This is a genomic window from uncultured Intestinibacter sp., assembly GCF_902468165.1.
GTDB lineage: Bacteria > Bacillota > Clostridia > Peptostreptococcales > Peptostreptococcaceae > Intestinibacter.
On record NZ_CABQXJ010000002.1, the window covers coordinates 1 to 57,671 of the forward strand.

General features: G+C 30.6%; 49 protein-coding genes and 1 other RNA gene (1 of these 50 running past the window's edge). 7 read left to right on the forward strand and 43 right to left on the reverse strand.

Going from position 1 to position 57,671, the window contains the following annotated elements; translation table 11 throughout:
• Nucleotides 1–118 precede the first annotated feature (118 nt).
• Both RDX53_RS00445 and ytvI read left to right on the forward strand, forming a co-directional pair.
• Complete coding sequence (locus tag RDX53_RS00445) at nucleotides 119–1,549, forward strand: alanine/glycine:cation symporter family protein (protein ID WP_307993458.1); 1,431 nt, start codon at nucleotides 119–121, stop codon at nucleotides 1,547–1,549.
• Between the two features lie 259 nt (nucleotides 1,550–1,808).
• Entirely contained in the window at nucleotides 1,809–2,900 is a 1,092-nt protein-coding gene (gene ytvI, locus RDX53_RS00450; protein ID WP_307993459.1) for a sporulation integral membrane protein YtvI, read from the forward strand.
• 192 nt (nucleotides 2,901–3,092) lie between these two features.
• Here the strand turns inward: ytvI and RDX53_RS00455 are convergent, their stop codons facing one another.
• The 5 genes from RDX53_RS00455 to RDX53_RS00475 form a co-directional block, all read right to left on the reverse strand.
• Nucleotides 3,093–4,289: an FprA family A-type flavoprotein gene (locus RDX53_RS00455; protein WP_195928938.1), complete on the reverse strand. Its 1,197-nt coding sequence runs from the start codon at nucleotides 4,287–4,289 to the stop codon at nucleotides 3,093–3,095.
• Nucleotides 4,290–4,539: 250 nt separating this feature from the next.
• On the reverse strand, nucleotides 4,540–4,713 hold the full coding sequence (locus tag RDX53_RS00460; RefSeq protein ID WP_195928936.1) for a (2Fe-2S)-binding protein: 174 nt from the start codon (nucleotides 4,711–4,713) through the stop codon (nucleotides 4,540–4,542).
• Between the two features lie 123 nt (nucleotides 4,714–4,836).
• A complete protein-coding gene (locus tag RDX53_RS00465; protein ID WP_307993460.1) occupies nucleotides 4,837–5,442 on the reverse strand; it encodes a PfkB family carbohydrate kinase in 606 nt (201 codons plus the stop codon).
• A 368-nt stretch (nucleotides 5,443–5,810) separates the two neighbouring features.
• Entirely contained in the window at nucleotides 5,811–6,410 is a 600-nt protein-coding gene (locus RDX53_RS00470) for an AAA family ATPase (protein WP_195928931.1), read from the reverse strand.
• Between the two features lie 153 nt (nucleotides 6,411–6,563).
• Complete coding sequence (locus RDX53_RS00475; RefSeq protein ID WP_007287469.1) at nucleotides 6,564–7,103, reverse strand: TerD family protein; 540 nt, start codon at nucleotides 7,101–7,103, stop codon at nucleotides 6,564–6,566.
• Between the two features lie 246 nt (nucleotides 7,104–7,349).
• Between RDX53_RS00475 and RDX53_RS00480 the strand changes: the two genes are divergently transcribed.
• Nucleotides 7,350–7,697: a helix-turn-helix domain-containing protein gene (locus RDX53_RS00480; protein WP_007287468.1), complete on the forward strand. Its 348-nt coding sequence runs from the start codon at nucleotides 7,350–7,352 to the stop codon at nucleotides 7,695–7,697.
• 76 nt (nucleotides 7,698–7,773) lie between these two features.
• Here the strand turns inward: RDX53_RS00480 and RDX53_RS00485 are convergent, their stop codons facing one another.
• Nucleotides 7,774–8,199, reverse strand: coding sequence for an N-acetyltransferase (locus RDX53_RS00485; RefSeq protein ID WP_195928926.1), 426 nt, complete (start codon nucleotides 8,197–8,199; stop codon nucleotides 7,774–7,776).
• A 217-nt stretch (nucleotides 8,200–8,416) separates the two neighbouring features.
• Between RDX53_RS00485 and RDX53_RS00490 the strand changes: the two genes are divergently transcribed.
• Entirely contained in the window at nucleotides 8,417–8,611 is a 195-nt protein-coding gene (locus tag RDX53_RS00490; RefSeq protein WP_195928924.1) for a hypothetical protein, read from the forward strand.
• Nucleotides 8,612–9,141: 530 nt separating this feature from the next.
• On the opposite strand, the gene nrdF is transcribed toward RDX53_RS00490, so the two are convergent.
• From nrdF to RDX53_RS00525, 7 genes are all read right to left on the reverse strand, one after another.
• Nucleotides 9,142–10,125, reverse strand: coding sequence for a class 1b ribonucleoside-diphosphate reductase subunit beta (nrdF, locus tag RDX53_RS00495; protein WP_195928923.1), 984 nt, complete (start codon nucleotides 10,123–10,125; stop codon nucleotides 9,142–9,144).
• A 24-nt stretch (nucleotides 10,126–10,149) separates the two neighbouring features.
• On the reverse strand, nucleotides 10,150–12,246 hold the full coding sequence (nrdE, locus tag RDX53_RS00500) for a class 1b ribonucleoside-diphosphate reductase subunit alpha (protein ID WP_195928921.1): 2,097 nt from the start codon (nucleotides 12,244–12,246) through the stop codon (nucleotides 10,150–10,152).
• A gap of 271 nt (nucleotides 12,247–12,517) precedes the next feature.
• Entirely contained in the window at nucleotides 12,518–14,062 is a 1,545-nt protein-coding gene (locus RDX53_RS00505) for an ABC-F family ATP-binding cassette domain-containing protein (RefSeq protein WP_295575639.1), read from the reverse strand.
• A gap of 303 nt (nucleotides 14,063–14,365) precedes the next feature.
• Nucleotides 14,366–14,635, reverse strand: coding sequence for a CD3324 family protein (locus tag RDX53_RS00510; protein ID WP_295575636.1), 270 nt, complete (start codon nucleotides 14,633–14,635; stop codon nucleotides 14,366–14,368).
• Between the two features lie 325 nt (nucleotides 14,636–14,960).
• A complete protein-coding gene (locus tag RDX53_RS00515) occupies nucleotides 14,961–16,415 on the reverse strand; it encodes an MATE family efflux transporter (RefSeq protein ID WP_331606430.1) in 1,455 nt (484 codons plus the stop codon).
• Nucleotides 16,416–16,472: 57 nt separating this feature from the next.
• Entirely contained in the window at nucleotides 16,473–17,111 is a 639-nt protein-coding gene (locus tag RDX53_RS00520; RefSeq protein WP_295575632.1) for an HAD family hydrolase, read from the reverse strand.
• A 48-nt stretch (nucleotides 17,112–17,159) separates the two neighbouring features.
• Nucleotides 17,160–17,627: a DUF1648 domain-containing protein gene (locus RDX53_RS00525; protein ID WP_195928912.1), complete on the reverse strand. Its 468-nt coding sequence runs from the start codon at nucleotides 17,625–17,627 to the stop codon at nucleotides 17,160–17,162.
• Nucleotides 17,628–17,829: 202 nt separating this feature from the next.
• Between RDX53_RS00525 and RDX53_RS00530 the strand changes: the two genes are divergently transcribed.
• Complete coding sequence (locus tag RDX53_RS00530; RefSeq protein WP_195928910.1) at nucleotides 17,830–18,633, forward strand: nitroreductase family protein; 804 nt, start codon at nucleotides 17,830–17,832, stop codon at nucleotides 18,631–18,633.
• A 113-nt stretch (nucleotides 18,634–18,746) separates the two neighbouring features.
• Here the strand turns inward: RDX53_RS00530 and RDX53_RS00535 are convergent, their stop codons facing one another.
• Nucleotides 18,747–19,688 (reverse strand): (4Fe-4S)-binding protein, encoded by a 942-nt coding sequence (locus RDX53_RS00535; protein WP_195928908.1) that lies wholly within the window; start codon nucleotides 19,686–19,688, stop codon nucleotides 18,747–18,749.
• A gap of 270 nt (nucleotides 19,689–19,958) precedes the next feature.
• Between RDX53_RS00535 and RDX53_RS00540 the strand changes: the two genes are divergently transcribed.
• Entirely contained in the window at nucleotides 19,959–21,188 is a 1,230-nt protein-coding gene (locus RDX53_RS00540) for a leucine-rich repeat domain-containing protein (protein WP_295575624.1), read from the forward strand.
• A 216-nt stretch (nucleotides 21,189–21,404) separates the two neighbouring features.
• Here the strand turns inward: RDX53_RS00540 and ptsP are convergent, their stop codons facing one another.
• From ptsP to RDX53_RS00630, 18 genes are all read right to left on the reverse strand, one after another.
• On the reverse strand, nucleotides 21,405–23,114 hold the full coding sequence (gene ptsP / locus RDX53_RS00545; protein ID WP_295733871.1) for a phosphoenolpyruvate--protein phosphotransferase: 1,710 nt from the start codon (nucleotides 23,112–23,114) through the stop codon (nucleotides 21,405–21,407).
• A 146-nt stretch (nucleotides 23,115–23,260) separates the two neighbouring features.
• Nucleotides 23,261–23,521 carry an HPr family phosphocarrier protein gene (locus RDX53_RS00550; RefSeq protein ID WP_007287452.1) on the reverse strand — a complete coding sequence of 87 codons (261 nt, stop codon included), beginning with the start codon at nucleotides 23,519–23,521 and terminating at the stop codon, nucleotides 23,261–23,263.
• Between the two features lie 31 nt (nucleotides 23,522–23,552).
• Nucleotides 23,553–24,785 carry a patatin-like phospholipase family protein gene (locus RDX53_RS00555; RefSeq protein WP_195928902.1) on the reverse strand — a complete coding sequence of 411 codons (1,233 nt, stop codon included), beginning with the start codon at nucleotides 24,783–24,785 and terminating at the stop codon, nucleotides 23,553–23,555.
• A gap of 23 nt (nucleotides 24,786–24,808) precedes the next feature.
• Complete coding sequence (locus tag RDX53_RS00560; RefSeq protein ID WP_307993464.1) at nucleotides 24,809–26,752, reverse strand: N-6 DNA methylase; 1,944 nt, start codon at nucleotides 26,750–26,752, stop codon at nucleotides 24,809–24,811.
• Nucleotides 26,753–26,939: 187 nt separating this feature from the next.
• The gene (locus RDX53_RS00565) at nucleotides 26,940–27,419 is read right to left on the reverse strand and encodes a hypothetical protein (RefSeq protein ID WP_243269516.1); all 480 of its coding nucleotides are present in this window, start codon (nucleotides 27,417–27,419) and stop codon (nucleotides 26,940–26,942) included.
• Nucleotides 27,406–28,329, reverse strand: coding sequence for an N-acetylmuramoyl-L-alanine amidase (locus RDX53_RS00570; RefSeq protein ID WP_307993465.1), 924 nt, complete (start codon nucleotides 28,327–28,329; stop codon nucleotides 27,406–27,408). The genes RDX53_RS00565 and RDX53_RS00570 overlap by 14 nt, the downstream gene beginning before the upstream one ends.
• A gap of 141 nt (nucleotides 28,330–28,470) precedes the next feature.
• On the reverse strand, nucleotides 28,471–28,986 hold the full coding sequence (locus RDX53_RS00575) for an amidase domain-containing protein (protein WP_195928896.1): 516 nt from the start codon (nucleotides 28,984–28,986) through the stop codon (nucleotides 28,471–28,473).
• 20 nt (nucleotides 28,987–29,006) lie between these two features.
• Entirely contained in the window at nucleotides 29,007–29,666 is a 660-nt protein-coding gene (locus RDX53_RS00580) for a DUF3298 domain-containing protein (protein ID WP_195928894.1), read from the reverse strand.
• Between the two features lie 166 nt (nucleotides 29,667–29,832).
• Nucleotides 29,833–31,188 carry an SH3 domain-containing protein gene (locus RDX53_RS00585; RefSeq protein ID WP_307993466.1) on the reverse strand — a complete coding sequence of 452 codons (1,356 nt, stop codon included), beginning with the start codon at nucleotides 31,186–31,188 and terminating at the stop codon, nucleotides 29,833–29,835.
• Between the two features lie 324 nt (nucleotides 31,189–31,512).
• The gene (gene murJ / locus RDX53_RS00590) at nucleotides 31,513–33,051 is read right to left on the reverse strand and encodes a murein biosynthesis integral membrane protein MurJ (protein ID WP_195928892.1); all 1,539 of its coding nucleotides are present in this window, start codon (nucleotides 33,049–33,051) and stop codon (nucleotides 31,513–31,515) included.
• Nucleotides 33,052–33,281: 230 nt separating this feature from the next.
• Entirely contained in the window at nucleotides 33,282–35,276 is a 1,995-nt protein-coding gene (locus RDX53_RS00595) for an LTA synthase family protein (RefSeq protein WP_295733851.1), read from the reverse strand.
• Nucleotides 35,277–35,552: 276 nt separating this feature from the next.
• Complete coding sequence (locus RDX53_RS00600; RefSeq protein WP_195928888.1) at nucleotides 35,553–36,908, reverse strand: N-acetylmuramoyl-L-alanine amidase family protein; 1,356 nt, start codon at nucleotides 36,906–36,908, stop codon at nucleotides 35,553–35,555.
• 98 nt (nucleotides 36,909–37,006) lie between these two features.
• On the reverse strand, nucleotides 37,007–37,444 hold the full coding sequence (locus RDX53_RS00605) for a small multi-drug export protein (protein WP_295677328.1): 438 nt from the start codon (nucleotides 37,442–37,444) through the stop codon (nucleotides 37,007–37,009).
• 317 nt (nucleotides 37,445–37,761) lie between these two features.
• A complete protein-coding gene (gene galE, locus RDX53_RS00610) occupies nucleotides 37,762–38,796 on the reverse strand; it encodes a UDP-glucose 4-epimerase GalE (RefSeq protein WP_307993467.1) in 1,035 nt (344 codons plus the stop codon).
• Between the two features lie 201 nt (nucleotides 38,797–38,997).
• Nucleotides 38,998–39,339: RNase P RNA component class A (rnpB, locus tag RDX53_RS00615), an RNA gene on the reverse strand.
• An 82-nt stretch (nucleotides 39,340–39,421) separates the two neighbouring features.
• On the reverse strand, nucleotides 39,422–40,471 hold the full coding sequence (locus RDX53_RS00620; RefSeq protein WP_195928884.1) for a CAP-associated domain-containing protein: 1,050 nt from the start codon (nucleotides 40,469–40,471) through the stop codon (nucleotides 39,422–39,424).
• 280 nt (nucleotides 40,472–40,751) lie between these two features.
• Nucleotides 40,752–41,807, reverse strand: coding sequence for an acyltransferase (locus tag RDX53_RS00625; protein WP_295676741.1), 1,056 nt, complete (start codon nucleotides 41,805–41,807; stop codon nucleotides 40,752–40,754).
• A 129-nt stretch (nucleotides 41,808–41,936) separates the two neighbouring features.
• Nucleotides 41,937–43,175: a nucleotidyltransferase family protein gene (locus RDX53_RS00630; protein WP_307993468.1), complete on the reverse strand. Its 1,239-nt coding sequence runs from the start codon at nucleotides 43,173–43,175 to the stop codon at nucleotides 41,937–41,939.
• A gap of 359 nt (nucleotides 43,176–43,534) precedes the next feature.
• Here RDX53_RS00630 and RDX53_RS00635 point away from each other — a divergent pair, with 359 nt between their 5' ends.
• Nucleotides 43,535–44,455, forward strand: coding sequence for an LCP family protein (locus tag RDX53_RS00635; protein WP_307993469.1), 921 nt, complete (start codon nucleotides 43,535–43,537; stop codon nucleotides 44,453–44,455).
• Between the two features lie 135 nt (nucleotides 44,456–44,590).
• Here the strand turns inward: RDX53_RS00635 and RDX53_RS00640 are convergent, their stop codons facing one another.
• From RDX53_RS00640 to RDX53_RS00690, 11 genes are all read right to left on the reverse strand, one after another.
• Complete coding sequence (locus RDX53_RS00640; RefSeq protein ID WP_307993470.1) at nucleotides 44,591–45,484, reverse strand: metallophosphoesterase; 894 nt, start codon at nucleotides 45,482–45,484, stop codon at nucleotides 44,591–44,593.
• Between the two features lie 97 nt (nucleotides 45,485–45,581).
• Nucleotides 45,582–47,342 carry an ABC transporter ATP-binding protein gene (locus RDX53_RS00645; protein ID WP_307993471.1) on the reverse strand — a complete coding sequence of 587 codons (1,761 nt, stop codon included), beginning with the start codon at nucleotides 47,340–47,342 and terminating at the stop codon, nucleotides 45,582–45,584.
• A 113-nt stretch (nucleotides 47,343–47,455) separates the two neighbouring features.
• Complete coding sequence (locus tag RDX53_RS00650; RefSeq protein WP_307993472.1) at nucleotides 47,456–48,331, reverse strand: Rpn family recombination-promoting nuclease/putative transposase; 876 nt, start codon at nucleotides 48,329–48,331, stop codon at nucleotides 47,456–47,458.
• 129 nt (nucleotides 48,332–48,460) lie between these two features.
• Nucleotides 48,461–48,721, reverse strand: a complete 261-nt coding sequence (locus tag RDX53_RS00655; protein WP_307993473.1) for a PqqD family protein — start codon at nucleotides 48,719–48,721, stop codon at nucleotides 48,461–48,463.
• A 79-nt stretch (nucleotides 48,722–48,800) separates the two neighbouring features.
• Nucleotides 48,801–49,760, reverse strand: coding sequence for a hypothetical protein (locus RDX53_RS00660; protein ID WP_307993474.1), 960 nt, complete (start codon nucleotides 49,758–49,760; stop codon nucleotides 48,801–48,803).
• 82 nt (nucleotides 49,761–49,842) lie between these two features.
• Entirely contained in the window at nucleotides 49,843–50,970 is a 1,128-nt protein-coding gene (locus tag RDX53_RS00665) for a radical SAM protein (RefSeq protein ID WP_307993475.1), read from the reverse strand.
• Between the two features lie 47 nt (nucleotides 50,971–51,017).
• On the reverse strand, nucleotides 51,018–51,899 hold the full coding sequence (locus RDX53_RS00670) for a hypothetical protein (protein ID WP_307993476.1): 882 nt from the start codon (nucleotides 51,897–51,899) through the stop codon (nucleotides 51,018–51,020).
• Nucleotides 51,900–51,971: 72 nt separating this feature from the next.
• Nucleotides 51,972–52,238, reverse strand: coding sequence for a hypothetical protein (locus RDX53_RS00675; RefSeq protein WP_307993477.1), 267 nt, complete (start codon nucleotides 52,236–52,238; stop codon nucleotides 51,972–51,974).
• Between the two features lie 17 nt (nucleotides 52,239–52,255).
• Nucleotides 52,256–55,216 (reverse strand): VWA domain-containing protein, encoded by a 2,961-nt coding sequence (locus RDX53_RS00680; RefSeq protein WP_307993478.1) that lies wholly within the window; start codon nucleotides 55,214–55,216, stop codon nucleotides 52,256–52,258.
• Nucleotides 55,217–56,623: 1,407 nt separating this feature from the next.
• Nucleotides 56,624–57,346, reverse strand: coding sequence for a HEPN domain-containing protein (locus tag RDX53_RS00685; protein ID WP_307993479.1), 723 nt, complete (start codon nucleotides 57,344–57,346; stop codon nucleotides 56,624–56,626).
• Nucleotides 57,343–57,671 carry the final stretch of an ATP-binding protein gene (locus RDX53_RS00690; RefSeq protein WP_307993480.1) on the reverse strand. Its footprint extends 847 nt past the window's final position, so the window shows 329 of its 1,176 coding nt (coding positions 848–1,176); its start codon lies off the right edge, out of view; it ends in the stop codon at nucleotides 57,343–57,345. Before RDX53_RS00690 ends, RDX53_RS00685 begins: the two co-directional genes overlap by 4 nt.

The window sequence follows — 57,671 nt, forward strand, 5'->3', positions numbered from 1 at the left end:
AATTAATAAAAAAATACAATCAATTTATTTTTAATTTTCGGAATATAATGTATATATTTTATTATTTTGGGTAAATTACAAATTTATAATTACTATATTTTATTTTGAGGAGGAATTTATGGAGACTTTAAGTAATATCATAAATGTAACAAATACATTTTTATGGACTTATATTCTTGTAGCTGCTCTAATAGTTCTAGGAATATACTTCACTATAAGAACTAAATTTGTTCAATTCAGGTATTTTAAAGAAATGTTCAGACTTTTAGGTGATGGTATGGACAAAGATGCTAAAAAAGAAGGAAAAATTTCTTCATTCCAGGCATTTTGTATAAGTACTGCATCTAGAGTTGGTACTGGTAATATAGCAGGTATCTCAATCGCAATAGTAGGTGGAGGTCCTGGAGCAATATTTTGGATGTGGGTTGTTGCACTTATAGGTGCTGCATCAAGTTTTATAGAAAGTACTTTAGCTCAAATATATAAAGTTAAAGATGGAGATGCTTTTAGAGGTGGTCCAGCTTATTATATAGAACAAGGCTTAAAAAATAAAAAGATGGCAATACTATTCTCAATATTAATAACTATAGCTTTCGCATTTGTATTTAATGCTGTTCAATCAAATACAATGACAGTTGCATTTAACGCAGCTTTCAGAACAAATAAATTACTTATGGGAATAATATTATGTGCATTAACTACTGCTGTTATATTCGGTGGTGTTCAAAGAATAGCAAAAATAACTGAAGTTATAGTTCCAGTATTCGCTGTTGCATATATATTAGTTGCATTATTTATAGTTTTCAAAAACATAAATTTAATGCCACAAATATTTGAAGCTATATTCTCAGAAGCACTTAATTTTAAAGATTTTACAGTTGGTACTTTTACAGGAACAATATTAGTTGGTATAAAAAGAGGTCTATTCTCTAATGAAGCTGGTATGGGTAGTGCACCTAATGCTGCTGCAACTGCTGATACTTCACACCCTGTAAAACAAGGTTTAATCCAAACACTTGGTGTATTCACAGATACAATAATAATCTGTACTTGTACTGCATTTATGGTACTTCTATACACTCAATTTAACGTAACTAGTGGTGCTACTAGTATAGAACTTGCACAAGAAGCTTTAAGTTATCATATAGGATCTTTCGGATATACATTTATAGCTATATGCATATTCTTATTTGCTTTCAGTTCAATAGTTGGAAACTACTATTATGGAGAATCTAATATAGAGTTTATATTCGGAGAAAATAAACCATTAATGACTGGGTTTAGAGTAATTGTTATCGCTATGGTTTTATTTGGTTCTCTTACAAAAGTCCAAATCGTTTGGGACTTAGCTGATGTAATGATGGCACTTATGGCAATAGTAAACTTAGTCGCAATAACTCTTCTTGGTAAATTTGCTTTCAGAGCTTTAGATGATTATACTATGCAAAGAAAAGCTGGAATCAAAAATCCAACATTTAATCCTGCCAATATAAAAGGTCTTGGAAAAGTTGAATGTTGGGGAGATGACGACGAAGAAGCAGTTATATAATTTTAACCTAAGATTAATAAATTATTATACTAATTTTTTATATGAGATGGAGTAAAACTTTGTTTTGCTTCATCTTTTTTAATTATAAATAAATTTTATGTTAAAAATATTTAATCTAATCTAGTATTCAAATCATATATAATTAATAATAATTCATATTAAAATATCATAAGTATTTAGATAGTCTAAATTTTAAAATACAAATATAAAAATATCTATGTCTGGATGCTATCTGCATTTATAGATTGGGGGTTATAAGATGGAAAGTAAACCAGATTTGAAGCTACAAAAACAAAAAGAATTTCTTATAAAATTCTATTACTTCGGCGTTATTATAGGCGGAATCATACTTATAATCAAGCTTTTAGGCCCTATACTTACGCCATTTTTAATTGCATTTATAATAGCTGCAATTTTAAATCCATTAATTAAATTCTGTTGCAAGACATTTCACCTTAATAGGGCACTTATATCTATATTATTTGTCCTTGCATTTTATGCAGTTGCATCTTTTATAATAATCTTAATAGGTACAAAAATTTTAATATTAATTCAAGGTCTATTTACAACAATGCCACAATTTTTCTCAACTTATTTTGAACCATATATAAAAGATACATTCCAACATTTCGAGAATTTGTTTCTTTCATTAGATCCAAATATAATTTCAGCATTAGAAGAAAGTTCTTCTAGTTTGATAAGTACTTTAGGTAATTTTGTAAGCAAGTTTTCTACTATGGTCGTAAGCTATGTATCAGGATTTGCAACAGCTATACCTAGCATCTTCCTAAAAACTATAATCACAATAATAGTTACATTCTTTATAACTATCGATTTTGAAAAGATAATAAACTTCATAAAAAGACAAATACCTGAAAATGCGTCTGAATCTATAAAAGAAAGTAAAAAATATATCACTACTACCCTATTTAAATGTTTTTTATCTTATTTGCTTATACTTACTATCACTTTTACAGAACTTGCAATTGGACTTACAATTTTAAGAATTCCAAACTCTATACTTATAGCACTTTGTATAGCTATATTTGATATTTTACCTGTATTGGGTACTGGTGGAATAATGATTCCCTGGGCGATAATTGCATTGCTATATGGAAATTTTACGGTAGGAATTGGTGTCGCTGTTATTTATATAATCGTGACAATAATAAGAAATATTATAGAGCCAAAGCTAGTGGGGCAACAAGTCGGACTACACCCAGTTGTCACACTTATAAGTATGTTTATTGGGCTTCATTTTCTAGGTTTTATAGGAATGTTGGGTCTTCCGATTACAATTTCACTTCTCAAATATCTAAATGATGAAGGTATAGTGAAAATTTTTAAATAATAAATTCACTACGTTCATATCGCCAACGAATCGTAGATTCCGTTGCTTTAATTAATAGGTTGGTAATTATACATTATCCACAAAACAAATAATATATAATTTCCTTAGAATTAAAAAAATAGCATGTATATATTACATGCTATTTTTTATATTGGTATTATTTATGTTAAATATTTTATTAATATTGGTGTCTTATTTTATTAATTTAGCATATTCTTTACCAGCTTCTACACAAGCTTCTAAAGTTGCTTCATCTGGGAAGAATTTTTTCTTAACTGTTTCAACTGGCATTTTGAAGTTCATTGATTTTAATGTATTTTCTGCCATTGTGATACCTTCACCACTCCATCCATAAGAACCAAATACACCTGCTAATGTTCCTCTGTTAGCCATTGGGTCTACATTAGAGAATAAGTCCCACATAGGTTTAACCATTGTTCTGTTTATTGTTGGTGAACCTAATACAACTACTTTTGATTCTAAGAATTTGTCGTGCATTTCTTCGTGAGTTAATTGTTCTAAATCGTAAAGACCTACTTCTACTCCTTCAGATTTAGCACCTTCCGCAATTTTTTCCGCCATTTTTTTAGTATTTCCATAAGCTGATAAGTAGAATATACTAACTTTGTCTTTATTAGTAGCGTCTACAGCTTCTTGTGACCACTGTACATATCTTTTTACTTGTTCCATAGGTTCTTTTGATAATATTGGACCATGTGAAGTTAAGATAGTGTCAAAATCAATACCTAAGCCTACAACTTTGTCTACACCGTCTAATACGTATTGTGCAAATGGTTTAACTATACAGTCATAGTAAACTTTTGATGCTTTTATATAGTCTTCGTTATTTGCAACACATTCTGCATCAAAATCACCATAGTGACATCCAAAAGCATCACAAGTGAATAATACTTTGTCTTCTTCTACATAAGTGAACATAGTATCTGCCCAGTGAAGCATTGGCGCAGTTATAAATCTTAAGTTTCTTTTACCTATATTTAAAACTTCTCCATCTTTTATTGTTTTAAATTTAAAGTCTCTGTTTAATTGGCTAGTTAAGTAGTTTTTAGCTGCTGTAGTACAATAAACTACTGCATCTGGATTTCTGTCTAATATATATGATAAACTACTCGCATGGTCAGGCTCAGTATGGTGAACTACTATGTAGTCTATATCTTCGATTGGTGTTACTTGTTCTATTTTTTCAAAGAATAGATCTTTAAAAGTTGATTTTACAGTATCTATTAAAACTGTTTTTTCATCTTTTATAAGATATGAATTGTAAGTTGTTCCAAACTCAGTCTCCATTATTATATCGAATACCTCTAGTTCTTTATCCAAAACTCCTGTATAATAGATATCCTTTTTTACTTCAAATACATTGCTCATTAATTTACCTCCTAGTTTTTCAATAATTTATGTCAATATATCTTCATCGCCGCTCTTATTATATTATTTATCGTAATATTGTGTTTCTTATTTATATACCCAGTTATTGTGTAGATAAACATTTTTTTAACATATCTATATTTTATCTCATATATTGATTATTTGCAAAATGTCTTTAAAATATGAGATTAAAATCAAATAAAGACTATAGATGATGAATAACTCATCTCCATAGTCTTTTTATAAAAAATTATTTTACTAATTCATCTATTATTTCTTGTATTTCATCTTCACACATACCACATATAGTACCTGCTTCAGTTTCATCTTTTATATCGTCTAAAGTTTTAGCACCATTTTCTATTGCTTCTTTTATTGTGTTATAAGTAACATCTAAACATGAACATACTACTCTATCTTCCATTTTATTTCTCCTGTAAATCAATTTTTAGAAAGCTTTCTATATCTATTTGTCGACATTTGTTATATACCCTTTTAAAAATTGATAAAACAGGATTTTATAATTTGGATTTATTTACCTTTTTATTTAGTTTTCAATATTTATTTTTGTTATTTCAATATCTTTGTAAATACTTTCTGCATCTTCTTGTTTAAAACTTCCTGTTGAATTAGTTAGTGCATTAGCTGCTGATATTGTATCTAAGATTACTTTTTTGTCTTTAGCTTTTGCCATATCTATCAAAACTTTATATATGTCTTTGTTTAATCCTTGTGGAGCACTTCCCGAAATAGTTACTACATTTGTATTATCTAAGATTTTATCAAATTCTTTTATAAATAATTCTTTTTCATATTTTGATATTGGTTGACCAGGCTCTAAAAATTCTGTAGATATATTGTCTTGATCTAAGATATTTATACAATTTCTAGTCTCTGATTTTGTATTTATAAATTTGCTTTTTATTTCGTCTTTTTGAAGAAGTTCTTTTACTAACTCGCCGTTATGCCCTCCAACAAATCCTGTCGCTTGTATTTCTTCACCACATATCTTTATAACTTTCGATACATTAAGATCTTTTCCACCTGCTGTCATATTACAAGTAGCAACTTTTATTACTTTGCCTGATTCTACAGTTTCATTTATATGGTATACCTTATCAACAGATACATTTAATATAATTGTTGTAATCATAATCTACCTCTCTGTTATTTTTATATAATTTATCTTTTTAAATAAGTACTACTATGGATTCATATATAGATTAAAATTAATCTATTACCTCACTATCTACTAATAATTTTCCCTTTACTGTCCCTGGAGTTTTATACATTTCAAATGCTGATGCTATATCTTTTAGTGGAACTTTTTTAAAATTAATATATAAAAGTTGTCACAACTACTTCTTGTGTCGCTTAAAATAATATATTAGAAATTATAAATTATTCAAAAACTAAAATAACCACATTTTAGAATTCAGTATACCAAAATCTAAAATGTAGTTGTTTTTATGAAAAATATTATTCCTATAGTTTAATTATAAATTTCTATAAATATTAATCCTATTTATCATAATGTTTTTTAACTGTCGCCAAAATTATTTCAACAGCTTCATCAATATCTATCTTGCTGGTATTTATGCAAAGATCAAAGTCCCTAGCATCTCCCCACTTCATGCTTGTATAGAAATTATAAAAAGAAGTTCTCTCTTTATCTATCTTTTTGACTGTTTTTGCACTTTTCTTTTCTTCAATACCATGTTCTTCAATTGCTCTTTCTCTTCTTGTTTCAAAATCAGCATGTATAAAAACATCTATTGAGTCGAATTTATCTCTTAATGCATAGTTTGCTGCTCTACCTACAAATATGCAAGACTCTTTTTCAGCTAAATCTTGGATTATGTTAAATTGTTTTAAGAATAGTTGATGACCTATTGGTAATGATGACATTGTTTGGTCGTATGAAAAATAACTCAATGTTTTGATAGGTTTTTCATCGTATTTTTCAAAAAATTCTTGGCAATAACCACTTTCCTTCGCTGCTATTGTAAGTAATTCTTTATCATAGCAAGGTATTCCTAATGCTTTAGATAACCTTCTACCGATTTCTCCTCCGCCGCTACCATATTCTCTACTTATTGTGATAATTAAATTTTTTTTCATAGCTATTACCCCTTTCTATAACTATTTATACTTTCATTATAGCAGAATTTCATTTCCAAAATAATGCAGATTTAAAAATTATTTATGTATACATTATAAAGAGTAATTTATTCTAAAAAACTTTCAATATATAAAAATCATCATAACAATATTTTATAAATATTTCTTTCTCAATTTATCAACAGAACCATTGCATCCATTTCCAACTGCAACAAACTTCCACTCTGAGCCGTTTTTGACTAAATCGGCAAAATGGAAAGCATCACATCCAGCCCCATTTTCAGCAAGTACATATTTGCATATCTCTTTTCCTGTATCTCTGTTTACAACTCTTATGTATGCATCTTTTACGTCTGAGAAAGTCTTTTTCCCAAGTCCAAAGAATTTAAATATATTTGCATATAGAGCGATTTTTTGCACCCTTGAATCTAACTTGTCCAAATCTATGTATATAACCTCGTTGTCCCCTGCTCCACCACCGACTAAATCATCTCCACTTAGTCTAACTGATTTATTTTTACTTTCTTTTATTCCAAAGTATACTGTTTCGATATGTTTGTCGTTTGAATCTAATAAATATGCAATTGTGTCTAAATCCATTCTAGTTATCCACCCTAAACCTACATCTAGATGTTTTAGTCCAACTTCTTTTTTTGTTAAATCAATAGTTTGTCCCTTGCTCAAATTAATCATAATACCCCTCCTAGCTTTTACTTGTAAATTAAATTTTTTTTACTTTTAAACTACCTTTTTCATATTAATATTCTTTTAAATTACTTATTAATTATATTGTGTCATAGTTTTTTGTTTTATGAAACAAAAATTTCCTAAAATAGAGTATTTTACCCTAATGCAACTGATAGTTGCGCAGTAGTTGGTAGAAGTAACTAGATATTTTTGATATATTTATATTAGAAAAAGGAAAGGAGATATTTACAAATGGCATTAGGAGTACAATTTATAATTAGTGTAGTATTATACATTATTATTTTGGCAATTTTTTTAGGATTACTTATACTTATTGTTCGCTGTCTTTTAAAATATCTAAAATCAACAGATGTTAGACACGAAAAAGCGATAATCAGAAAATCTTTGGGTGAGGTATTAAAAGAAAATAGAATAAGATGTAAAATGACACAAGAATTCGTATCAGAATCAATCGGTGTAAGCAGACAAGCTGTTTCGAAATGGGAAAATGGTGCCTCTGACCCAAGTACTTCAAATTTATTGGCATTGGCAAAATTGTATGGAATTTCTGCTGAAGATTTACTTAAAGAAGTTGAATAAAATATCTTTATATTAAAGATTAAAAGAGTATATCCCTAGCTACTTTGGCTGGATATATACTCTTTTTAAGATTTTGCTATTTATAAACCATAATATATTCTTCAAAACCTGAATCTTCGTTAATCTCTTCCGATAAAATTTCAAATCCCTTTTTAATATAAAAATCAACCGATTTTTGATTTTGTTTATATACAGCTAATTTTAAATTATCAAATTTAGCATTTGCATACTCTATTAACTTTGAGCCAATCCCCTTTCCTTGCTCATTCAGTGATACAAATAATGCCCCTATAAAGTCGTCGTTTAATATGCTTATAAAACCTTTAATTTCTTCCCCCTCTTCATAAACATAAGTTTTCGACTGTGGTATGTATATATCTTTTACTGCATTGTAATTGTCTTGCCAGTATTTTTCTGGCATGAAGTCGTGTGCTTTTATTGTGCTTTCAAGCCAGATTTCCATAACTTTATCTATATCTTTTTGTTTTAAATCTCTAATCATACTTGCTCCTTAATTGATATTTTTACTTATATTATATCATAACCTAAACCTCGTACTTTCCAATGGATTTTTTATATTTATAATTATAGAAAAATTTACTTATTTTGTTTAAAATACTAATTTTCAGTAAAGAATTAGATATACCTAAAGAGGTGATATCCAAATAGAAAAATATTAGTTATAATAAATTAAAAATGACAACACCATGATAATTCGTATGTTTGAGTATGGATTTAGAAAAGGAAAAGAAAATGCTGATTATGATGGGGATAATATCAAAAGATTGTATTTTCCAAAGCAGAAGGTGATTCTCTTTGAGGAAAATAAAAATATTGAAGATAGCTTAAAATTAATGATAGTTTTTGGAGATGAAAAAGAGTTTCTTTATGAAGTTGATGTTATGAAAAACTAGCTATTGAGTCAAAGGAGTTATTTGACCAAGATGAAATCCTCGGTGAAGATTTTCACAGTATGCTTTTAGCAATTCAAAATTTAATTGAATATCTAAATAGAAATTATATAGATGATGAAAACTTAGAAAAAGAGGTGAATATCATGACTAAGAGTTTATATGATCCATAAGTTGAAAAAAAGGGGATTAAAAAAGGTATTGAGAAAGGTATTGAGAAAAATCAAGTAGAAATAGTATTAAATATGTTAGGCGAAGGCCTTGATGAGGCAACTATTTCAAGATTCACTAAAATCGATATAGAAAGGGTTAGAGAAATAATAAAAAAGCACCTTAATTAATAAAGAAATCTTTAATTCAAAAGACCCTTAAAAATGTAGATTTCTTTGAAGCACATATACAGAAATTATACTTATCAACAGTTTTTAAATGAACTATAATTTCCTATGTACTATAAATAACCACATCTCGAGATTCAGTTAATGAAACTCTAAGATGTGGTCTTTTTTATAATATATATAAAACTTCTAAATTTATATCTCCCTATCGAAAATAAAGTCACTATCTTGTAGCGATTCATACACTCCTTTTTGATATCCGTTACCTTTTGTTGAGAAGAAGTCGTGTGTTTTTGTTTCTGTGCTAAGTCCGTTTAGCACGATTGGATTTACTGGGTCGACTTCGAGTCTGTTGTCGTATCCTAGGTTTTCCATTGCTCTGTTTGCGTTGTATTTTAGGAAGTTTATGACTTCATCAGCTAGCCCTGTTCCTTCGTATATTGTATTTGTGTAGTTTATTTCGTTTTCCATAAGTCTATCGAATACGTCCATGACTTTTGATTTGTACTCTTTTTGTTCTTCTTTTGAAAAATCTTTGAATATCTCTTGTGCAAGAAGTCCGATGTATTTTCCGTGAAGTGATTCGTCTCTAAGTATTAGTGAAATTATCTCTCCACTTGCCATCATTTTTCCTTGTCCAGCTAAAAATAATGGGTAGAAAAATCCTGAGTAAAATAAAAAGCTTTCTAAAAATACTGATGTCGCCATCGACATATATAGACCATATCTGTCATCTGTATTTTCGTATTGGGCTAAAACTATTTCGGCTTTTTTCTGTAAAGTCGGCTCGCTTTCTATCCATTCAAATATCTCGTCTATTTCCGGCACTGTTAATAATGTTGTAAATATTGATGAATAGCTCTTTGCGTGGATTTCTTCCATAGTTCCCATAAATGAAAGTACGGCTTTTCGTTGAAGATTATCTGTCAAACTCATCATCGATGGTATTCCGTTGTTGGCTTGTTTTGTGTCTAAAAGTGTCAGTCCACCTAACACTTTTTTATAAAGATTTCTCTCCTCTGGCGAAAGTTCGCTCCATACTTTTACATCTTTTGACACTGATATTTCTTCTGGCAGCCAAAATTGTTTTACATTCTGATCCCAAAATGCCTGAGTGAAGTCGTCGTCCTCAACATTCCAGTTGACTGCTTTGTGTACGTTGTTTAATTTAAATGTCATTTTATCACCTCTTTATGTTGAATCTTAAACTGAACACACTAGGCATTCATTATTTCTTTCCATCTTCGTTCTAGTATAATAAAGGCTTTTTAGTCCTTTTTTATGTGCATAAATGTAGTATCTTGCAATATCTCTTGTTGTTTTGTCGTCTGTTACAAATAGTGTTGTCGAAATTCCTTGGTCAATATGTCCTTGAATTATCGCCACCATATCGATAAGGTCTAGCATATCTATTCTGTATGCTGATTGGTAGTAAAGCATGTTTTCATTAGTTAAAAACGGCATTGGATAAATTGTTGTCGAATCTCCATAAGTTCTAACTTCTATCTGCTCAGTTATCGGCATAACGCTCGAAGTTGAATTTTGGACGTAGCTTATACTTTGAGTCGGTGCGATTGCACTTAAGTAAGCATTATAAATACCATTTGTCTTAACTTGTTGTAATAATTCTTTCCAATCTTCTTTTGTCGGAATGTTTATTCCTTCAAATAATTTTGATACTTTTTCGCTAGTTGGCAAGAAATCTTTTGTGCAGTATTTTTTAAATAATTCACTTTCTGGCCCTTTTGCATATTCTGATTTTTCAAATCCGTTGAATGTTTCTCCTTTTTCAATTGCTATATTCATTGATGTTTTTATCGCGTAATATCTCATCATTGCGAAGAATACATCGGCAAATTCTCTACCTTCTTTTGACGTATAGATTATATCTTCTCTAACTAAATATCCATGTAAATTCATCGCTCCAAGACCTATTGAATGTGATGAGTCGTTTCCTTTTTTGATAGTAGGTACTTCTTCTATATTTGTATTGTCAGAAACATATGTCAAGGCTCTAATCGCTACATCTATCGTCTTTTCAATATCTTTATTATCCATAACATTTGCTATATTTAAAGAGCCCAGATTACAACTTATATCTTGTCCCCAATCGCTGACTTGACCATAACCTTTTATATCTGATGGTGTTTGGTATTGGAAAATCTCACAGCACAAGTTAGACATTTTTATCATTCCCACGTCCTTTAGCGTATGTTGTTGGTTTGCACTGTCGATAAATACAACGTATGGATATCCAGATTCTTGTTGAGTTTGTGCAATCCTAGTTAGAAGTTCCCTTGGATTTATTTCCTTTTTCTCAATTTCATCATCTTGTGCTAATTTGTCATACCATTCGTCCATTTTTATTTCATCAAGATGAACACCGTATTTTTGATAAATTGAATGTGGATAAAATGCATAACAATTTTCATTTTTCTCCGCAAGCTCCATAAATTTATCTGGAATTATAGCTCCGATTGAAAGTGTTGTAAGCCTTATTTTTTCGTCTGCATTTATCTTTTTACTGTCTAGTAGTGTTTCAAAGTCTGGATGAAGTACATTTAAATAAACTGCCCCAGCGCCTTGTCTCGCTCCCATTTGGTTGAAATAGCTGAATGATTGCTCTAGTAATTTTGCAACACCCATAACCCCGCCGGCTGCTCCTTTGATTCCTTTTATAGATTCGCCTGCAGCCCTAAGTCTAGTCAAATTAAGCGCAACCCCACCGCCTATTTTTGACAAATGGTTTGCAGATGAAACTCCATAAGATATACCTTCACAGCTATCCTCTATATTTACTAAAAAGCAAGATACCATCTTTCCTGCTCTTGCTCTACCTGCATTTAAGAAAGTCGGTGTCGCTGGTTGAAACTCTTGATTTATAAGTTTTCCTGCAATATCTTTTGCAAGTTTAGAGTCCCCATCTCCAAGCGTCAATGCAACAATCAACACCTTATCCTCATAACTTTCTAATATTTCTTCCCCATCATCACTTTTAAGAGCATAATTTTGATAAAATTTGCTCGCACTCATATAAGATTGGAATTTAAAATTCTTCGATCTTATAAAATCATATATAACTTCAATCACATACTCATCATACATATTTATAATTTCTTTTGAGTAGTAATCGTTTTTAACTAAATAATCTAATCTTTCTTTTAAGTTATTAAATTTTCTCATTCTTGGCTCTATGTAATCCTCTAAATACGATTTTAGAGCTTCTTTATCTTTGTCAAGTTGATATTTCCCATTTTCGTCCCTGATTATAACTTGGTTATTTAACTCTATATAATTCATCGAATTTCTCCTTTGTCGCCTAGTTTATATTTATAATTTCGTTTTTATCTTGCCCACAATAATTATTTATAAGATTTTTACACATTTTAAGGTTTGAAATAATAAGTGTAGAAATTTGTCTTGGGCTTAAAGTCTATATCTATATAATGTCCATTTATGATTTATACCCACATAATTTCTTTTTTAATTTATTTTTTGTATTTTTTTAAAAATAAAACACCATATATAGTAGATGTTTTTTATCTTTTACTATATATGGTGTTTACAGACTTTATATTATCCAGTTTTCACAATTCCAAACTGTAGTCACAATATCTTTGTAAAAATCTCTATCATGACTTACTAAAACTATACTACCCTCATAATTTATAAGAGCTCTTTTTAATTCTTCCTTTGCATCTACGTCTAAATGATTTGTCGGTTCATCTAAAAATAGTATATTACTTGGGTTGTTGATAACTTTACAAAGCCTTACCTTTGCTTGTTCCCCTCCACTAAGTTTGCAAAGCTTGCTGTTTATGTGCTCATCTGTCAATCCACACCTTGCCAACATTCGCCTCACTTCTGTTTTCGTATTTTTAGGAAATTCATTTGAAATCTCGTCAATAACAACATTTTCTGTATAATAATTTTCTTGTTCATAATAACCTATATCCAAATGTTGCTCATCTAACATAACTTTCCCTTCTATTGGATTTATAACTTTCATCAAAGTTTTTAATAAAGTTGTCTTGCCTATTCCATTTGCACCGATAATTGCTATTTTTTTATTTTTATCCATCTTTAAATTGAGTTGTTTTGTGAGTGGTGTGTCATATCCTATTACTAAATTTTTAGTTTTGAAAATAACGCTCCAGGATGGCTTAGAAAATTTAAAATCAAAATGTGGCTTTGGTTTTTGCTTACTTATTTCTATTTTATCCATCTTCATAAGCTTCTTTTCTCTAGCCTTTGCCTGTGCTGCTGTTGCTGCCCTAACTTTATTTTTTCTTATATAATCCTCTAGTTTATTTATCTCCTTTTGTTGCTTTGTATAATCCCTCATTAACTGCTCTTTGTGAAGCTCATATAATTTTAGAAATTTCTTATAATCCCCATTATATCTTGTGAATTTTTTATGCTCCAGATGGTAAACTACATTTACGACCTCGTTCATAAATTCTGTATCATGTGAAATCAATATAAATGATTTTTCATAGCTTTTCAGATAATTTTTTAGCCAATTTATATTTTCCTCATCTAAGTGATTTGTCGGTTCATCAAGCAACAAAATATCTGGTTTTTCGAGTAACATCTTTGCCAAAAGAACCTTGCTCCTTTGCCCTCCGCTCAATTCATCTGACTTATTATACATAAAATCATTTATTCCTATTCCGTATGAAATCGCATCTATCTTTAAATCAATACTATAAAAATCACTATCTTCTAGCATCCCTTGTAAGGTTGATACTTTCTGTGTTATTTTTTCAAGTTCAATATCATTAGATGTCGACATTTTATTATAAAGTTCGTTTAAATTCTCCTCTATTTTATATAAATCCGCAAAAGCACTTTGTAAAAATTCCCTAACTGTCGGATAATTATTTATATTAACATTTTGATCCATATATCCAATACTAACTTTATTATTCCAATAAATTGTGCCACTGTCGGGAAGTAGCTCATTTGTAATAAGTTTAAAAAAAGTAGTTTTGCCCTCACCATTTGCCCCTACAAGACCAATATGCTCATTTTTTTCTAATTTGAAATTGACATTATTAAAAATAATTTTATCCCCAAAACCTTGAGTCATATTTTCCACGTTTAAAATACTCATATTAGCACCCCTTTCTTTAAAAGTACTTATATTTATAAATTACTCCCTTTTTACATTGTGCACAAGAACACAAATATTTCTGAATTAAACATGTTAATTTTATAATTCATCTAAATACTAAAAAGTAAACATTAAATTTAATTTCCAATTTACAAATTTAATATACACTTTTTTATTTGAATTAAAAATAACAAAAAGGCTATTGCAATATCTCTGCAATAGCCATATATTTATCTCAATTAATATATATTTTTTAATTACTATATATTTTCTTTACTACATATATTCTTTTAATTACTATACTTATAAATCTACCTTTTTAATAATTCGTCTTATACTATATCCAGTTAAATAATATTCATCAGCCAATTCTTCTATAGTTTTCCCATTTTTATGTTTTTTGGCGATTTCTTTATTTCTTTTATTTAATTCATCTTTAGTACTCGTATTTTCTCCCCAAGACTTTTTATTCTCTTCTTTTTTAGGTATATAAAGATAACCACCTTCTATATATTTCTGCAAATCTTCAATCATATATTGAGGTAATACATCCTGCGCTTTTTTGTATTTCATAAACCCTTGCTCCTATCTACATTTATTTTGTAAACTAAAAGCAATAATTTTAAGAAAACATGCGCAAATTTTTTAATTAATTTTTTATAAACTTGCCCTATACAACATGCTTTCTAAATTATTGCACAGGGCTTACAACATTCGCTCTTTTCATAGACATTTAAGTCACCTCTCTTTATAATCTATCTACTATTATAATAACACATAATTTCTTACTACTTTAGTTTTGACATAAAATTAAAATTTTAATTAAAGTTTTTTCAAAAATCCATACATTATATAGCGAGAGGATTTAACAGACATTCTTATATTTTTAAATCTGTTATTATGCGAGTTCTTTTACTTTATCTTTATTGATTTTTTTCATTATAAATACAGCGACAATTAGTGCGAATCCTTCTGCTATTGGGAATGCCCACCAAATTACATTTTCTGAGTTTGGTATTTTTGTAAATAACCATGCTAGTGGTAGTGCTATTACTATTAATCTAAGTAATGAGATTATTAGTGATTGGACACCACATCCTAGTGCTTGGAATATTCCTTGGTAGGCGATGTTTGCGCCGGCGAATAAATATCCTATTGTTATAATTCTTATAGAAGTTATGCATAATTTTTGTATATCTGGAGATAATGCAAATATACCTGCGACTTGATGTGCAAAAATTTGTAAAAATGCTAACCCTATACCCATGATAATTAGTGTATACATCATGCCGTAGAATATTCCTTCTTTTACTCTTTGTTTATTTCTCATTCCATAGTTAAATGAAACAATTGGAATGATTGCGTTGTTTAAACCGAATGCTGCGAAAAATACAAATTGTTGTATTTTATAATAAACTCCGTATGCTGTTACTGCTGCTGTAGATACTGATATAAATATTATATTTACTCCATAAGTCATAAATGACATCAAAGCCTGCATCAATATTGCTGGAACTCCTACAATATATATATCTTTTATTATTCTCTTTTTAGGTTTGATATATCTAAGCTGTCTATTTACATCATTATTAAATCCATAGTGGAATATCATATCTAAAATTAGAGATACGAATTGCCCGATTACTGTGGCATATGCTGCCCCTGCAACACCCATTTGTGGCATTCCAAAGTATCCAAATATTAATATTGGATCTAGTACTATATTAGTTAGCGCACCTGCAAGTTGACCTATTGTGCATAGAACTGTTTTTCCTGTTGATTGTAGCAGTTTTTCATAAATTGTAAATAATATTATCCCAAATGATAATATGCAGCATATTCCCAAATATTCTTTGCCCATTTGAAGTATTATTGGGTCTGATGTTTGCGAATTCATATATAAATCGACACCGAATAACCCAAATAATAAAAATACTACATATGTGCAAAGTCCGATAAATATTGCATTACCTGCGACATAACTTGCATTTTCTTTGTTTCTTTCGCCAAGTGTCTTTGAAAGCAAGGCGTTTATTCCTACTCCAGTTCCCACACCAACTGCTACCATAAGCATTTGTATTGGAAATGCTAGAGTAAGTGCGTTCATTGCATAGTCCCCAACACCGACAATTTTATCTGTATTTGGCATTGCACTTACAAAATAACTATCTACAATATTGTAAAATGCTTGAACTACCATTGATAAAATCATAGGTAAGCCCATAGTTATCATCAATTTTGATATTTTCTCTGTACCCATTTTATTTATTTCTTCTTCATCTTGTTGTGCTTTGTCTTTATAAGACATGTTTTGTTCTTTTGTTAAAATTGATGAGCCTATATGAGCATCCACAGCTAGCTCTCCTCTATTACTTCCCGTTTTACGTTTATCCTAAATCTATTAATTCCACTATATCTCTAAAAGCTCCTCTAAATTATCTAATACTGCCACATGTGGGTATGATTCTAAATTCTCCCTTGATGTTGTGCCAGTTGTCACGCCGACAAAATCTATATTGGCGTTTTGTGCCGCTTTTGCATCTATATAACTGTCTCCGATATAAATTGGAGATTCGCATTTCATCATTTCTATCATTTTAAATAATCCCTCTGGATTTGGTTTATAATTTTCAACATGTTCTGTTCCTATTATAAAGTCAATTAATTCTCTACATCCTAGATTTTCAAATACGTCGTTTATTCTCTGTCCCCAACGAGATGAAACTATTCCAATTTTTTTGCCTCTATTTTTAAGAGTTTCTAAAACTTTTCTTGCTCCACCTATAAAAACTGTATTTGGAACTGTTATTTCATCTGATTTTTCCTTTTGATATTTTTTAAATAAATCTATACCCTCTTCTGAATCATCACCAGTCAAAATTGTATATGACTCCCCTATTGGTATTCCTATTGTATTTATTATATCTTGGCGAGTTGCCTTTTTTAAATTCATTTCTTCAAGTGCATATGTGAAACTGTCCACTACTGGGTCTGTTGCATCTGCTAATGTATAATCAAAATCAAATATATAAGCATCGTAATTTTTCATATTCTTCTCCTTATTGTCTTATCTCCTATTCAATTAAAAACTTCTTATTTATTTAACTAGAAATAATTTAAAGGTATAGTAAAAAGTCACCCCCAAAACTCCTACAAGCATAACTGGCGTAAACCACCACCCCATTTTAGTTGCTGAAATTGAGCAATATGTTATATAAGAAAAGCTCATAACTAAGATAAGTTTATCTAATAAAACCATATTAATAGTATAATTAAACACTATACCTTTGTTTTTATCTGTAATTTTGACCGGCACATTCCACAATCTTGGAAAAAACATTGTAACAGTAAGCAGTATATATAATGCTACATTAACTATAACAAGTATTATTATCGATCCTTTTCCTGACCAACCATCTATTTGTCCTTCTAAGTTAAAATGTGATGGTATTTTGCTCGGCAACTGCGGATATAAAACAGCAGTATATACAATTTGTGCTAACAGCAAAATAAAAGTTACTATTTCTAGTGTTTTGTGAAATTTATTGTACGGTAGGTTAAACATTTCGCTCCCCCCTTATTTATTACATTATAGCACTATCTAATATATTTTATGTTATATTGAAGTGATTAATTTAGATAACTACATTTTCTTCAAGAATTGGGTTTTCATGTTATAATTTAAGTATAAGAAAATTTATATTTTAAAATAGCTTAAATTATTATTTTCTTATATCATATTTGTGTAAATTAAGGAGGTTCATCCTATGAAACAATCTATTCTTGAAGTTATAAAAAGTAGACATTCTGTCAGGACTTATAGCAATAATCCGATAGATGAAAGTATTTTAGAAAAAATTCAAACTTATATCGATAGTGTTACAAATCCATTCAACAAGAAAATTCAAATTAAACTTTTAAAACCAGACGGATATCACAACGAAAAGCTGGGTACATATGGCGTTATCAAAAATCCAAGTTATTTCTTGGCTGCTTATTGTGAGGATAAACCCCTTACACTCGAAGCGCTTGGTTATACTTTTGAAAAAGTTATCTTATATTGTACTTCACTTGGACTTGGTACAGTTTGGCTTGGTGGAACTTTTAATAAAGGGAAATTTGCAAAAGCTGTTGAACTTAAAGATGGGTATGTTCTACCGGTTGTATCACCTGTTGGGTATGAAGGCGGCAGAAGAAGTCCAATAGGATTTTTAATTGGAAATAACCACAACAAAAGAGATTCATTTAGCTCATTATTTCACAAAGACGATTTTTATACCCCTCTTACAAAAAAAGATGCGGGAATTTATTCAGATGCATTAGAGGCAGTTCGTCTTGCTCCATCTTCACTAAATTGTCAGCCATGGAGAGTTGTACTAAATGATGATGGACTTCATTTTTACAGCACTAAAACTAAAGATATCAATAAAATAGATATGGGAATCGCTCTTTGCCATTTAGATAGTGTATTTGAGGAACAAATGGTAAAAGGAAGATTTAAAATATTGAATCCAAATATAAAAACAGATTATGAATACGTGATTTCATGGATTCCAGACATGTATTTTTAAAAAATAAGTATAATTTTATATTAAAAAAGAGGTTATCTGGATATTGATAACCTCTTTTGATAATTTAATTGTAAATATATTAAATTTTTTAATTTTATTTTATATATAAACTTTTATTTTGCTAATGCTAGTTCTTTGTTTAGTATTTCATCTTTTCTATTTAATAAATCGTCGTCTAAAAGTTGTTCTTCTATATTTTCAAAGCCGATACGTTTTATTGTTTCTTCAAAACGCTCACCTTTTATACCTTGATCTTTATATAGTAAGATTGCTTTTTCCATAACGTCTAGAACTTCTTCTTGTGTTTTAAAAATTGTAGTTAGTGGTTTTCCTATAGAGATTTTTTTGCCCCATCTACCACCTATATAAAGTTTGTATCCCGGTGTACCTTCATCGACTACACCAAATGGACATTTTCCGACACAACGTCCGCAATTATTACATATATTTGTGTCTCTAGTTATTTTTTTATCCACAACTTTACATGCATCCATTGGACATACTTGTTCTATTTTACACTTTTTGCATCCTTTACATTTATCTAAGTCATGAGTTGGAATTAATTGACCTACAATCCCCATATCGTTTAGGTCTGGTTTCATGCAGTTATTTGGACATCCGCCTACTGCCATTTTAAATTTGTGTGGTAGGGCTACATCATTATAGCCTTCAAAAAATCTATGGTGCATTTCTTCAGATATTGCAAATGAGTCAAGTCTACCGAATTTACAAGTTGTCGCCTTGCATGATACAATCGGACGTATTTTCGCCCCTGTCCCACCAGTTTTTAGGCCTTCTTTTGCTATGTAATTTCTAAAATCGTCAATTTTGTCAAATGGTATCCCTTGAACTTCTATAGATAATCTTGTTGTAAATGTTATATTTCCATTTCCAAATAACTCTGCCGCTTCTGCAATACATCTATGTTGAGCTGCAGTTATTTTACCATTGACTGTTAATACTCTTGCTGAAAAATTGTCTGTTCCTTTGTTGTTCAAAAATCCTAGTCCTTTCACTCTTTTCTCTTCTTCTGGGCTAATTGTTAATGATGACATATTTATCCTCCTTAAATAAGTATATTCTCATTTTAATATGTAAATTTATTATTTTGATTGTTTACTTAAATGTAGGGTTTTTATTAAATTATGTCGATACCATTTACATATTTTAATGACTCTCTTATCAATTATTTTATCACTTGAATATCCATTTGAAAAGTGATATTATCTTATCATTATGATATGACAATTATAGGTAAACCCAGCAATTGATGGGTTGCCTATCTTGACTTTATATAAAAAATCAATTATATAAGGAGGAATACAATGCCGATTTTTGATGATTTACATGGAAATTTAAACGACGACTTTTTAGCAGATGATCCAGATAATTTGAAAAATCTATTTATAATAAATAATGCCGTAAGTTGTGTAAACAAAAGTGTTGAAAATGTATATATCCCTAGAAATGTTAAATCTATTCCATATCTAGGATTTTCGGACTGTATAAATTTAAAATCACTTCATCTACCAGACAATATATCTAATGTTGAAAGAGAGGCATTTTCTAATTGCGAATCTTTAAAAGAAATTGTCTTTTTAGGAAGTATGAAAGAACTTAACAAAAAACTTTTTGCTGGGTGTAGCTCACTTTCTGAAGTAATATTTCCAGATATGTTAGAAACTATCTCTGATGAATGTTTTTTAAATTGCACAAATTTGAAATATTTAAGTCTACCAGAAAGTTTAAAAACTATTGGAAAATACGCATTCAAAAATTGTAACAATTTATCTGATATATATTTGTCAGATGATATTGAAAATATAAATGAAGGGGCATTTTTTAAATGTAGCCACTTAAAAAATATAGCTCTTTCTCCAAAGTTAAAAATTTTAGATACGTATTTATTTGGATATTGCTCAAATCTAGAAGAAATTGATATTCCAGAAAGTGTGGAACTTATAAACGATTTGGCATTTTTTAATTGTACTGATTTAAAAAATGTGAAATTTTCACCTAATATCTCGTCAATAGGCTCACGAACTTTTTCAATGTGTATGAATTTGAGAGAGGTTGATTTGCCTGATTCAATTTTATCAATAAAACAAGGTGCTTTTTCAAACTGCCTTAAATTAAAAAAAGTCAAACTACCTAAAAATTTAAAATCTATTTCATCTGGAATATTTGCCAACTGCAAATCACTAAGAGAAATTGAACTTCCAGAAAAGGTGACTTACATAAAAAATACAGCATTTTTAGGTTGCACAAATCTAAACAAAATAAAATTAAATCATGGGTTAAAATTTATCGGTTCTAGAGTATTTTGTGACTGCATAAATCTTGAAGAAATAACTCTTCCAGAAACTATCCAAAATATCGAGGAATATGCATTTAGAAGTTGTATGAATTTGAAAAAAGTTGTTATACCACAGACAATAACATCAATAAGCGAATTTGCTTTTGAAAACTGTCCAAACTTAACAATTTACGGAAAGAAAAATTCGTACGCACATTGGTATGCAAACCAAAACAAAATACCTTTTAGAGTTATGTAAATTTTATAATTTATAGTTTAATTTCCCCAGTCGTAGGAATAAAACCTACCGATTTGGTTTTTTTATAAAAATTCATGGCGCGGGCGACTTCATTCGTTATTTAAATAAAAAAAAGGTGTGAAGCAATATAGAAAATTAGTTTAATCTATATTTCTTTACACCTTTAAAAATTTATATATAAATTTTTCGGTAGCTATGTTTATAGCATTTATTTAATTAATGTTTAAAAGTTTCTGCTATAAATGCTTCTATTTCTTGTGCTGTTCCAAGTTCTAACACTTTTTCTGAGAATGATTTCATGTCGGCTTGACTCACAGAGTTTATTAATTTTCTAGCTGGTAATATTGAGATTGGACTCATTGAGAATTCATCAAGACCAAATCCTAATAATATTGGTATCATTCTTTGATCTCCTGCTGCTTCTCCACACATTCCTGCCCATTTACCTTCTTTGTGTGCATTTTCTATAACCATTTTTATTAATCTTAATACTGCTGGATTGAATTGGTTATATAAGTAGCTTATTTTTTGGTTCATTCTGTCTACTGCACAAGTATATTGGATTAAGTCATTTGTTCCTATTGAGAAAAAGTCCACGTGTTTTGCAAGTACGTCTGATATTACTGCTGCTGATGGCACTTCTATCATCATACCAACTTCTACGTCTTTTGAATAAGCTATGTTTTCTTTATCTAGTGCTTCTTTTACTTCTTCACATACTGCTTTTGCTTGTAATAATTCTTCTAATGAAGATATCATTGGGAACATTATTCTTAATTTTCCATGAACACTCGCTCTATATAAAGCTCTTAATTGAGTTGTGAATATTTCTTTTCTGTCTAGGCAAAGTCTGATTGCTCTGTATCCTAAGAATGGATTCATTTCTTCGTCCATTTCTAAGTAGTCAAGTTTTTTATCTCCACCTATATCTAAAGTTCTTATTACAACTGGTTTTCCGCTCATTCCTTCAAGTACTGCTTTATAAGCTTCGTATTGTTCGTCTTCTGTTGGGAAGTCTACTCTGTCCATATATAAGAATTCTGTTCTATAAAGTCCAACACCTTCAGCGTCGTTTTTGATTAAACCATCTACGTCATTTGGAGTTCCTATGTTTCCTGCTAATTCAACATGTTTTCCGTCAGTTGTAACAGATGGTTGTCCTTTTAATAATTCTAATGATTTTTTATAATCTTCGAATTCTTTTTTCATTTGTGAGTATTTAGCTATTGTTTCTTCGTCTGGATTTACTATTACTTCTCCAGTATCTCCGTTAAATACAACAAAGTCCCCGTCTTTTATTTTTTGTGTAGCATCTGTTAGTCCAACTACTGCAGCAACTTCTAAAGTTCTTGCCATTATAGCTGTATGAGAAGTTCTACCACCGATATCAGTTAAGAATCCTAATACTTTCTTTTTGTCCATTGTAGCTGTATCTGATGGAGTTAAGTCGTGTGCAACTAAAACTACTTCATCTTCTAATGCAGCTAAGTCTACTATTTTTACACCTAGTAAGTGTCTTAATATTCTGTTTGTAACGTCTTTTATGTCAGCCGCTCTCTCTCTCATATATTCGTTGTCCATAGCTTCAAACATTCCAACGAACATCTCTTTTATTTCGTTTAATGCAAAGTCTGCATTGACATTTTCAGTTTTCACTTTGTCCATTGTAGAGCCTAGTAGTTCAGGATCTTCTAAAACTAATAAGTGTGACTCAAATATTTGTGCCTCTTCTTCACCTAATTCAACTTTTGCTTTATCTCTTACTTTTTCAAGTTCAGTTTTTGATATAGCTACTGCCTCGTTTAATCTAGCTATTTCTGTTTCTACGTCTGATATCGATTTCTTTTCTATGACTAATTCATTGTGCTCTAATACTAACGCTTTCCCAAGTACTATACCTGGTGATGCTGCTGTTCCTTTAAACATCTTTTTTACTCCTCCTAAAATATACCCTTACTTCTTTTTATTATTTATTATTTTCACTTTTATTTTAACTTCTTTTAGATAGTTTGCAGTTTGATTTTTAAAAACCTGGGTTTCCCCAGGTTTTATATTGTATGTGGATTTGGATATTATTCACCAAATCCGCTTTCGATTAATTCTACTAATGCGTCAACTGCTGCTGCATCATCTGCACCTTCAGCTTTAACAACTATTTCTTCACCTTGACCTAAACCTAAGCTCATTATTCCCATGATTGATTTAGCATTTACAGTTTTTCCTTTAGCTAATACTTCTACTGTTGAAGTGAATTCAGATGCTTTTTTAACGAACATCCCTGCTGGTCTAGCATGTAATCCTGTTGCATTTTTTATTACTACTGTCTTTTCCATTTTGTACCTCCTAATTAATACACATAAAAACTTATATAGGCATTTTTCTTAAACTTTGATTTTTAAAATCGTTTAGTAGTTTATTTGTTATCGCCTTTTCATTTTTTTCTTTTTTATTTAACAAAATAATGGATTTATTTTCATTATTTTCATAATCGAAATTAATTGAGTCAATTTGTGAATTGACTGAGTCTATAACCTTTGAAAAATCGTATAAATTCAAAACGTCTATATTATTTTCCTCAAGTTTTCTTTCATATATACTGTAAAAAATATCTTTATATGTAAATTCCTTTTCCAAATGAAACATATCCCCAAGTTGTGGTATGATTTCTTCTAATAAAACTCTTAGGCTTGGTTTTCTCCTTATTTTTAAGATCTTGCATATGTATTCTATCGTTTTTATATCTATGTTACTTATCAAATTAAAGCATGTCTCTTCGTCATATATGAAATCTGCATTAAAGAAATACTTCACCCCATCGTATCTTTTAAATACTTTCATTGTATCCATATATCCAAGTTTGAACAATGTCTCCATATGGTCTTTGTCCTTGTTTAGAGAACCTCCCAAAACCATCGAAGGTTTTATCACTGTTAGATTTAAATCTACATATTTTTGCAAACTTTTATCTCCTGCGGCATCATTCGATAATCTAATTACTATTATATCATTATATCCTTTATTCGCCAATAACCCAACTGGCGTATTATCTGATAAAAAGCCATCTAGATAACGTTTATCTTCAAATTTATCTAATTGAAATATAGGTAAGCTCGAACTTGCGATTAAATAATCTACCAATTTCCCCTGCGGTATGTCCTCTTTCATCAAGTGTTGTGGGATGATTTTTTTGTCTAAGTATACTGTTACTAATCCAAAATCTTTTGATGAATTTCTTATTTTTTCTTCGTCTATATTTTCTTTTAGTAAATTTTTAAGAGGAGTTATATCTATTCCTTCGTTTTTTCTGGCTTTATTCATAAGATCTATGACTACATTTATATCTTTTGCCTTAAACTCCACATTTTTATATTTTTCATAGAAGTCTTCTTCTATGTCCATAAAACTTTTATAATCCCTATTTAACCAGATGTCTTTCATTATTTCATAGTCCCCCTGGACTATAAATGCTGCATTTAATGCCCCAATTGAAGTTCCAACTACACCGTCGAACTCGACACCTAATTCTTTTAAAGCTTTATAAGCCCCTAATTGGTAAGCACCTTTAGTGCCTCCCCCTTCTAATACTAAACCTTTCATTTACATCACCTAATTTTTAAGTTTTAATCCAAATTAGTGTCATGATTTAAATTTAAAGATTTTTTAATTATTTCCTCTATTATATTTTCTATGAAATCGATTTTATTTTCAAGGTAATGTTTTTCTTTTAAGAGCGAAATATTTTTGTCTTGTATTTCCATAACGTTTTCACAAGTTGTTATTTTAGTTAAATCGCTTGAAATTGCTAATTTTTTTGAAGTACTTTCTAATTCATTTATTATAGATAGTTTTTTTCTTGAGAGGAATATTATTTCTTTTGATAATGACTCTATTTTTTTGTAATTTTCATCTTTAAAAATCTTTAATTTCATAACTCTATTCGGATAATAATCGAATATTTTTTTGCCCATTTCTTTACCTATTATCTTAAAATATTTATCGTATACTTTTGAATTTAATAGCCCGACTAAGTATTCATATGAAAATTCATCTTTGTATTTTTCTTTTATAAAAAATGAATACACATCTGCACTTCCATAGCTATTATCAAAGTCTATCGCAAATCTGTTGTTTCTAGACTTATATGGATACATTATTTTTGTCTGCTCAAATAGGGATTTTTCTCTTCCCCACTGAAGTTCGTACCATTTTCGGCTATTTCGTATACATTCTCTCCTGTTTTGGAGCTTTTGTTTATATGGCATAAAGTAATTATCTATAACAAATGGATGGTCCTGTTCTGTTTTTATGTCGTTTGAATATATCAATTTATAATTTGAATTATCAATTATGTACTTTTCGACATTTGTATTTTTAATCCAGTTTTTTAGTAGATTTTTGTCTATTTTGCTTATATTTTTGTCGTCTTTATTTACGACGAATGCCTTGTCGCAACCTGTGATTATCCCCTGAAAACTCTCACCTATTTCATCTAAAAAATATTGACACTTATTTTGGATTTTGTTATAAAATTCGAATTCTACCTGGTCTAGCATTAACCAATCTTCCCCAAGTGACTCGATATTTACCATGATTTTTTTAAAATTATCTTGTTTTAAATATAATCCTAAGTTGTCTATTTTCTTTATATTGATATTTTCATCTATTATTTTATAGTATTGTATGTATTTATCTTTTTTGTTTTTATGCTCAAACACTACGATACAACTTGCAATTCCTAGGTTTGAGAATAAATTCGCACCTAGAAAGTCAACTATATTGTCTATCTTGGCATTGTCTATCATGTATTTTCTAAGATACTTTCCAGATGGACTCTGCATAAAATACCTCGGTGTAATAATCCCTGATTTTCCATCTTCTTTTAATAAATCCAGTATTCTTTTATAAAAGCAAAAATAAAGATCCCCTTTGTTTTTATATACATCACCAAATTCCTTGTATAAAAATTTTTTATATTCGTTGTCTAAAAGTTTTTGACCAATGTATGGCGGGTTGCCGACAATATAGTCAAACTTTTTTATAGAAAAGACTTCGCATAAGTCTGTTTTTAAGCTGTCAGCACAAAGTATATTGAGATTTTTCTCGTATTTATCAAATAAAATCTCGTCTAGCTCGTCCTCACTAATTAGAAATTTATCTTTATAAATTTCGCTAAGCTCATCTTTTAAAATATTCATAATTTGTCTTTTAAATATAAATAATGCATCTTCGTCTGTATCTACTGCAAAAATGCAGTTTTTTATAATATGCAGACTTATATCTTCTGATGAAATAAAACCTCTTCCATATTTCACCCTTAAATTATCTATATTTTCCAAAAACTTTTTGTGAAGTATTTCATATGCACTTATTAAGAAATTTCCACAGCCACAACACATATCGAGCACCTTTGGATACGGCTCATCTACTACATCGTGTTTTTGTACTGTCTGCTCTAATATATACTCCACAACAACGTATGGCGTATAATAAATCCCCTGATTTTTTCTCTTTTTAATATCTAAATTATTCTCATACCTCTTTGAAACTTCAAAACTTTCTTCCATAGTCGCCCCCCATCAAATAAATTTAAACGAAATCACTACTACTTAAACTAAAAGTTAGTCCTGTAAATAATTATATAGTTATATTTTGATTTCTGCATGTAAAAAAGCCAAATTTAGATTGATTTTTATCTAAATTTGGCTTTAGAGTATTGCTAATTTTATTTGATTTTGTATTTAAGCTAGTTAATTATATCTGGTTATACATACTCTCCCCTAGGATTTCTTCAAACTTGTCGTATGCATTGTGGACAAGCATGTGATAAAGTGTTCTCAATAAGTCTATCGCTACGTCTCCGTTGAAGTCTTGTGATAGTGAGACATAAGGAATTTGGACTAAAAGCTCGTCATTTCTGTTTAGTACAAATTTTTCTACATTATGTATACCGTTTAATTCATTTATTAATTTAATTATTATGTCTTTTTTGGACTCGTCTGCTACTTTCCCGAAAAATATCGTAATTGTAGTGTAGGCAGATTCGTCTAGTATTATGCCTAATAAAAATTTGTTGTTTTTGTATTGTTGTAGTGATCTGAAAAACACCATTTTTTCGTTTTTCACCACATCAAAAATCTGCGACATTTGATTTTTTCTCAAAGATTCTTCAATTAAAATTTTCTTTATTTCTAAATCAGCCATATCTGCACTTCCTTTTTTATTTTTTGGCATCTATATAAGTTAATATCCCTTGTGCTATACCTTTCGCTAATTCATTTTGGTAATTTTCGTCTTTTAAATTTTTCTCCTCACCAGAGTTACTTAAAAATCCACATTGAATATATATAGAAGGCATACTGTTATCTCTCAATACACTCATATTGTATGTATTTGTTCCTCTGTTTTCGGCTTTTACAAACGCTACTATAGAAGTTTGCATAAGACTTGCAAAGTCAGCCGAGCCATTTTTGGAATCTTTGTGGTATATAGTTTCTATTCCTGTGGCTTTTCCTGTAGTCTCAGCAGCCATATGGATAGATACAAATACCTCAGCATTTTGACTTTCTGCTAGAGATTTTCTTTCGTCTGGGCTCATGTAGACATCATCTTGTCTAGAGAGTATTACGTTGATATCTTGTTGTTTGTTTAACTCTTTTGCTACTTTTTTTGCAATTTCTAAGTTTAGTTCTTTTTCTTTTACTTTGTCATTTGTTATATATCCTGTTTCGTTTCCGCCACAACCGGCATCTATAAATACATTGTGTCTAACTTGTAGAGTTGCTTCTTTTTCGTCACCTACGTCGTATTGCTCGTCGGTGTTTACGTTTGAAGTGTCAATGGCTCCACCTGTCAGAGAATTTTTTAGTGATATTACATTTGGCCAAATAGTACTTACGAAATTGTATGTTTTCTTTCCTATAAATCCTACAACAGAAATCAATATGATTAACCCTACTAAAACTATTAGTTGTTTTTTCCTTTTAGTTGATGATTTTTTTCTATGTAAACCTTTTTGTTTTTTGTTTTTTCGCGGTTGTGTAGGCCTTTGTGCCGTCTTTGTCTGCGGTCTTCTATTTTGAGTATTTGTTTTATTACCTTGATTTGAGGTAGTTCTTGGATTATTTGTTCTTTTCTTAGTCACTGAATTCACCTTTCCATTTTAGGTTAAATTTATATGCCCTAAATTAAGTCAATTCTGAGCATATTTTACATTATATATTATAAGGTAATTTTATCATTAAGAAAGGCTTTTTTCAAATATTATTAACAATTTAATCCTCTTTTACTCATAATATCCTAAAATTTTTATATATCGCTTTTCACCTTGTTTTTGGCTAAGAGGAAAGTTGTATAAATCATATGTGTGTTGGCATACTAAGTAGTCGATTAAATACCCTCCATCTAAAATAACATCTGTGATTATCATGTTGTGATATGCTAAGTCATTTTCGTATATAAGTTGTACAATATCTCCTATTTGCAATTCGTTATATGATACTTCCACAGCATATATCCCAAAGTTTTGGGTGTCTTTTGTGTTGTTTTTTGTGATGTATTTGTAAAAAGGCTCGGCGGCTGTCCATGTAGGAGTTCTGTTCATATCGCTATACCAATACCACTGTTTTAATATATCATTTCCATGATGATCAAAAGGTATACCTCCTTCATGTAGACATTGTGACACAAAATTAGTACAGTCCCCTCCCCATTTTTCATAATCTTTGTAGTTTGGGTTTCTGTCTTGTGCCCAATCAGTAGCGTATTTCACCGCCAATTCTCTATTATATCGGACAAACATTTTTTTCACTTCCTCAAAATTTAATATAAAAATATATTTTTCAAAGCATAATCGCTTAGAATATTCTTTATTTTTTTAAATGATATTGTAAATTCAATTAGATTGCAGACTTGACTTGTTAATTCAAAACTCGATATGCAGATTACTAAATCTCTACCATTAAAATAGAAAACTGGATCTTCACATATATAGATAGATTCCATCATCAACTCATATAAATCATAAGTTATGTGGCTTGTATAATTATCCAAAATCTCGTAAATCTCTTCCATTATATAACTTTGGATTATTTTTTCATAATCAACATCTTCTTTAAAAATATCTTCTAAGGTAATCTTTTTCATTAAATCAAAATCGTAATTATAGCTGTAGATATTGCTTATGTCAGTGAGTCCAATAATTTGAGAAAACTCCATAGGAATGCTGACAATATTTCCTCTATTAAATGCAACGTTGTATTCCGAAATAACATTTATATTTCCAATTATTATTTCATCACAATAAGTGTAGATAACCACTTCTTCAAAAATGCTTACCTCGTTTAATATTGATTTATTTACCTCTTGTGCAAATTGTTGAATCTCTTCGCCTTCATCATCCACCTCGATTTTCGGATAATTTAAGAAAAACCTCATATTTTTTACCTTTTTATCTATTAATCCGCTCGTAATATTTACCATACCAATTTCCTCCAATTACCTCTATAATAGTAAATTTTATGAATCAGAAACATAGTATATTCTATAAAACGCAAAAAAGACCACGTAAAACAACTATTCTTTTTATTTCGAATAGAAGTTTTGTGGTCTTCTTCACAATATAATTATTTAATGTAAAAAATATTTATTATCCAATAATTCTTCTAGCAGTTACGTATCCTTTTACGTAATATGAAGAATATAAGTTTTCGTATTTAACACTTTTTCCAGGACTTGGAGCATGGATAAATTGTCCGTTTCCAACGTACATTCCAACGTGGCGTATTCTGTTTGTTCCACTGTTGAAGAATACTAAATCTCCTGGTTGTAAGTTGCTTTTGCTTACATATCTACCGTTTGATGCTTGAGCAGCAGAACTTCTATTAATAGTTATTCCAGCTGCATTTTTGTAGCAGTAGTACATAAGTCCTGAACAGTCAAATGAGTTTGGTCCACTAGCTCCATAAACATATGGTTTACCAACTTGTCTTTTTACCATATTTACAACAGCTTGAACTTTTGCATTTGTGCTTGTTCCTGTATTTGTATTTGTATTTCCTGATGTAGTTCCAGAAGTACTTCCTGAAGTTATACTAGATGAACTTCCTGCTGTTATTGTTAAGTAACTTCCACTAACGCATCCTGTTGTTCCATTAGCTAATTTAACTTCATACCAACCATTGCTGTATTGTTTTAGTATTCCTACTACATTTCCTTTTTTAACACTAGATTTCGCGCTGTAAGATGTAGATGGTCCACTTCTAACGTTTAATGATGTCGCATTAACTTTACCAACTTTAGTTATAGTTGAGTAACTTTGTACTACATAAACACCACTTTGTATATTTGTGTTTGTGTTAGTATTGTTATTAGTTGTTCCACTATTAGTACTTCCTGTTACTTTTACATAAGTTGGTGAAACATATCCTGTTTTTCCTGTAGCAGTTGTAACTTTGTGCCAACCTGTGCTAGCAGTTTCATGTATAGTAACATTGTGTCCTCTTGATAAAGTTGTTACTATAGAGTATGCTGTGCTTGGTCCAGATCTAACATTTAGTGATGATGCAGTAACTGTAGCAGTTTTTTTAGCAGTTGCTGTAGTTGTGTTATTGCTTCCAGTATTTTCAGATACTTGCCCATCAACTTTTATGTATTTGTTGCTTGCATATCCAACTACTCCTGCTGAAGTTTTTATTTTATACCAGCCAGTAGCGCTATCAGTATCAGTTATAGTAACTGATTGGCCATTTTTTAAAGCTCCTACGATTGAGTAAGAAGTAGATGGTCCCTTTCTAATATTTAAAGAACTTGCTGTAACTGTTCCTGTTTTTGATGATATTGTTTGAGTTTTATATAATGAAGTTGTATCTGTATTTTCGTTTTTTGCTGCGTCTGCTGTTGTTGTTTGCCCAGCTAAAGAAACAGATGTTGCAACCATTCCTAGAGCTAATGCTTTTGATAGTGTCGTTTTTGTTTTCTTTTCAGTAAACATGATTTGTGACACTCACCCCCTAATATTATAAATTTTATTTCCTATTTATTCTAACATACTTCAAAACTTTTTTCTACAAAGCCAGGTAATTTATAGTTAGTTTTTGGCTTTTTTGGTAAATTTTTTTACATGTTTTATTCTACTTTTTCTTTTTAATTTAAAGTAGAAACCAAATTTATTCGATTTTAAATTTATTTTAAGTTAAATTCATTTTATTTTTTAATAAATTTACATACACAAATTTAAAACTAAGTTTTTGGCTGTTTAGGGGTATGATTCTTACTTTTCCAAATCAAAATCGTCACTATCAAAGTAGTTTATTAAAACTAATATAGTTTATCTAGAGAAGAAGTTTTTTATACTTCCTTCTAAAACTTTAATTTCTTCTACTTTAAATAATTTTATACAAATTGCATATACTACAACTCCTAATAAAATCGCTCCACCTAAAGACGCACATTCTCCTATAAACGATAATCCTAACATTGAAACTAAAGCGTCGTAAGTAAATAATACTACTATCGACATAGCAATTGATGCAATTATAGATTTTATAAGAACTTGTGCTACTGCTCTACCATTAAATGAGCCTACCTTTTTTCTAAGGCTGAAGAACATCAGAACTACTGTAACCATGTATGAGATACTTGTCGCCATAGCAAGCCCCATATAACTAAATGGTTTTATAAATAATAAGTCTAGTATTATATTTATAATTACAGCGATTGATGAATTTATCATTGGTGTTTTTGTGTCTCCCAATGAGTAAAACCCTCTGCTCAGTATTTCTTTTACTGCATATCCGATTATACCTATTGCATAAAATCTAAGTGCGTTTGAAGTCATAAGAGTTGATTCGTGGCTGAAACTTCCTCTTTCTAATAAAACTCTTACGATCGGCTCTGCTAATAATATCGCTCCGAATACTATCGGTACAACGACTAAGATTATGCAGTTACTCGATTTAACCATTATCTTTTTGAAGTTTGTTATGTCTTTTTCGTTTACAAACTGAGATAATTTCGGATAAATAACAGTAATTAAAGATGTTACGAAAATAGCAACGACAAAGTCGTTAAGTCTTGATGCGTAGTTAAGAGCTGATAATTTACCATCACCTAAAGTACTCGCAAGCGCCTTATCGACATATACATTAAGCTGACTCATCGCAACCCCCATCATCATAGGTATACTTAATTTAATCATTTTGATGATGGATTCGTCTTTTATATTCATATAAAAGCTGTATTTATATCCTCTTTTATACATGCAAGGAAGCAGTATGATAACTTGGACAAAAAGACCTACTAATGCTCCAATCGCCAAGTAATAACTTCCGTATTTTACACTTATAAATATCGCGCCTATTATGATTAAGTTGTAGACAACGCCTACAATTGACGCTGGCAAATAGCTGTCCTTCACTTGTAAGAAGGATGACTGAATCTTGTTTAAAGATAAGAATAATACACCAAACATCATAATACGCAAGAATTTTACTGCTAGTGCGAATTTTTCTCCAGTAAATCCAATCGCAAAGATTTTGATTATTTCGGATGCAAAAATTATTCCTAAGATCGAAACTATTATTGAAAATACTGATAAAATATTTAGTATATTATTTGTAAATTTAAGCGATTCCTCTTCGCCGAGACGCTCTTTTGTGTCGTAGTACATCGGTATGTACATCATGTAAATTACAGAACCGACAATAGATATAATAAGCCCTGGGATATTTAGAGTAAGTACAAATACGTCCGCAACCATACTTGTTCCGTAGAAATTCGCAAGTATTGTCTCTCTTAAAAATCCAAGTACTCTAGATAACAAAGTCGCCACCATAATTATAACTGCATTCTTCGCAGTCCTAGACATCAGCCCCACCTCCTAATAATGTTTGTTTTAAATTTATAATTTAGCAAATTAATATTAAGTTAATTTAAACAAATAAAGGGGATATAAAAATCTCTAAGTATTTTTATATCCCCCACTTATGTTTATAAGTTATAATCAGCTTATTTTATAAATTTTACTAAACCTGTTTCATAGCTTATAATCAGTTTATTTGATAATTTGTGACTTACTTGCTAATTTATTTTATAAAATTATTTGCTAGCTTGTAAATCGCTGTATTTGAAATCTTGTGTCGAACTAAGTACTACACTATTACGTCCAATTTGTTTTATTGATATTGTGTCTAAGTTGTCTATTTTATCGACTTCTAAAGTATTTTCGTCTATGAATTTTTTATCGACTTGTTTGTCGTTTAGGTAAACTCTACTGTTTGTAGTGAAGTTTTCTCCATGTATAATCATTTTATTTCCTTTAGTTTCGATATTGTTGATTACGATGTCTTCTACTCCCATTTTAAGAGTGTTTTTCTTTGCTTTTTCGTCATCATTTATGTAGTATGATTTTCCGAATAAAACATCGTATTCTATAAGGTCTTGCATTTTTGAGAATTCTGGATCATCTTTCATATATGTGTTGAATCTCTCCATTGGACCGTATTTTAACCCTGCTTCTTTAAACATTAATGAACTTAATTCATAAGATTCTATTTCGTCTATATCGTATTTTTCTATATCGAAGTTAGCATAAAATGCAAATGGGGCTTTGTATTTATCTAAATAAAAATCGTCATCTTCAAATATTTTAAGCTTTGGCATATGGTCAGAGTAGAATAAGATTATTGTGTCTTCGTCTCTTTTGTTTACCATATCTACTAGTTCTCCAATAAAGTCGTCAGTTCCTTTTATTTGGTTGACATAGTAGTACATTTGGTTTAGAACTTTTTGGTCTAATGTACCTGATACTTTTATTGGGAAGTCGTAGTTTTCAGCATCTGTAGGATAACTACTGTGACCTTGAACGCTGACTGTATATACCAAGTCTGAGTCTTTTGTAGAATCTAATGCCTTTTCGATATATTTAGTTAAGATTACGTCTTTTACCCATTCTCTTTCGTTTAATTCGTAGTTGCTCATGTATTCTTTTGATGTAAAATCGTCAAATCCAAGTTTTGCATAAGCGTTGTTTCTTCCGTAGAAGTTACCTTGGAAGTTGTGGACTGCATGAGCTTTGTATCCTTCTGATTTTAGTGTTGTTGCTACAGAGTTATAGTATTTACTCTTAAGTATTGTGTTGTATGGGATTTCTCCAGGTGTAAGGTAGTCGATGTTGTTTCCTGTCATAACTTCAAACTCTGTTCTTACTGTTCCTCCTCCTGTTGTCGGAGCACTTGCCATCCCATGAGTAAATGTCTGTGTTAACTTTCTGAAGTTCGGTATTGGGTCTTCGCTGTATTTGATTCCCTTTACTTCAGTAGGATCCATAAACGCCTCAAGCTGAACAAATAGTATGTTTGGCTTTTTGTTGTTTAGTGTTCTGTTGTCGCTTGCTTCAGCCTTGTCCACCTTGTCTTTAATTTCTTGTATCTTAGCTTGTGAGTAGTCGTTTGGTTTTTTTCTGATGTATTTAACGCATGACTCTACAGTTGAATAAGTCAGACCGTTGCATTTATATGATGCAGGTATGTCCCATCTTTTAAATTGCATTATATTTTTTGATTGTTGAGATCTTACTGTTGAGAAAAATCCTATTGATACTATAAATATAAGTACAAAGTTGATTAATTTAAATCTTTTTGTATCACAGTCTAATTTATATAAAAATACTGCAACTGCTATTAAGAATGCTAAACATATCACTGCTATTATTATCATAGTTTTGTTTATGTATTTATCGGCTATTTCCATAGCTTCTCCAATAGAGTATAAATCAGAGAAAGTAAGCGGGATACCTCTAACTTTCATTAAGAAGAAAGTCGTAATTGCTACTCCTAATATTACCATAAAGGAAATAAAATATACCATATATTTTCTTTTTACTAAGAAGAATATAGATGTCAACATAAGTATTAGAAGATAATTAGCCAAAACTACTCCTGGCTTTTCTTTTATCAATGTTATTACATCTTCAAAACTGCCTCTTAGTAGAAATTCAGTTGCAAATACTAGTACTAATCCTCCGATTAACCATAATAAAATTTGATGTATTGTCCTTTTGTCTAACTTAAATATTTCGTTTAATTTCTTCACAACATTCCCCCCCTAAATTGAAATTGTCTTATTTTTATACTCAATACATTGAAATAGTTCGTGTTACTTAATTTATTATAGAACAATAAATTTTAAATTTCAATTAAGTAGGGCGGATAAAACCTTACAATTTACTTACAATTAAAAAAATACTGCCTAATGTAGGTTTGTTTTACGTTAAGCAGTATTTATAACAAAAATAATTATATTCGTATTTTAAAGCATAAACTACAATCCTTTGATCGGTTTGTAATTTTACTTTTCATTTGTTCTATTTTAGTTTGCGATTTCGCTTTGCATTTGTTCTACGTTTTCTTGTTGTGAAGAATTATCTTCTTTTGAAGAGTTATCTTCATTTTTCACATCGCCATTTGTATTATCTTGATTTGGTGTATTGTCTTCTTTATTTTGATTATTATCTTGGCTTGGTTGGTTGTTTTCTGGTTTAGTAGTGTTTTGACTTGGTTTATTAGTAGAATTATTTTCTGAACCTTGGATTAATACTCCATTTGCATCAAATTCATATACAACCCCGTCAATTGTTTGTTTTCCAGTAACCATAACACCATCGTCACCTAGATAGTATTTTTTGTTTCCAATTTGAGCCCAGCCAGTGCATAACTTACCAGTTTTCTTGCCGAAGTAGTATTTATGTTGACCGATTGTTTGCCATCCTGTACGTCTAACTCCATCTGTACCTAGATAGTATTTTTCTCCGTCTACTATAACCCAGCCAGTTTGTTTAGCACCATTTGAACCTAAGTAATAAGTCTTGCCACCTATCTTGCTCCATCCTGTATATAATTTACCTGATGTTTTGCTGAAGTAGTAAGTGTTTGAACCGATTTGGCTCCATCCTGTATATAATTTTCCGGTAGTTGTTCCGAAATAGTACTTCTTGCCGTCAATTGTTTGCCATCCAGTTACTTTTACTCCGTTTGTGCCGAAGTAGTATTTACTTCCATTGATGTTTGCCCAACCTTTATATAATTTTCCTGTAGTTGCTCCGAAATAATATTTATTTCCATCGATTGTTTGCCATCCTTTAGCTAATGTACCATCTGGATTTTTATAATATGTTTTCTTGTTTTCTGTGTACCAAGTAGCTTTTAATGTTCCCATATTATAGTATTTCATTATATAATTATCTGATTCACTAGTATTTTTGATTAATACTGTTGTTCCAACTGGGACTTGGTCAAATAACCACTCAACCTCGCTATTGTGCATTCTTACGCATCCTCCAGTTATATTTTTACCTATTGATGATTCATTATTATTCCCATGAATAGCGTAAGTAGTTCCATAAGTTCCGTTGATATTTAGCCCCATCCATCTTTTTCCCAAAGGATTATTTGGTGCTCCCCCTGGAATATGAGTTTGATAATATGGTCTGTTTTTTATTTTATTTACTATTGTTGTTTTACATTGTGGTGTCGGAGTTCTAAGTTTTCCTGTAGAACATCTAAATGATCTTACTAGAGTATAATTAACGTAATAATTCAACGTATTTTTCTTTGAATTTACAACTATAAGATATTTTGATTCTGCACTACTTATTGGTGCTGTACCAACTAATATAACTACTACTGTAAAAAGTACAATGAAAATTTTCTTGAATGCTTTCTTCATATTCTTACCCCCTCTCTACAAATATATTAGCACCTTTTACCATATTTTACCTTATTTTTCTTTGCGAAAATAGGTTAAGATTTTGTTACCATTTTTTGTTATATTATGTGATAAGAGATTAATGAAACTATAATTCCCGATAAGCAGTTTCCTATGAAAACACCTGCAAACGCCTCTACTATCCTCATTCTAAGAATTGATGCAATCGCCGCAGCCGTCCAAGTCCCCGTTGTTGGAAGTGGTATCCCGACAAATAATATTATTCCAAGCAAAGATGCTGCCTTCATTTTTTTCATACTATTTTCTATTTTTTGATCTATTTTATTTAACAATTTTACGAAAATTTTTTTATCCCTCATAAATTGTACAATATGCCTATAAGTCAAGACTAAAGGCACTGAAACTAATGTCGATCCAGCAACACTCGCTATATAAACCCCAATTGGATTTAAATCTAGCGCCATCCCAATCGGTATAGCTCCTCTAAGCTCTGTTACTGGTATCATTGATAAAATTAAAATTCTTAAATACTCCACGTTTCCTCCTATTGTAGCTAAAAATTTTTATTATAAATGCAAATTGACTAAAAGCCATATATATTATATATCATACTTTTAGTCAATTTTTTATTAATTATATTATAAAGCTTTCTTAAATTTTCTTAATTTATCGATTATAAATTTACTGTTTAATTTATTAATTATAAAATTATTATATCTATTATACATAAAATCATTATATTTATTTAATCACGAAATTACTGCTTAATTTATTGATTCTGAAATAATTATATATATTAGATATAATTTCATTATGTTTATTGTTTATAAAATTATTGTGTATATTAGAATTTTTATTTTGCAGTTTGAAGTTTTTTATCTTTATATCCGTTTGGATTTTTACTTTGCCAGTTCCAAGAATCTCTGCACATCTTGTTTACATCGTATTTTGCAACCCAGCCTAATTCTTCTTTAGCCTTGGTCGGATCTGCATAACACATAGCGATATCTCCAGGTCTTCTATCTACTATTTTATATGGAATTTGTACATTACTTGCTTTTTCAAACGCCTTTACTAAATCTAAAACGCTGTATCCTGTTCCTGTTCCAAGATTGTATGTAACTAATCCTGGCTTTTGGTTTAATTTTTCAAGTGCCTTGACATGGCCATTTGCTAAATCGACAACATGGATATAATCTCTTACACCAGTTCCGTCGTGTGTATCATAATCATTTCCAAACACACTAAGTTGATTTAACTGACCAACTGCTACCTTAGTTATATAAGGCATTAAATTATTTGGAATTCCATTTGGTTCCTCTCCTATAAGACCGCTTTCATGTGCGCCAATTGGATTGAAATATCTAAGTATTGCAACATTAAAATCTTTATTAGCATTGCAGATATCTCTAAGAATCTCTTCTATCATTAATTTTGTTGTTCCATAAGGATTTGTTGTTGAAAGTGGAAAATCTTCCTTTATTGGACAAGTTTTTGGATTGCCATAAACAGTTGCAGATGAGCTAAATACAAATTTATCTACCCCAAACTCCCTCATTAATTTTAATACTGTTAAAGTATTTGTAAGATTGTTATCGTAATAATCTAGTGGCTTTTCGACAGATTCACCAACTGCCTTAAGCGCTGCAAAATGTATTACTGCGTCGATTTTATTCTCCTCAAATACCACTTTAAGTTTTTCGCTATCTCTCGTGTCGATTTCATAAAATTTTACGCGTTTTCCCGTAATCTCCTCAATTCTATCCAATACAATAGAACTACTATTGCATAAATTATCGACAATAACTACTTCATACCCAGCATTGATTAATTCTATGACAGTATGGCTTCCTATGTAACCAGCACCGCCAGTAACTAAAATATTCATTTGTCTTCCCCCCAATGGACTTTATACAGTCAGATTTATAATTACCCCTTTTGCATAAAAGTATCACAGTTGGTATGAAACCGCAATAAATTAGATTACTAAATATCTAAACGTGGGTTATGATGTAGTTTTATGTTACAAAATACTATTTTTTGCACAAAAAAACTGCAATTATTAAAATTGCAGTTTTACATTCATGGTTAATTAAGCAAATCTATAAGCGGAGTTCTGTATTTGATAATCATCTTTCTAGGCTTATTGTCACCAATAAGCTCGAGCGGCCTACCTACCGGAGGATGCGAGCAACATCCCTTATGCCCTATCTTGGCCTTGCTCCAGGTGGGGTTTACACGGCTCGACTAGTCACCTAGTCGACGGTGAGCTCTTACCTCGCCTTTTCATCCTTACCACATAAAGTGGCGGTTATTTTCTGTTGCACTTTCCTTAGGATCACTCCCACTAGGCGTTACCTAGCACCCTGCTCTATGGAGCTCCGACTTTCCTCACGCAGCTTGCGCTGCCCGCGATTATCTGGTCTACTTAATCGAATCCTATATTAACACATTTGTTTATTTATGTCAAGCATATATTTAAATTTTAATTATATTTATTCTAAATTATATACTTATCTATAAAAGTTTTGTGTTAAGTACATGCTTGAGCTTCCACCGAATACAACGCCGACACCTATGTATCTATAGTTTCCCAATATATTAACTCTGTGCCCTTCTGAATTCATAAGTGCATAGTGGGCGAAGATTGCGCTAGTTTGTCCAGCTGCGATATTTTCTGCGGCACCTTGATAGTTGATTCCATATTGAATCATCCTATCAAATGGACTTTGATTTTTTAAATTAGTATGTGAAAAATAGTCTTGGTCTCTCATGTCTTTGCTGTGAGCACGAGCACACAAAGTAGCGTTTTCATCATATGAAAGCATATTTAGTCCTCGTCTGCTTCTTTCCTCATTTATCAAATATCTGTTTATATTTTCAAAACTAGTAGTAACAGACTCATCAGATGTATAAATTTCAGCCATATTTTCTTCTGTCTTTTTGCCTATAATTTGTATTCCTACTACTTTATTATCTTCAAATGAATCGTAAAAAACTGTGATATAACTTGATTTTGTCTTAATCAAATTATAATATTTTTCATTTAAGATATATCTAGTGTTTTTTATTCGTCTATAATCAAGTAATTTATGCTCACTTTTCACTTTACTTTCCACGTCACCTAGTTTTATACCATTAGATTCACATGAATTCATAGTATTACTAAATAATGCTACGACTTTATTTTTAGAAATCCCTATCATACAGAACTTATCTATATCTTGATTGTATACATACCATTTAAAACCATACTCGCTACCTTCTTTTTTATTTGGCTCCCCCATTTTAGAGATTACATTTTTAACACTTTCTCCTAGCTTTATTGTCGAGTAATTATCAAATGAAACTGAACCATTATAATCTGATACACTTTCCTCTACATTATTTTCATCACCAATAGCAGAATTATTTATGTATTCATCTTCATTATCTATTTTATTTATTATATTGTTTACATTTCCTTGCACATAACTTATTAAATTATTAGATATATCTTTTAATGGCGATCTAAATATAAATACTATTATTAAAATAGTAAAAACGTTAAAAAATTTTTTCACAGCAACCCCTCCTAATCAATCTACAGATTATAACTTGCACTCTTGAATATTATATTAATCAAATTTGACACTAAAATAAAATAACCTCTATTAAAAATTCGATATAATTATCTTTATAGCCACCTTAAAATGTCAAATATCTACAATAAATTCATAAATACAACTAATATCAAGTTACTAATATACAAAACTACAGTATTTATAGACTTTATATAAAAAAATAGTACTCCACATCAAAATAGTTGAAATGAAGTACTATATATATTCATATTAATAGAATCTATCTTCCTCCTGTAAGAATTTCATAGAATCTATACATAAATCTTCTTAAGAACATAGCCACAAGTACACATACAGTTATTGTTATAACTGGGGCTACGAAGAATATTATTAAGCTGCTCATATTACTCATAGGCATAACTTTAAACCATATCTTTTTAAGGATAGATTGGAATGGTATGTGGAAGAAGTATATAAATATTCCGTATTTAGCCATTTTGAATTTCTTATTTTTTATGTTGTCTATTCTATCGTATAATAACCACATAAACGGAACACCAAATAAGATTACTACATTCTCTGCTAAATCTAATAATGGTAAATCTGTGTACATAAGGGCTGCCCTAACTGCACACGCTAATATATATATAATTCCTATTACTACAACTTGATTTTCTGTTACTGATTTAAAGCGTAAGTCTACTTTGTTTATTGCAAGAGCTGCCCCTATTCCAAATAACATGAATGGATAATTAAATATTTGTAATATCCATACTCCTCCAAACATCTCTGATATTGGATATAAGAACCAAATTACAACAAATATAGGTAGTGATTTTTTGCCTAATGATTTAATTATATAGTAGAACACTGGTGTTAATAATACATCTAACATCAATGATCTTATATACCAAAATTGGTATGGTAGTGGATATACGTATGTATTTACGAATAATTCCTTTAAAGTATAGTCTGTTATTATTCTGTCTGAGAATAAAGCCCTACCCGCAGGTACTAATTCTACTAAGTATAGTATAACTAACCAACCTGTACACCAAATTACATATGGTATAAATAAACTATGAAATCTGCTTTTAAATTTGTATTTCCATTTTTCCATAGTAGGTGTGAAATTGTAGAAGAATAAGTATCCTGATATTAAGAAGAATACAGGAACGGCAATTCTGACAATCCCTTGACCTATAAAGTTTTGTATTATTGAATTTGCGCTTATTACGTCTTTTGCCGATTCAAGATTGTTTGAATGTAGTAAAACTACAAAAAACGTCATGAATAACGACACATTTTTTATCTTATTACTGATATATTTATCCATTCTGCGTTTTACCTCTTCCCTCTTTTATTTATTATTTTTAGTCAAAATCTAGATTAAAAATACCATATTTCCAGTATATTTTCAACTTACAACAATATTACATTTTTCTTAAATTTACTATTTTCGACTTTATTTTATGATTTTATATTCTTTTAATAGCTCTATTCTCTGTTTTCCCAATTCCATAGTATTTATATAAGATGTAGTGTTGTTTTTATTTTTCTTTAAATAAGATAAAATTCTTTGTGTCCAAGCGATAGGAAGAAGAATCGGATGTTTTTGTAAATATGTATAACTTCCCTTTAAATAGTCTACATTTGGGAATATCGCCTTAAATCTATTTGTGTTATTTTGCCCTTCGACTGCATTTAAAGTCATGAGCGCTGTATGTTTTCTCTCTTTTGTACTTCCGCCAAAGACTCCTGCATTTAATATGTCGTTAATTAAATCGTCGCTATTTATGTAGTAGTCCTTAGAATTTATAATTATGTTAAAATCTCTAACCCCTTCAGGATATATAGCTTTAGTATAATCAAATCCGAGATATTTTAAACTTATATCGATTAAATTTAGTGCAAAAGTATCGTAATTTAAAATTTTTAAGTTACTCCAAAACTTTTCCCAATTAATAAATTGATTATAAGTTTCTATGTATTTGGAGAAATCGGCAACTTGCCTTATGCCGAAACCTCCATGTAAAAAGTGTTTCATATTGTGAAATACAATATATATAAGATGTTGCTCATGTGATAAAGTTTTGATATCAATGCCGTCTATGTTTATATTTATACTATTTTCAAATATATTTTCAAATACTTTATTTAGATGTCCATAAGCCTTTGATTCAACAGGAAAAAGACTTGTACTGACTTCTATACAAAGGCCTGTTTTTTTACAGAAATACGCACACTCATTTCCCTCTTTTTCAATAAATTCAAGCCCCTCATTACATAAAATGTCCTTAATCCTATCATAGTCTTCTTGCTTTACTAATATATCTTCATCCGACGACATCCTATCATCTGGATTATTGTACATATTTCTAAAAATTATACCTTTAAATACAATTGTTTCTATATTTTCTTTCTGTAAAATTTTATAAAGTTCTAAAAACCTATTGCTGCGTTGAATTTGAGATACAACTAACCTAAGGGCCACTTGCTTAAACATTCTTTTAAACTCTTCATCAGCATTTTTAAAACACTCTTGATTATATAAAGCACTGTATATCATAGGCAAAACGTGATGAATTTCAGATAAACGATAAATCTGTTTCAAATCTTGTGAATCAATATATCCGCCTTCATAAGTACCATTATTTAATGATGACTTTAATAAGTCTAAAAACTGTAAATTAAACTTCTCCATATTTCCCCCTTTTATTATTAATATTGTATAGAATTATTTTTTATATTTAGTTAGCAAAATCTTTTTAATTACTACATTAATTATAATTTATCTACATCTTTTGAGCTATCTAAACAGTATATTTTTTATAATTTCTTGTATATTTTCCATATTTCTTTTAATTTTGCATATTGAACCAATTTAACTTGTTGTATATAATGAATATAATGAAAATTTAAGGGGAGGTGAAACGCTACGATAAAAATATTTATCAGTAGCACACATATTTGGGTAAATTAAAAAACTTTTTTACTTTTAAAAAGGTTACTATAACCTTGCTAGTCTTACTTATTCTAATTCCACTAATTACATTCGGGGTTGTGTTAATTAGAATAAATTCGGCTCATGTAGAAGACAACTACAACTCTCAATACAAAAAAGTAGAGGGAATAACAAACATACTTCTATTAGGTACGGATGGTCGTGAAAACGAAGATAAATATAGATCAGATGCTATGATGATTCTTACTATCGACACAATTCACAATGATATAAAACTTACATCACTTGCACGTGATACATATGTAGATATCCCTGGCCATGGAAAAGGAAAACTTAATGCTGCTTATTTCTGGGGCAAAGAAGATTTATTATTTAAGACTATAGAACAGAACTTTAAAATAGGACTTGATAAATTTGTCCAAGTTGATTTTGAAGACCTTATGAATATAGTATTTGTTATTGGTGGTGTAGACGTCGAGATTGAAGAAAGAGAAATTCAATCTTTAAATGAAGGTATTCCAGGTGCATATAATTCATGTACTTATGCTGAAAAAGGTGAAATGCAACTTATAAATGAAGCCGGAAAACACACTTTAAATGGATACCAAGCAATCGCCTATGCTCGTATGAGATACCTTGATAATGGTATATACAGAGATGGAAGACAACGTAAAATAATTTCGGGGATGTTTGATGGAGTAAAAGACCTTTCAATGTCTGAATATCCAAAACTACTAAATACACTACTTCCTTATGTCAAAACAAACTTGACAGTAGGAGAAATGCTAAACCTTGCATTTACTTCATATAGTTTTGCAACATCAAAAGAAATCAAACAAGCAGAATATCCAATAATCGACGATAAGCACGTAAAAGGCGGAAAATATAAAAACGCAGGTTGGGTATGGTTGTATGATGTGAACTCAACAGGAGTACTTCACGATTTCATATATGAAGATATTAATATGGAAGATAATGAGTATTTAAAAGATGATAGTAAAATAGAGCTTAATTATTAGGATAAAATAAATAACTTTATCTATATAAAATACATAAAATACTTAAATTTAGTTATATAAAAAGTGAGTTGTAAAGTGTTTAAAAATTTTGCAACTCACTTTTTTAATCTTTTTATCTTTAATTATTTACTATAATTATTTCTTTAAATTCACAACCATAATTTCTGGAACGTTATTAAAACGAGGTAGCTTTTGAGTATTTGATCCAAGTCCACTTGTAATTAATAATTGCATATTGTCCTTTTTATAAAGACCATGGATGTATTCTGGGAAGTAGCCTTGATCACCGCCATAAAGACCGCCTAAAAATGGTACTATAACTTGTCCACCATGGTCATGTGAACTTACAACTAAGTCAATATCCCAAGCTTTTGATGCTTCACCAAATACAAAACTATCTGGTCTGTGACTCATCATAATTTTATAACTCGATGTATCTTCAAATTCTGTCAAAAAGTCATATATTCCATCTCCCATATCATCACGCTTTGTTGTTCCATTTGGATCAAACGCATATCCATACATTCCACCAATACGAATATCGACACCATTTACCTTTATATCTTTGTACTCCATTTCTAATAAAGTTGCCCCTGTGCTTTTTATTTCGTCTAATAATTTTTCAGAATGTTGATTTTCCATATATTCTAGCTCATGATTTCCCAAAGCATAATAAACAGGAGCTATCTTTACAAGTCTTTTTATAAAACTCATTGCAATGTCGCTGTTTTCAGAATCGTCGTTTAAAATATCACCATCTGCTATTATAAAATCTGGATTTTGTTCTTTTATTTGTTTTAATAATTCTCTGTCATCGTCTTTAAAAGTGTTGTCGTGTAAATCACCTATCACTACGAATTTTACTGAAGAATTTATTTTGTCGCTGTTTATATCGTACGAATTTACAGTTAAGTGGTTGTACGAAATATAGACTAGATAATAACAAACTGGAATTGCTATTATTATTAGTGCACAAATTATTACTAATGCTATTTTTAACTTTTTCTTAGGTTTTTTATTTTCACCCATAATTATCCCCCCTGACTAGCTAAGTTTATAAATTTATATATACACTTTGTGTGATATATACTTATTCCTAGCTGCTAAATCTATATAAATTAAAAAATTAAAAATCCTTTATCAATCTATTAACCTCTTTTTCATCAATATCGCTCACATCACCGCTGTCGATTCTATAAACCCTGTCGCACATTGTCAGCACGCTTGGTCTGTGCGTTGTGACAATGCAAGTTCTTGCGTATCCACTGTTCATAATATTGCGAAGGACTTGTCTTTCCGTGAATACATCGAGCGCGGAGGTCGCCTCGTCGAGTAATAGTATCGGCGATTTTCGTAAAAGCGCCCTTGCGATTGAAATCCTTTGGGCTTGGCCTTCTGAAAATCCGCCACCTCTCTCGCCTACTTTTGAGTTGATACCTTGTGGAAGTTTTTTTACAAAATCGTACGCACAGGCAGTTTTTAACGCATCGATAATTTCGTCATCACTGGCGTCTGGTTTTACCATTCGCATATTGTCGGCGATTGTTCCGGAGAAAATCGTGTTGCCTTGTGGAACGTAGGCAAAAAATCTTCTCGTCGCTGATGAAATTTTGCAACTTATTCCGTTGATGTCTTTTATAACTGCACTACCAGATTTCGCATTAATAAGCCCCAGCAGCAACCTTACCATAGTCGTTTTTCCCTCACCAGAAGGACCCACAAGAGCCACAATCTCGCCTGGATTTGCGACTATGTTGGCATTTTTAAACACAATTTTAGTCGAATTGTAACTAAAATTCACATCCTCAAGCTCAACACTAAGCCCCTTGCCTTGTGTGTTGTTTTGTATTAATCTCACCTTTTTTTCATCTAGTTTTATTTCGTTTTTAATTTTGAAAAACTCCATAATTCTACCAGCAGACGTCGTCGCGCTTATTGCAGATGGAACAAGGCTCACAAGCGATTTGAATGATGACGATAATTGGCCAGACAACTGGACAAACAAAGTCATTGTCCCAAATGTGATGTGACCTGTCCAAAGGCGGTAAACACCCCACCCAAAACAAGCATAAGCCACAAACATCCCCACAACCGACATAAAAGACGATGTATAGACAGAAAATTTATTGTAATCCAAGTAGACATCTTTATAATTTTGTTGCACATTTCTCAGCCTATTGCTGAAAAACTCCACCAAATCAAACGCCTTGACCGATTGTATATTTTGAAAAGACTCCTCATTAAAAGACATAACCTCACTCGAAACTTCTCTCATCCTCTTGTTATAATCCCTCATCTTTTTCATCAAAGTCTTTGAAACAATCACCATAACAGGCGCACTACCAAGCGCAATCACCGCCATCGTCGGATCATAATAAAGAATTATCGCAAGGATTCCCAAAAACTGAACCCCGCGCGTAATCAAACTCGGTATCCAGCTCAAAATACTAGACGCCACCGTATTCACATCACCATTCAGACGATTTAGCAAATCGCCGCTGTGAAACTCCTTCATCGAAATCCAATCAGCAACAAGAATCTTGTCATAGACCTCCGCCTGAATCTCATTATTTACTTTTATATTAATCCTAGCCGAAATCATCGTCGTCACAGCATTAATCCCAATACTAAAAAGCCCCATAGATACTATAAAAATCGCAATCAAGGCGATATTACCCGTATCCTGACCTGTAACAGCGTCGATTAAATACTTCGACCCGACACTCGACGCCAGCCCCATCAGCGTCGTCATTATCCCCAGACATATGTAAAATACAATTTGGAATTTGTATTTTTTCGCATAGGTGTACATCCACTTTGTCTCTTCGTACATTTCCTGTAGCATGCCGTCTTTGATTTTTTTTATAACTTTTTTTATAAATTCCATTTGATTCCCCCGTTATTTTTTTGTGTATATAGATATTTTAGCACTTTTTGGTAGTGATTGAGATATAATTTGCGGCAATAAAAAAGTAGGAGTCTCTGCCCCTACTGTTTTTATTAATCTATTAATTTCTCAACTTCAGATAAGTCTAATCCTGTTGATTTTGCTATAGTATCTTTGTCTAATCCTATGCTTATCATAGACTTTGCAATTTCTATAGCTTTGTTTTTTGCACCTTTTTGGATTCCCTTTCTCTCAGCTTCGTTCAATGCACTTATCTTATCTTTTAGTGTTTTGGCTCTCATTTCATATAGTTCACGCTGAGTATCGTCGTTACTCATTCTTATAAGTTCGTCTTTGGCCTCTCTTATTTCGTCTATACTCATTTCAAGACTTCTCACCTTTTCGCTTTCTGGATTTTTCAAGAATTCAATCCAAGCCACAAGCATATCTTTTTCATCAGAACCTTCTTCTAATTTGGGAATTTCTATAAAGTGAATTTCAGCTACATCTGTAAGTTCTTCATTACTATAGATTTCTTTTAATCTGTAGCCACTGTGAAATTTTCTAGTTTTTAGATATTTGAAGTTAAGTATATTGATGCAAATTGTTCTTCTTAAAACACTATAATCTTCGCCTTCATTAAGCTGGTCTGAGTAAAGTTTTGACCAATAGTAAAGACTTCTTTTTATCATATTGTATTCGTTTTTAAGCAACGGATTTTCTTGAAGTGGTAACGAAAGAATATCGTTGGCGCCACGACTAAAAGGAGTTTTTAACTGGATCTCTATATTAATTATCTCATTATTGCTAGTTGTCGCCTTTACATCTAATCTAGAAAATTTATCTTCTATGTAACCTTTATTTAAATCTGTATTCTTTATTTCAACTGCTGTTATTAAATCTTTCGGTTTTAAAGTTGCATTTAAGAAGGATATCAGTATATTCGGGTGTTTTTCGCTTCCAAATATGTTTTTAAATACGAAATCCATTTTTAGGATCTAATAATCCTCTCATATTTTCAACTCCTTTTACTTTTTATTTTGATTATACCATAATAGAGGCATTTTTATAATCAAATAGTGAATTAAAAAAGCGAGCACTTTCATGCCCGCTTCTATTTATATTATCTCTGCATCTTTCAACGTTTGTAAAAACTCATCCAAGTCAGCCTTTGCAACTTCTTTTTCGACTTCGTATTCGTCTAAAATCTTTTGCAACAATTCGTCTTCATCTTTTGCATTTTCGTAGTTTTCCCAAATGAATCTCCCCAATTCATTAACAGATATCAGCCCATTAAATTGTGCTGCTGTTTCACCAGTTGGTATAAGCACAGCTTCTCCAACTATTTCTCTTAACATAAACTCTTTTTTAAATTTCATATTTCCTCCACAATTTATACAATATTTTGTATTAAGTAGCTTTTGATTTTTTAGTAATTACTTCATAGGACACTTGCTATTAATCTGTAGTAGTGTAAGTCTTGACCATCATTATTTCCCCACCATCAGAATCAAAGTGAGAAGGATAAACAGTTTGACTTTCTCCAGCTTTTAATTTTTCTATTTTAGCGGTATAAGTAATTCCTCCAACATAATATCCTTCGCTTGATTTATATTTGTAGAATATACGAACGCAAGGGATATCTTTTTTAGATTTGTTGGTAACTTTTATACCGTTGTTGCTTACTTTTTCACATTTTACACTAGATGACTTCTCAAATTTGTCAGTATATCCAGCAGTTGTTCCACCATAAGTAACGCCTTTACTACTGTCGAAACTAGCTTTGTTTTTTTCCATTACTACTGCTGAATAATTTGCAGGCAATGTAGAAACATCAAATACTAATTTTTTATTTCCGTTATAAAGTTGTATTTGGGCAAATTCCAACGGTTTGCTAGAAGTATTTTTAACTTGGATAGCTGCTACATTACTTACATTTTTATCAGAACCATCTTCTATATATATACCTGAATAAGCGTTAACTCTTTGGATTACAATATCAGCATCTGATGCTTTGTAATTAGATGTAACTTTTTCTTTTGTATTGCCAAAATCAGTTATACTTCCGTCTTTTGAGCCAGTATTCGAAGAGTTTCCATTTGAATTTGAGCCAGAGCCTCCGTTTGCAGAACCATTTTCTCCACCCGAACCACCTGTGGGAGAATCTGAATCCTCGCCGTTTTCGCCTCCAGCATTATTTTGGTCATCTCCTCCATTTTCACTATTCGTACCATCTACTGCAGAATCGCCATTTCCACCCGAAGTTCCATTACTTCCAGATTCTGAGCTATCCTCTGTCTTATTCGATGGATTTATAATACTAGCTACATTTACCTTTCCTGATTTAACTGATATCATAACTATTAACAGAACAATTAATCCAATAATTATCCCGTTTATTTTTTTGTTATTACTCAATTTAATCGCCCCCAAAATTAATTTTTACTGTATTAATTATTGTCAAATCAATTGCGCTTAATCGACAACTCTATTAATTATTCTACAATTGTCCTTCTAATTCCTTCAAAACTTTTTTGCACGCATCTGGATAACAATGAGTCATCTCACATCTATATTGTGGAACTTTGTCGTAAGTTCCTGTTTCTGTGTAAACCATAGCTGCACACGCCTTGCACTCATCCTTTTTCCCACAACCTGCACATTTAACAGGAAGTTTAATTTCGCTGACTATGTTTTTTGCATTTTCCCAAGCAGCATCAAAACCAACTTCCCAAGGATCAAGCCCCTTGTCTGGAATCATCCCACAAGGTAACAACTTTCCTTCCCAAGTCATCCAAAAGCTCGTGATGCCCGCACGACAACGCATATGGTCGCCTTCCACAACGCCACAATCATCATCAGCATCATAAAGTGCAAGCTGACCAGATTCGATATATTCTTTAAATCTATCAAAACCATTGCTATATGCACTGATATACGCCCCATAAAGCGCCGCATCTTGTGCTGTAAATCTGTCGTTTTGGCCGATTTTTGTCTCGTCTTTTCTAAGCGGTGGGAACATATAAGAAGTCGCCTGAATAACTAAATCATGCTCCTGTGCAAAATCAATCATTTGTTTCAAATCGTCTTTATTATAAGGCGTAACACTGCAATTTAACTTAACTTGTATGTTGTTTTCCTTTAATAAAGATAGCGCCTTTGTAACTTGAGTAAATCCATTTGGATTGTTACAAAGTCTGCCATAAGTCTCATCACTAGCCCCATAAAGCGTCATATTAATTCGCATAGGTGGATAGTGTTTTAACCACTCAATCACTTCTTCATCTATCATAGTTCCGTTAGAATTGATAGATATGCAAAATCCCATCTTGTGAAGTTCTATGTAAAGCTCTTTAAAATCTTTTACTAAAAACGGCTCTCCCCCTGTCAAAAGCAGGAACAACATCCCCTTGTCCTTCGCCTTTTGAGCAAGTTCTATCCATTCTTCATTTGTTCTAAGTCTTGCTATGCTTTCTTGCTTTTCCTTTGATATTTTTATATAGCACATTCTGCAGTCCATGTTGCATAGTGGCGAAAGTTCGAATGTGCCACTTATTGGTGTTTTTGTGATTGATGCCTTTCTGTGAAGGTATTCTACTAATCTAGGTTCTATTAATCTCTGTTTCATTTTACCCCTCTTTAGATTTATATTTTTATTTTAAAATTAATTATTATCTAATCTTTATAAATTTTTTCTAGATTATCATCTTTTATAATATTTTCTTTTAGAAAGTCCACAGCACTTTTATCTGGTAAACATTCGTATTGATAAATAGATACATTTTGTACCAAATTAGTAATCATATTTATTATATTATTTTGAAACTCTTCATCCCAAGTATGAAGGGTTGTTTCACTGTATATTTTTATAAATGCTTCTCTTAGCGAAAGTCTGTGTAGTTTATTTTCTTTGCCTTGTCTAAGTACTATAATATGTGAAATTGGAGCTTTTTCATTTCGAAATATATCCGATGATCCTGCAAATGGAAGCCCATATGCCATCCATCCATCTTCAAGCTTTCTAACTCCAGCTTTATCCCCATTTATTATGTCTGCATCTTCATACTTTTCCCATAATTCTGCTTGTGTTGATTTTCCAGTGCCTGATGGTGCTGAAAACAATATTGCTTTACCATTCCATCGGATAAATGAACTATGAAGTAAAAAAGCATTTTTTTTATTCATAAGATTAACTATATCAATAACTTCCATTATATTTCTTGAATATTCAAAGTAACTTTCTTTTCCTTTCAAATATCTAAGCTCAAAATTAAATTCATCTATTGCTATAAACCAAGCATAAGGCTCTATACCAGGTCCTGGACAAAATTCATAAATAAATTTTCCGTCTATACTATAAATGTTAATACTATCTTTATAAACAATTTGTCCTTTTTTATCTATAGACTTATTAATTTCTATAAATTTAACTAAAACGTCATCACCTTGTATACTACTAATAAAATTACTACTTTCTTTTTGTATAGTAATCTTAAAAGGTATTTGTACATGTATTAATATATCTGTAATATTAAAATAATAATTATAATTTTTCATTTTTCCCCTATATGTCAATATGGTCATGTCAGATGACATGACCATATACTTACTTTATTTTATATTTAAATATTAAGAACTAAAAATAGTAGTTCCGCATTCTGGATTATTATAACAAACTCCTCCTATACTGTCATTTTCTCCATAATAATCATTGCAAACTCCACTAGCTTCAGTCCAAGCTATAACTCCTTCAATAACTTGCCATCCGCAAGTAGCTTTAGTCCAATGATTTGGTGATCCCCAACTACTTTGATGTGCCGCACCACAAGATGCTATATTTTGTGATAATCTAAAATCCTCAATAATTATTCCAGGCTTACTATATTTCTTCTTCATTTAAACACCTCCTATAATTATCTATTGAACCATTTATTTAAAGAATTAACTATCTCTTGCCAGAAAGAACTAGGTGTATTAGTTTCTTCGCTATCATTTTCAGTAGGATTATCAATTACTACATCATCTTTATCAAGTGTATTATCATTACTATCTTCTTCAGTATCATTATTTTCTACTACAGATAATGTATCAAATTCTTCTGCATAAGACATTAATGCTGGAGTAGCTCTTAATGAATATGTTTGAACATTTGCCACTTTATTAGAAGTAGTTATTTTAACTTTAGTTACAGATAATAATTTATTTCCTGTATTTTTAATTACTACATTTCCATTTTCATCTGGTGTAACTTCATAATATAAATCAGAAGCAGAAGCTATTGTTTCTTCAACTTTATCTTTACCTGCTGTAATTTCTGCAGTTGTAGATTCTCCTGATGGAGCTTTTAAACCTACAAATACTTTATTTTTACTTGAAGCATAACCTGATATATTAAATGCTACACCTTGACCCTTAGCAAGATAAACTTCATTTTTTGGACCATAATCTTTATATGTTCCTATTGAAGTTGTACTTTGTCCAGTTTGACCATCTTCTGTTTTATCTATAAATACAGAACCTGTCATTGATGAATCTATAGATGTTGTAACTGCATTATCAATTAAATCTTTTCTAAGTTGTATATATTGAGCATTAGATTCATTAGCTTCTTCATATGCTTTGCCAGCAGTAGAATTAGCATTCACTGTACCTAATGGGTTATATACACGTATACCATCTAAATAATAAGTAGCATTTTCTGTAGATTCTGCCATTACAGTTACCTTAACAGTATATGTTCCATATTCTAAATTATCAAAAGATAATGTTGGTATTTGATAATATGTTCCAGATGATGAATTATTATCAACTATTAAACCTTTATTTACTGTAACATCTTGATTTGCTTTAGTAGTACCTGAAAGTTTTGCATAAGCCTTACCTACAAAGTTATCTGTTCTACTATAGATGTCTACACCTGTTCCAGTAAATGTAAATGTAGCTGTAGCTCCTTTTTGAGATGTTTTGTGTGTAGATCCATTGCTGTATAATGCATCGTCTGAATATACATCATCCCATCCGTATTTTTCATTAGCTGAAGATTGGTTTCCTTTAGTTTGATCTGTAGATGTTTCTTTTGTCCATCCATTTGATGACCAAACTATTGCTATATTTGAATCTGTATTAGCATCTGTACCAAAGTCATCTTCATAATAAACTGAACTAGCAGGCATGAAGTTTACTTCTTCCCATTTATATTCTCCACTATTATCTGATTTTGCACCAAATACATATCCTGTATCAATTCCATCCCAATTGATTTTACCAGGTGTATAATCTAAATCTCCATTATCAGATATAGCAAATGTACCATAATCTCCAGTAAGATTAACATTATATGGTGATGGTTTACCTGTATTAGCTATAGAAACAGTACTTACTCCATAATCTTTTGCAGCAGTTGTTACTGTTTTACCATAGTCTAATACATAACTCTTACTTGGTATAGATATTGAACATTCATTAAATACTTCAGATGGATTTTCTGTATCTTTAGTTGCATATACTCCAGATTTATCTGTAACATTAGTTATCATACTGTCACCAGCTTGAGTTGCTGTAAGTCCTGTAATTTCAACAACTAATCTTTGACCTTTAGCTTTTGTTTTATCTACAAAATTAGCTGCATAATCAAATCCTGTTACGTCAACTGCTTTTGTAGGTGTATCTATGCTTGTAGTCAAAGCTACTTGTGTAGCACTCTTTTCCCATGTATCGCTACCTTTGTAGTCTTCAGTATATGCTGTCACTTTTGTATTATCTGATATATCTAATTTATCAGTTATAATATCTCTCGTAACTGCATTTGCATCTAATTTTACTGATGTACTTGGAGTTTCTATATCTTTAGATATATTTGTAAAAATTTTGCTTAATTCTGTCTGGTTAGTAGCTTGCATATAATATTTAGTACCTGTTTTATCTCCTGGCGTAAAGCTTGCTGTGTAGTAAGTACCCCAAAACCTATCTTCATGTTCTTCAAGCTCAGCTTGAGCACCTGGATAGTTAGATGAAATATAATTCATAAAATTAGTTACATTTGTACTAGCACTATTATAAAATCCAACTGAATAAACAGTAGCTCCGTAAGTATTTTTTGTTTTATAAGCTTCATTTACTGCAAAACCTGCTATACCAGACTCATATTCAGATTGTCCTGGTTGACCATCTGTAAATACTACCACAATTCTTTTACGATTACTATCAGATGCTATTGGATTATTTTCAAATACTCCATTAGCCATTTCCAAACCGTAGTTAGTATAAGTAGCACCATTAGCACCAATATTACTAATAGCAGTTGTTATACTATTTGTTATACTTCCATCACTATTATTTACACTTACTAATGCATCTTTATAATTTTGAGCAGTTAATCTAGAAGTTTGAGTACTACTTCCAGCTTTTTGATAATTATATAAACTACCATTAATAAATAAACCTGTATTTGCCCATTTACTATTACTATCATATCTAGATGCATAACCAACAAGCGCTATTCTATGATCTACATTATATTCCTTTGCGTTATTACTTATATTAGTTACAAAATTAGTAACTGCAGTTCTTAATGAAGATACATCATTTTTCATACTACCAGATTGGTCTAATACTAAAACTATATCAAGTGGAACTCCACTTTTTTCAGTAACAGTAGTATATTCTCCTGTAGCATAAGCATTTAATGTAATCTTATAAGTACCATCATTTTGTAACTCTACAGACTTATTTAGGTTTAGACCACTATCGCTTCCGGTTTCTTCAGCATAAGAAGTAGCTGCACCAGCCCCAACCGGAGCAACCACCATGGTCAACGCCATTGCAGCAGCTGCAACAAATGCCACCGATTTTTTAATAAATTTTTTAACTCCCATTTTTCTTCTCCTTTCTAGATTTTATACGCTAATATATCCACCAAAATAAATGCCGCGTAACACATTTATTCCTGTGAACTCGCCACGTATCTTGAAATTGTGGACATAATCTCTAATCTAGTTGGATGGAAATAGATAGGAAGTTTAATAGAAATGATATCTAGCTGTATATCAAATTCCCCCACAATTTAAAGTACTTTCAATGACAAGTTCAAAGATATATTAGTTTCATATACAAATGAATGTATTGAAACAGTTTTGAGAAATGATGAGATTATATCTATATCTAAAATACTCGATACAATTAAAACGTATCAAATATTAAACCTCACATATTTTAGATATCGCATCATCATTATATATAATAAAGTAGACAACTACCTTATTACCTTAATTAAAATATCCCTTAAAGTATAACTCTTGCTGATATTGTTTAAATCTGATATCACTTTAACCTTTTACATTTATTTCCATTTAATTCTTTATTTATAATGATATCACTTTAGTAAGCGAATATCAATAAATTACATCTCAAATCAAACTATTTTTATCAAAAAATCACCAATTTTCGGTTATATTTTTAATTGTATTTACATAAAAAATAATATTTTTAAAAAAATCACATTTTATTTAATTTCAATCGAGCCTATAACCGCTTTTAATCTATATCATTTAATAGCTCCTACCACTATAAATATATTCGATATTTTTCAAGTTATTCCTTGTTTATTTTCTCTACTTTTTAGTTACAAAAACGTAAATTTTATAAATTACGACAAAAATATGTTTAACACAAACATAAAAAACAGAAGGTCGCTAATTCTATATCTCACCCATTCTGCTATCGACTTTAATAGCACAATTTATCAACTTATTCCAACAAACGAAATATGTTATGTTGTAAATCACAACAATAATCTAATAAGTAATTCTAGTAAGAGTAATATATCAAACAAATAGTATTGTAATTCTTAAGCTAATAAAAATTATCTACTATGTAAACTCCTCCTGCCTTCAAATTCTCCAATATTGTCATAACATCATATTTTTTTAAATTTTTACAGTAAATTTCTTTGTAAACTTCATCATACAAATATATATAAATTAAAATCTTGATATTTTATCATAATAACTATGAAATATTAAAAAATATAGTTAAATAAATTATTGCATAATAAAATCCCACTTGAAATATTTATACTATCTTTAGTGGGATTTTTTATCAGAGTTCAGTTTAATAGAATACTATTGTCTATCATAATCTTATATTTCAGAAAGTAGTTTATTAGAATCATATTGCAACTAATCCGTTAGATCTAACCTATTTGTACTCAAAGTTTCATGCTCAACTATTTGCTGTCCAATGGTTGAGCACGATTTATCTTTTAATTATCATACCCACACACTCTACCTTTTAACAATATCATGTTCCAGCATAAGCTCATTCACAACGTCGACAATCTCCTTCGCATTTTCAATAAATTCCCTTACTGTGTTGATGTGAATAGGCTTTTTTTCTGCATTTTCGTGAAACATATCAAACTGGTGGGCGATGGAGTTTCGTCTTTCACAAAGTCGGTTCATCCTTTCTTTTAGCTTTGTTACTCTTTCCTTTCTGTCTATTTCATAGTTGTAGATTTTGTTTGCAATTTGGTACATATGCAGCCCGATCATATTCATCGCTTTTTCGATTGAATCGTAGGAAATCAGCGAGATTTTGCTGTATTCATAGTTTATAAATTCAATAAACCATGAATCGTCTTGCTCTCCTTTTAATACATCTAAAATCGTTCCAAGTTTGATATTTATATTTTTATAAGGTTTTGTCTCTTGCCATATTTCGTCATACATCTGCATTATGCCGAATTGAGTAATTTCATGAAAATAAAAGTCGAGTGAACCACCTAAAAACACAATCTGGGAACGTAGGATATAATCTATTTTTTCCTTATCCTTACTCTCCAACAAGTCAATAGTATTAAACTGCTCCTCGATATCTTTTATGCTATCTTCAAAGTGCTTTTTAATTTCAGCCAAGTCGAATTTTATAACTTCGGGTTGTACTTTATCCCTTGTATTTGACTTTCTTTTAGATAAATCTAAATCGCGATGTTTATCCAATTTCATCATCCAACACCACCATCGTTTTTAAAACTAGGAACAGCGCCAAATCTTCCCATTATGTACCCCTTGGCGATGTTTTCATCAGCCCTAATATTTTTAATTTCGACAAGAGAATACAACTCCGTTGCCCTGTCTTTTCCCAATTGTGCAAACCAAATCTGATCATTTCGGAATAAATTTAAGCTAAGCAAACTTATATCGTGGCTTGTGAAAATAAGTTGGGCAGAGTTATTTGGAAGATGGGTGTTAAACAATTTTATAATTTTATAAGAAATATTGCGGTGAAGGTTTAATTCGATTTCATCCACAATCATCACCTTTCCATTTATAA

Bases quoted from the DNA above. Each gene is read 5' to 3' on its own strand.
- RDX53_RS00445 (WP_307993458.1), top strand. From the start codon at position 119: ATGGAGACTTTAAGTAATATCATAAATGTAACAAATACATTTTTATGG.
- ytvI (WP_307993459.1), top strand. From the start codon at position 1,809: ATGGAAAGTAAACCAGATTTGAAGCTACAAAAACAAAAAGAATTTCTT.
- RDX53_RS00455 (WP_195928938.1), bottom strand. From the start codon at position 4,289: ATGAGCAATGTATTTGAAGTAAAAAAGGATATCTATTATACAGGAGTT.
- RDX53_RS00460 (WP_195928936.1), bottom strand. From the start codon at position 4,713: ATGGAAGATAGAGTAGTATGTTCATGTTTAGATGTTACTTATAACACA.
- RDX53_RS00465 (WP_307993460.1), bottom strand. From the start codon at position 5,442: ATGATTACAACAATTATATTAAATGTATCTGTTGATAAGGTATACCAT.
- RDX53_RS00470 (WP_195928931.1), bottom strand. From the start codon at position 6,410: ATGAAAAAAAATTTAATTATCACAATAAGTAGAGAATATGGTAGCGGC.
- RDX53_RS00475 (WP_007287469.1), bottom strand. From the start codon at position 7,103: ATGATTAATTTGAGCAAGGGACAAACTATTGATTTAACAAAAAAAGAA.
- RDX53_RS00480 (WP_007287468.1), top strand. From the start codon at position 7,350: ATGGCATTAGGAGTACAATTTATAATTAGTGTAGTATTATACATTATT.
- RDX53_RS00485 (WP_195928926.1), bottom strand. From the start codon at position 8,199: ATGATTAGAGATTTAAAACAAAAAGATATAGATAAAGTTATGGAAATC.
- RDX53_RS00490 (WP_195928924.1), top strand. From the start codon at position 8,417: ATGTTTGAGTATGGATTTAGAAAAGGAAAAGAAAATGCTGATTATGAT.
- nrdF (WP_195928923.1), bottom strand. From the start codon at position 10,125: ATGACATTTAAATTAAACAACGTACACAAAGCAGTCAACTGGAATGTT.
- nrdE (WP_195928921.1), bottom strand. From the start codon at position 12,246: ATGAATTATATAGAGTTAAATAACCAAGTTATAATCAGGGACGAAAAT.
- RDX53_RS00505 (WP_295575639.1), bottom strand. From the start codon at position 14,062: ATGAGTATTTTAAACGTGGAAAATATGACTCAAGGTTTTGGGGATAAA.
- RDX53_RS00510 (WP_295575636.1), bottom strand. From the start codon at position 14,635: ATGAAATACAAAAAAGCGCAGGATGTATTACCTCAATATATGATTGAA.
- RDX53_RS00520 (WP_295575632.1), bottom strand. From the start codon at position 17,111: ATGAAAAATTACGATGCTTATATATTTGATTTTGATTATACATTAGCA.
- RDX53_RS00525 (WP_195928912.1), bottom strand. From the start codon at position 17,627: ATGTTTAACCTACCGTACAATAAATTTCACAAAACACTAGAAATAGTA.
- RDX53_RS00530 (WP_195928910.1), top strand. From the start codon at position 17,830: ATGAAACAATCTATTCTTGAAGTTATAAAAAGTAGACATTCTGTCAGG.
- RDX53_RS00535 (WP_195928908.1), bottom strand. From the start codon at position 19,688: ATGTCATCATTAACAATTAGCCCAGAAGAAGAGAAAAGAGTGAAAGGA.
- RDX53_RS00540 (WP_295575624.1), top strand. From the start codon at position 19,959: ATGCCGATTTTTGATGATTTACATGGAAATTTAAACGACGACTTTTTA.
- ptsP (WP_295733871.1), bottom strand. From the start codon at position 23,114: ATGTTTAAAGGAACAGCAGCATCACCAGGTATAGTACTTGGGAAAGCG.
- RDX53_RS00550 (WP_007287452.1), bottom strand. From the start codon at position 23,521: ATGGAAAAGACAGTAGTAATAAAAAATGCAACAGGATTACATGCTAGA.
- RDX53_RS00555 (WP_195928902.1), bottom strand. From the start codon at position 24,785: ATGAAAGGTTTAGTATTAGAAGGGGGAGGCACTAAAGGTGCTTACCAA.
- RDX53_RS00560 (WP_307993464.1), bottom strand. From the start codon at position 26,752: ATGGAAGAAAGTTTTGAAGTTTCAAAGAGGTATGAGAATAATTTAGAT.
- RDX53_RS00565 (WP_243269516.1), bottom strand. From the start codon at position 27,419: ATGCCAAAAAATAAAAAAGGAAGTGCAGATATGGCTGATTTAGAAATA.
- RDX53_RS00575 (WP_195928896.1), bottom strand. From the start codon at position 28,986: ATGTTTGTCCGATATAATAGAGAATTGGCGGTGAAATACGCTACTGAT.
- RDX53_RS00580 (WP_195928894.1), bottom strand. From the start codon at position 29,666: ATGGTAAATATTACGAGCGGATTAATAGATAAAAAGGTAAAAAATATG.
- murJ (WP_195928892.1), bottom strand. From the start codon at position 33,051: ATGTCTAGGACTGCGAAGAATGCAGTTATAATTATGGTGGCGACTTTG.
- RDX53_RS00600 (WP_195928888.1), bottom strand. From the start codon at position 36,908: ATGAAGAAAGCATTCAAGAAAATTTTCATTGTACTTTTTACAGTAGTA.
- galE (WP_307993467.1), bottom strand. From the start codon at position 38,796: ATGAATATTTTAGTTACTGGCGGTGCTGGTTACATAGGAAGCCATACT.
- RDX53_RS00625 (WP_295676741.1), bottom strand. From the start codon at position 41,807: ATGGATAAATATATCAGTAATAAGATAAAAAATGTGTCGTTATTCATG.
- RDX53_RS00630 (WP_307993468.1), bottom strand. From the start codon at position 43,175: ATGGAGAAGTTTAATTTACAGTTTTTAGACTTATTAAAGTCATCATTA.
- RDX53_RS00640 (WP_307993470.1), bottom strand. From the start codon at position 45,484: ATGGGTGAAAATAAAAAACCTAAGAAAAAGTTAAAAATAGCATTAGTA.
- RDX53_RS00645 (WP_307993471.1), bottom strand. From the start codon at position 47,342: ATGGAATTTATAAAAAAAGTTATAAAAAAAATCAAAGACGGCATGCTA.
- RDX53_RS00650 (WP_307993472.1), bottom strand. From the start codon at position 48,331: ATGGATTTCGTATTTAAAAACATATTTGGAAGCGAAAAACACCCGAAT.
- RDX53_RS00655 (WP_307993473.1), bottom strand. From the start codon at position 48,721: ATGAAATTTAAAAAAGAGTTTATGTTAAGAGAAATAGTTGGAGAAGCT.
- RDX53_RS00665 (WP_307993475.1), bottom strand. From the start codon at position 50,970: ATGAAACAGAGATTAATAGAACCTAGATTAGTAGAATACCTTCACAGA.
- RDX53_RS00670 (WP_307993476.1), bottom strand. From the start codon at position 51,899: ATGAAAAATTATAATTATTATTTTAATATTACAGATATATTAATACAT.
- RDX53_RS00675 (WP_307993477.1), bottom strand. From the start codon at position 52,238: ATGAAGAAGAAATATAGTAAGCCTGGAATAATTATTGAGGATTTTAGA.
- RDX53_RS00680 (WP_307993478.1), bottom strand. From the start codon at position 55,216: ATGGGAGTTAAAAAATTTATTAAAAAATCGGTGGCATTTGTTGCAGCT.
- RDX53_RS00685 (WP_307993479.1), bottom strand. From the start codon at position 57,346: ATGATGAAATTGGATAAACATCGCGATTTAGATTTATCTAAAAGAAAG.